The following is a 42841-nucleotide window of genomic DNA, read 5'->3' as shown; positions in this document are numbered from 1 at the left end:
ACGCCACGGCACAGCCGTTCCAGTGGAAGTTCACCACCTCCGACCTGGACGATCTCCTGGCCAGGCTCGACCGGCACACCGCCGATCACCCAGAAGAATCCTCCGCCGCCCCGGCAACATGATCAACCCCCGAAGGAATTACGACGCAGACCACTTAGGAGAGGGGGTGGGACACATTGCCGAGTGGGGGATCGAAGGATTGGAGTCGGTTCTACGGCGACGTCGGCGCCGGCTCTGCGGTGCCGGTGCTCGGCTCCTTGATCACGAGCGGGTGCAGCTCCCACGCGTCGACCGCGAAGCCGAGGCGCGTACCCGGTGCGCTGCGGGCCTCAAGTCGCCACGGGCCTTGCCCTGTGGGGTAGAAGCGCAGGGTGAGGATCTGGCCGGTGGTGGTCAGGAAGATCTCGGCGATGGAGTGGTCGACGACCACGCGCAGCTCAACCGGCTGACCAGAGGGGCAGGGCATCCGGTAGGAGCCGCCGCGGGACCGGGGGTCCAGTGAGGCGTGGTCACGGTCGACGACCAGTTCGCCCGCATCGGTATCGACGCGGATGTCGAGGTACTCGGAGCCGTCCGGGGTGGTGAGCAGCCGCAGACCGGCGTTTCCGGTCGGCTCCAGACGGGCCGTCAGGTCGAAAGCGCGGCCCACGCTGCCGAGGTCCACCGGCTGCGGGCCGTCGGTCACGCTCTCCGCGTGGACAGCGTGCTCGCCGCGCAGGGCGAGCAGTTCGGTGGCGGGTTGCTGGCGCAGTGTGCCGTCGTCGTCGACATGGATCTCGCGGGGCAGGGTGAGGACCCCGGCCCATCCGTCCGCGACAGCCCAGGCTTCGTCGCGGGCTTCCCATGACCAGCCCCACAGCAGCCACCGGCCGCCCGGTGCGCGCAGCAGGGCGGGTGCGTAGCAGTCGGGGCCGTGGTCGGCGGGTACCGCTGGGCCGGCCTTGAAGTGGCCGTCGTGCTCTTCGCCGATCAGGGCCGCGACGCTCTGTGGGCCGGTGGGTTCGGTCCAGGTGCTGAGGATGAGGGCGCCGGGTCCGTCGGCTGCCGGGAGGTATTGGGGGCATTCCCAGCCCTCGCCGGTGAACAGGTCGGTACCACCGATGGGCTCCGGACGGCGGGCTGCGAAGGGCCCCCGGTAGGTCCAGTTCTCCAGGTCGGGTGAGTCGTAGAGAAGGGCGGCGGCGCGGCCGTCCGCGAGGGCGGCGCCGACCAGCATCCGCCAGCCGTCGCCGTCCTGCCAGACGTACGGGTCGCGGTACATGGTGCAGCCCTCGGGCAGCTCGGGGATGAGCAGTTCGCCGCGCGGGCGGAAGCTGTTGCCGCCGTCGTGGGAAATGGCGCAGGTGACCGGCTGGTGCTGGGGCGAGCGGTCCTCGCGGTGCGCGGAGTAGAAGGCGACGAGACGGTCGCCGTCGGAGACGGCGTTGCCGGAGAAGCACCCGTCGGCGTCCACGCCATCGGGGTTCGGGGACAGGGCGATCGGCAGCGGCTCCCAGGTCAGCAGGTCGGGGCTGCGGAAGTGGGCCCAGTGCATGTTCGCGTGGGTCGCTCCGTACGGGTTGTACTGGTAGCACACGTGGTAGTGGCCGTCGTGGAAGACCAGCCCGTTGGGGTCGTTGATCCAGTTGCGGGGCGGCCGCAGGTGCGCCACGGGGCGGTGCGGATCGCGGGGTGTGGTGGACACACGCGTGCCTTTCGGTGTTTCAGATGGAACCCGCCCCGCCGGCCCTCGATTTGGCGGGGCGGCAGGCCGGCGGGGCGGGGGTCTTCGAGCCCGTATGCGGGCTACAGGTCCAGATACAGGGTTCAGGTCCCGATGCGGAATCCCGCGCTCAGCTGCTGCTCCCGCCGTGAGCTGGGGCCGACGCGGAGCATGAACTCACCCGGTTCGACCACTCGGCGGTTGTCCGCGGTGACGAGTGAGCAGTGAGTGGCCGGGATGTTGATGGTGGCGTCCAGGCTTTCGCCGGCGGGGACCTCGACCTGGGCGAAACCCTTCAGCTCCTGCTCGGCCCAGGTGACGCTGGTGGTCAGGTCGCTGACGTATGCCTGGACCGTTTCCAGGGCCGGCCGGCTGCCGCTGTTGGTGAGGCGCACCGTGGCGTCGACGGTGCCGTCGGCCGAGACGTCCGGGTCGTGCACTACAAGGTCGGAGTAGGTGACGGTGGTGTAGGTGAGGCCCTCGCCGAACGCGAACAAGGGGTCTTGGGTGAGGTCCGCGTAGCGCTCCCCGTGCTGGCCTCGCACCTGGTTGTAGAAGACCGGTTGCTGACCGACGTGGCGTGCGAAGGAGACCGGGAGCCGGCCGCTGGGTTCGACGAGTCCGAGGAGGAGTTCGGCGATGGCGCGGCCGCCGCGCATGCCCGGGTTGAACGCCTCGATCAGGGCTGCCGCGTTCAGTGCCGACTCCGGGAGCGTGCTCGGCTTGGACTGGGCGAGTACGACGATCATGGGTGTGCCGGTGGCGGCGACCGCATCCAGCAAGGCGATCTGGCCTCCTTGGAGGTCGAGCGTGGCCGTCGAGCGCACCTCGCCGGTGAGGGCGATGGTGTCTCCCACGACCACGACGGCGTAGTCGGCAGCCTGCGCGGCGGCGGTGGCCTCTCGAAGCTGTGCCCGGTCGACCGGGGCGGGGGTGAAAGCGTCCGGCTGTGGCTGGCCGTCGGGCCCGAGGGACCATCCGGGGTCGGCGGCGGGGCTTGCTATGTCGGCTCCGCGGGCGTGCGTGATGGTCCAGTCGGCGGGTGCGACGGCGCGAAGGCCGTCGAGCACCGTCTCCACCGTCTCGCGGGGATGGCCTTCGGGCATCCATGGGACCTGGCCGGTGGCGCCTGCCCAGTCGCCGAGCATGGCTTCCGGGCTGTCGGCGTTGGGGCCGATGACCGCGATCGTCCGCGGGGTGCCCTGGCTTGCGGCGCGGCCGGTTCCGTCCGAGGTCAGCCCGCCTTCGAGGGGCAGGATCCCCTCGTTGCGCAGCAGCACCAGGGAGCGCCGGGCTGTTTCGAGGTTGAGGTCGGCGTGGGTGCGGCAGCCGATCACCTGCGCCTGCCGTTCGGGGTCGGGGGTGCGGGGGTCCTCGAAGAGTCCGAGCTCGAACTTCAGCCGCAGAACCCGCCGTACCGCGTCATCGATCTGTTTCTCGTCGACCAGGCCGCGGGCGACCGCCTCCTGCGCGCCCTCGAAGAACTGCGGCGTGGCCATGATGAGGTCGTTCCCGGAGTTGACGGCGACCGCCGCCGCCTCGGCGTAGTCGGCGCAGGTTCGCTGGTCGTAGACCATCCGGCCGACGTTGTCCCAGTCGGTCACCAGCGTCCCGGTGAAGCCCCACTCACCCTTGAGTACATCGTTGATCAGCCACTGATTCGCGGTGATGGGCACGCCGTCGATCGACTGGTAGCCGAGCATGAAGCCGCGGCAGCCGGCCCGGGCCGCCTGCTCGAACGGGGGCAGGAACCATGAGCGCAGCTTGCGTGGGCTGAGCTCGGCTTCGCTCGCGTCGCGGCCGCCCAGGGTTTCGGAGTAGCCCGCGAAGTGCTTGGCGTATGCCAGCACGGCTGTCGGGTCGCTGAGGCCCTCGCCCTGGTAGCCGCGCACCATTGCCGCGCCGAGTTCGCCGATCAGGAAGGGGTCCTCGCCGAACGTCTCGTTGATCCGGCCCCAGCGCAGGTCCCGGGTGATGCACAGGACCGGGGAGAAGGTCCCGTGGATTCCGGTCGTCGCGATTTCGGTCGCGGACGCGCGGGCCACCCGGTGGAGCAGGGCAGGGTCCCAGGTGCAGGCCATGGCCAGCTGTGTCGGGAAGATGGTCGCGCCGGGCCAGAACGAGTGGCCGTGGATGGCGTCGTCGGCTGTGAGCAGCGGAATGCCGAGCCGTGTCCGCTGGGCCATTTTCATGGCCTCCGGCATCCGTTCGGGAGTCACATGCAGAACGGACCCGGCCAGCTTGGCCGACAGGATGTCCACGAGGTCCCCGTGTTGTGCGTCGAGCATCAGCAACTGCCCGACCTTCTCCGGCAGGGTCATCCGGGACAGCAAGTCCTCGGTTCTCGCTTCCACGGCCGCTTCCGGATCCAGGTACAAGGCAGAGTGGACCGGCTGTCCCACGGTGTTCTCCAAGAGATGAGTCGTCACAGATCAGAGAGTTGATGGGCGACGCGAGTGCCTCGTCGCGCGCACGCTGCCGCCCTGCGCGGCGGGGCTCGCGCGCTGCCTGCCCGCCGCCCCGGGCGGAACCGGTGCGGCAGGGGGCGGCGGGCAGGCAGCAGAGGTGTCACTTCAGGCCGGTGGTGGCGATACCGGCGATGAACTGTCGCTGGAAGAGGAGGAAGACGATCATCACCGGCAGCAGGACGATGACGGCGCCGGCGAGCAGGATGCCGAAGCGGGTGAAGTCCTGTCCGCTGCTGGCCAGGGCGAGGCCGACGGGGAGGGTGTACTGGCTCTCGTTCTGGGCCACGACCAGCGGCCACAGGAAGTTGTTCCAGGAGCCGAGGAAGGTGATGATCCCGAGGGTGGCGAGGGCCGGCTTGGTCAGCGGCAGGATGATCTTCGCGAAGATGGCCAGTTCCCTGCAGCCGTCGACGCGGGCGGCGTCGATGAGTTCGTCGGGCAGGGTGGAGATGAACTGCCGCATCAGGAACACCCCGAAGGGACCGGCCAGGAACGGCAGGATCAGCCCGAGCATGGAGCCGGTCAGCTGCATGTTGGACACCAGCACGTACAGGGGAACGAAGGTGACCAGGCCGGGGATCATGAGCGTCCCCAGGACCAGCAGGAAAACGGCGCGCTGTCCGCGGAACTCCAGCTTGGCCAGGGCGTATCCGAGCATCGAGCAGAAGATGAGGTTCCCGGCGGTGACGGCGAGGGCCACGATCACGGAGTTGGCGAACATGCTCGTGAAGTCGAGCGTGCTGAACAGCACACCGTAGTTAACGGTCGTGGGCGCCGTGGGGAGCAGGACGGGCGGGACGCTGCGGATGTCGGCCTCGGGTTTGAAGGAGCCGGACAGCATCCACAGGAACGGCGCGATCATCAGCAGCAGGGCGCCCGCGAGCGGCAGATACAGCCAGGGCTGGCCCCAGGTCCGGCGGATGCGGCGACGCTTGAGGATGCGGTCCGTGCCCGGTTGTGCCGTGGGGAGGGTGGAGAGGGTGCTCATGGGTCGTCAGTCCTTGTCTCTCAGCACGCGGAACTGCAGCACGGTCAGCGCCACGATGAGGACGAAGATGACGTAGCTGGCGGCCGACGCCATCTCGTAATTGCCGTTGCCGAACTGTTTGTAGGCGTACAACGTGGCCGACAGGGTGGAGTCCAGCGGCCCGCCGCCCGTCATCACGAACGGTTCGTCGAAGAACTGCAGGTAGCCGATGCCGGTCGTGACGGCGGTGAGCAGCAGGGCGGGACGCAGCAGCGGGAAGGTGACGCGCCAGAACCGCTGCCAGGGCCCGGCGCCGTCGAGTTCTGCCGCCTCCATCAGGGACAGGGGCACGGACTGCAGCCCGGCCAGCATGATGATCATGACGGTGCCCAGGTTGCGCCACACCGCCATAAGGATCATGACGGGCAGTGCGAAGCGGGTGTCCGCCAGCCAGGCCGGGCCGTCGATCCCGAACCAGCCCAGGACGAGGTTCACCAGTCCCGCGCGGGGTTCGAGGAGCGTCTTCCACACCACCGCGACGGCCACGATGCTGGTGATCACCGGGAGGTAGAAGCCGACCCGGAAGACGGCCCGGAAGCGGCGGATGCCCCGGTCGAGGGCGACCGCCGCGGCGAGCCCGGCGGCCAGGGTGAGGGGCAGGGCCACCAGGACGAACACGGCGGTGTTGCGCAGGGCCGTGAAGAACTGATCGTCCTGGAAGAGCCGTACGTAGTTGTCGAAGCCGACGAACGACACGTTGAAGGGGGTGCGCAGATCGGCGCTCTGAGTGTCGGTCAAACTCATCAGAAGCGACCACACCACCGGCACCAGCATGAAGGCCGCGAACAGCGCGAGGAAGGGCCCGGCGAGGATCCAGGCGGCCCGGGCCTGCCTGCCGTGCGCCGGGCTCCGGAGGAGGCGTCGGCGATCGGCACTCCGCTCCGGCTGCCCGGTGTTCTGCTTGCCGGTGTCGCCCCGCCCGGGGAGTGTATTCGTGGACATGGATGTCATCCCTCCCTACGAGGGGTGCTCATCGCGGCGGCGCTCATCGCGGCGGCGCTCATCGGCCGGTGCCGATGCTGGTGGCCTTGGACTGCAGCGCCTTCTGCACCTCGGCGACGGTGGCCTTGCCGAGGATCAGCTTCTCCAGTTCGGAGTCGATGGCGTCGGCTATCTGCTGCCAGGTCGTGATGGCGGGCGGCGCCTTGCTGACCTTGAGCTGCTCGGCGAACGCCTTCATGTTCTCGTCCTCGGTCAGCTTGCCCTCCGTCCACGCCTGGGGCGCGGGGGGCAGGCTGCCGGTGGCATTGGAATAGGCCGCGAGATTGGCAGGCTCGGTCAGGAACTGGGCGAACTTCCATGCCGCGTCGGGGTTCTTGGCCTCCTTGAACACCGCCAGGTCGCTGCCGCCGGCGAACCCGGCGGGCTGCTCGGAGTACGGCACCGGCATGGTCTTCCACTTGCCGTCCAGCTCCGGGGCGTCCTTGTGGAGGCTGCCGCCGGCCCACGCACCCTCCTGGTAGGCGGCGATCAGCCCGTCCCGGAAGCCCTGGACGTTGTCCGACTTGTCGGTCGGCGCCAGGCCCTTCTGCGGGACGCTCGCGTAGTACTCCAGCGCCTTGGCGACCTCGGGCGAGTCGAAGGTGAACTTCCCGGTCTTGGCGTCGTAGATGTCACCGCCCTGCTGCCACACCATCGGCACCCAGAAGATCCAGGAGTTGAAGCCCATCACCAGCCCGCTGGCATGGAGCAGCTTGGGGTTCTCCTTGCCGGCGGTGGCCTGGATGGCCTCCAGGTCCTTCAGGTATCCGGCCCGGTCGCCGGCCAGGGCGCCCTTGATGCCGGCCTTCGTGGTGATGTCGGTCCGGTAGTAGATCGCTTGGGTGTCGGCGATGAACGGGACGCCGTAGGAGGTGTCCTTGTACTTGGTGGTGTCCCACTGGCCGGGGTAGAAGTCCGACGACTTGATCGACGCCGGGGTGGCCTGGAAGGCGTTCATGGCGGCCATCTCGGCCATCCAGGTCGTTCCCACCAACGACATGTCCGGGGTGTTGCCACCGGCGACCGCGGTGGTCAGTTTGTCGTGGGCGGCGCTCCACGGGACCGCTGTGATCTTGACGGTCGCGTCCGGGTTCTCCTGCTCGAACTTCTTGGCCAGCGCCTTCAGGTCCTCGTCGGGGTCGCCCATGGACCACATGACCACTGTCCCCTTGGCCTTGCCCGCGGCAATCTCGGCGGGTGCGTCCTTGCCGGTGCCGGAATCCTCGCTCCGGCCACAGCCGGTGGCCACCAGGGCGGCCGTGACGGTGACACACAGGGTCTGGACGGTTCTGACAGCGTGACGGGTGGTGATACGCATGATGCGGCTCCTTGCCGTTGGGCGATACAGGGCGCGGGGGGCTAAGGGTGAGAGCGGGCGGACGCCCGGAAGGGCCGGCGCACGGGTGGGCCGGCGCACGGGTGGGCCGGCGCACGGGTGGGCCGGCGCACGGGTGGGGACCGTCTGCGGTGACAGCGGCATCGGCGGTCAGCCGCAGGGCGTGGCTGGAGCATCCGACGCGGAGTGGGTAGGGGCCGGGCGGGGTGGGCCGGGCGCGCCGTTCGGTGTCCCGGATCGGGAACGCGCGAGCGGAAGGGTGCATGTGGGCGGTGCCGCATGAACGCGTGTGCAGCCGCCATGGTTGCGAGGAGGGCGAGGCCGAAGTGGGTCGCCGAGGTTTCAAGGAGACGGGGGGCGGTGCGTCACCGGCGACGCACCGCCCGGCTGCGAGGCGCCATCACGTACGCATCGTGATGACGTCACGTCAGTTCGAGCTCGGCTGTAACGTCGAGCCGCGGATCACGAGGCTGGTGGGAATGATGCGCGAGGGGGCGGCCTCGGGCGATCTGCGCACGTGGTCGAGCAGCAGACGCGCCGCTGCCTCACCCATCTCCCGCATCGGCTGGCGGATGGTGGTCAAGGCCGGGTAGGTGTACGACGCCAGCTCGACGTCATCGAAGCCCACCACGGCGACGTCCTGCGGAATCTTGAGGCCGGCCTCGTGCAAGGCCGCGAGCACGCCGGCTGCCAAGGGGTCGTTGTGCCCGAAGACCGCGTCGAACTCCACGCCCTCCGCGAGAGCTTGCGCCACCGCGCTCCGGCCCTTGTCGAACAGGAAGTCGCCGCAGATGATGCTGCGCGGGTCGAGCTCGATCCCGGCCTGCGCATAGACGTCGACGAAGCCGCCCAGCCGTTCCTGCGTGCACCCGTACTCATCAGGACCGGTCACCACCAGAGGGCGAAGGCGACCGAGGTCCAGCAGGTGGCGCGCCGCATGCTCACCGCCCTCCCGGTTGGTGGTGGCCACATAGGGGAATCCCGGCCGCTGGAAGCGGTCATCTATCAGCACCACCGGAAGTCCGGCCTCGTGCAGTTCCGTGATGGCCGCCAGGGTTCCCTCGGGCTCCACCACCAGCAGGCCGTCGAACGACTTGGCGGCGACCTGCAGGCCCAGCCTGCGCAGTGACTGCTCACCGCCGTTCACGGTCAGCATCCGCAGCCCGAAGCCCTCGGCCTCCAGCGTCTCGACGACCGCCGGCACGATGCCGGCCCAGGCCCAGGCCAGGTCAGGGACCAGCATGCCGATCATCTGTGTCGTGCCGCGTGCCAGCCCCACGGCCCCCGCGCTCGGCACATAGCCGAGCTCCGAGATCGCCTTGCGGACCTTCGAGACGGTGTCCTCGCTGATCTCGCCTTTGCTGTTCAGCACCCGCGAGACCGTCGTCTTGCTGACCCCGGCCCGCGAGGCCACGTCGGCGATAGTGACTCCCATGTCACCTCCCCTCCCTTCCTGCAGAGGCGGAAGACTTCCCTCCCGCACCGAAGGGCCGATCGTACAGAGACCCGTGCAACCGGTACCGACATCGATCCCGGAACCGGTTTCGGTACCGGTCCCGGAAGTGAAGCACCGCGAGGCCCCACCGGTCAACACCCCGGAAACAACTCGTTAACGCGGCCGGTCTCGGTCTCGCACGATGCTGCGGAAGCCTGCCGGTTGCCACCCACATCGCCGCTCTGACCTGCGCGGTTGCCGACTCCAACCCAGCATGGCCGAGCTCGTTGGTGCGGTTCGCGACCGCAGGCGACGCCCGACGGACCGCAGACCCGTCCCGGAGCGATCGCGCCCGAACCGTTGACGCACTGGCCGGATTGCCCTTCATAATCGGGCACTCGCTGTCATCGATGACGTACGTCGTCGTTGGCACCCCAGTCGGCTGCGTGGACGTCGACGCCGCTGGGACGTCACTTTTCGGTCCGTCCGCGCCGGGGCCGCAGTCACCGCTGCGCCGACGAGCCGCGGGACTAGGAGACACCATGAGCTCTGCACGCGTATCCCGGCATGCCCGCATACGGATGATGGCGGCGATGGCGACCGTCTGCGCCCTGTCCGCAGCGCCGCTGGCTCCTTCAGCAATCGCTGCGACACCCCGACGTACACCGAGACCTACAGACCCCAGTTCCACTTGGGTGCAGATCCAATGAGGGCGCTGTCGATCAGGTAGGTATGACCTGTACGTCGTCGTCTGTGCCTGCGGGATCGCCGGCGACGTCGGCAAGCTGATCACCGCAGCCCAGGAGCGCCAGTGGGACGTCGGGGTTGTCGCCACCCCGCAGGGCCTGGGCTTCCTCGACACCGAGGCGATCGAGACGCAGACCGGCTATCCGATCCGCTCCGCCTGGCGCACACCCGGTGAGCTCCGGCCGCTCCCGCCCGCGGACGCGATCGCGGTCGCGCCGGCCACCTTCAACACGGTCAACAAGTGGGCCGCAGGTATCTCCGACACCCTCGCCCTGGGCATCCTGTGCGAGGCGTACGGCATGGAAATCCCCACAGCCGTCGTGCCGTACCTCAACGCGGCTCAGGCTGCCCACCCCGCGTACCAGCAGAGCCTGGAACGGCTACGCGGGATGGGCGTTCTGATCGGCTCGTACGAGCCACACAAGCCGAAAGCCGGAGGCGGGGCCGACCGTTACCCCTGGGAGGAGGCGCTGGAACTTCTCGCTCCCCGGCTGTCCGCGCGGGCGTAATCAGCGCCGCTGTCCCTTCGAGGACTCCGGAGACGAAGCCGATGGGGTCATGTTGGGCGGAGCAGTAGGGCGTTGCACGGTACGCCGGGCGTTGGCTGCCTGGGCCCGTGGGCTGGGTGTGTGCCGTTGGCCTCCGGCACGCCTACGCCTCTGTGCTCCTGGACGCGGGGGAGAGCATCAAGGAGCTCTCCGAGTACCTCGGCCACTCGGACCCGGGCTTCACGTTGCGGACGTACACGCACCTGCTGCCGTCCAGCGAGACCCGCACCCGCAAAGCGATCGACGACGCCCTCACGGAAGCCAAGGCGGAAGGCGACGCACCCGGCGCCCAGTGCCCCCAGCAAGACCAATATGCCCTCAATGTGCCCTGGCCGCCTGACGGCCCCTCCGGGGACATGAAGAAGGCGAGGTCCGAAGACCTCGCCCGCCACCAGTGAAACCCCAGGTCAGGGCCACACCAAGCAATACGGCTGATGCCCCGCCTCGTGCAGCCTGTGACTGAAGTCCTGCCATTCGTGCAGCAGTTGATACACGTTGAACGCGTCTCGCGGCCCCCCGCGGTCCGGCACCGTGGACCAGATGAACGCAGCCGCACCCACCGCCTCCTCGCCGATCCCGCGCAGCGGGTCGACCACGGTCATCGGGAGCTTCACGACCGCGTAGTCGGGGTGCAGGACGACGAGTTCCAGCGGGGGCACCTTGTGGAGGGGGACACCCTCGATGCCCGTGAGGACCATCGCGGCCATCGTTTCGGGCTTGATCTTGGTGAACATGCCGTTCATGCCGAGTTCGTCGCCGCCGAGTTCCTCGGGGCGCATCGAGATCGGGACGCGGGCTGCCGTGGCGCCGTCCGGTGCGCCGAAGTATTTGTACGTCACCCCCACCCGACCACCATTCCCGCTCGCTGCCCGGAGCCGCTCGACCCTCCGGTCGAGTCCCTCGGGCACACCGTTCGATCCCGGGCCCTGCCCAGGACCCGCTCCCTGCCCAGGACCCATTCCCTGTGCCTGCCGTGCTGCTTCTGCCGCTGCCGCTTCCTCCACGTCGCGCCGGTGCCTTCCCCGCCGGGCACGTCGAGGACCCAGGTCGTCAGTCCCCTCGCCCAGTCCGCCACCGCGATGCATATCTCCACCCGACTGCTGTTCTAGGACGCGCGAGCCCCGTCGCGCAACCCGATCATCGTGTCAGTGACCTCCCCCACGTCCGCCCGCCGAAACGTGCGTTGAAACACCTGTCCGCAGGATCTTCGCAGCCTCTGAGCACCATCGTCCGCCCATCGTCCGTATGTACGGGCCGATGAGCCGTGTGTCTCTGTGTCTCCCTGAGTGTGTCCGGTCCCAGTTTCGCAGACGGGTGGGGCCGACGCCCCGCCGTCCGGCCGCCTACCCTGAGGGGGTCACTGCCAACCGGAGTCCGAGAAGTCGGAGAAGTCGCAGGTCATGAGCGAAACGTCTAGCGGGGCAGCCAGCGGAATGGCGAGTGGATTGCCCTATCCATACGAAGCGCCCGTCTCGCAGGGCCTCTTCGACCGTGCGACGGGTGTCACACCCGGCGGTGTCAACTCGCCGGTGCGTGCCTTCCGTGCCGTGGGCGGTACGCCCCGGTTCATGGTGTCGGGGCGTGGCCCGTATCTCACCGACGCCGACGGGCGGGAGTACGTCGACCTGGTCTGCTCCTGGGGTCCGATGATCCTCGGGCACTCCCGCCCGGAGGTCATCGCCGCGGTGCAGGACGCCGTCTCGCGCGGTACCTCCTTCGGTACGCCGGGGGAGGGCGAGGTCGCTCTCGCCGAGGAGATGGTCGCTCGTATCGACCCTCTTGAGCAGGTGCGGCTCGTGTCCAGCGGGACCGAGGCCACCATGTCGGCGATCCGGCTGGCCCGCGGGTTCACCCGGCGCTCCAAGGTGATCAAGTTCGCCGGGTGTTACCACGGTCACGTCGACTCGCTGCTCGCCGCGGCCGGGTCCGGAGTGGCGACCTTCGCGCTGCCCGACACCCCCGGCGTCACCGGCGCCCAGGCCGGCGACACCATCGTGCTCCCCTACAACGACCTCGACGCCGTGCACGCCGCCTTCGCCGCGCATCCCGGTGAGATCGCCTGCCTGATCACCGAGGCGTCCCCGGGCAACATGGGCGTCGTACCGCCGCTGCCCGGGTTCAACCAGGGGCTCAGGGACGCGTGCGCGGCGAACGGTGCGCTGTATGTGTCCGACGAGGTCATGACCGGGTTCCGTACCAGTCGCAGCGGCTGGTACGGGATTGACGGTGTCCGGCCCGACCTCATGACCTTCGGGAAGGTCATGGGCGGCGGTTTCCCCGCCGCCGCCTTCGGGGGGCGCGCCGACGTCATGGCCCACCTCGCTCCCGCCGGGCCCGTCTACCAGGCCGGCACCCTCTCCGGCAACCCCGTCGCCACCGCTGCCGGGCTCGCCCAGCTGCGGCTGCTCGACCAGGCCGCGTACGACGCCGTCGACGCCGTCTCCGCGCAGCTCCAGGAACTCGTCGGTGACGCGCTGAGCAAGGAGGGCGTCGCGCACACCGTGCAGAACGCCTCCAACATGTTCTCCGTCTTCTTCACCGACCAGCCCGTGCGCGACTACGAGGGCGCCAAGGCGCAGGAGTCGTTCCGCTTCACCGCGTTCTTCCACTCCCTGCTGGCGAACGGCGTCTATCTGCCGCCCTCGTCCTTCGAGTCCTGGTTCGTCTCCACCGCGCACGACGAGCGGGCCATCCAGAAAATCGCCGACGTCCTTCCGGCGGCGGCCCGTGCGGCGGCGGAGGCCAAGGCAGCATGAGTGACCTGACGAACAGCTCCAACGGCGACATCACCGTCGTACACCTCGTGCGGCACGGCGAAGTCGCCAACCCCGACGGGGTGTTGTACGGGCGGCTGGAGGGCTACCACCTCTCCGAGCTGGGCCGCCGGATGGCCGACCGGGTCGCCGAGCACCTCGCCTCCCGCGATGTCGCGCACGTCGGCGCCTCCCCGCTGGAGCGGGCGCAGGAGACCGCGACGCCCATCGCCAAGGCGCACGGGCTCGATCTCGCCTCCGACGCGCGGCTCCTGGAGGCCGCGAACGTCTTCCAGGGGAAGACCTTCGGCGTCGGGGACGGGGCCCTCAAGCGGCCCGAGAACTGGAAGCACCTCGTGAACCCGTTCAAGCCGTCCTGGGGGGAGCCGTACGTCGATCAGGTCGTACGGATGATGGGGGCGCTGGACGCCGCCAAGGACGCCGCCCGTGGGCACGAGGCCGTGCTCGTCAGTCATCAGCTGCCGATCTGGATCGTGCGCAGCTATGTGGAGCGGCGTCGCCTGTGGCACGACCCCCGCAGGCGGCAGTGCACGCTCGCCTCCCTCACCACCTTCACCTACCGCGGCGACAGAATCGTGTCCGTCGGTTACAGCGAGCCCGCCCGTGACCTCGTCCCGGCCCATCTCCTCGCCGGCGCCAAGCCGGTGAAGGGAAAGGGCAAGGCCTTCGGGGCATAGCCCCTGGCCACCGCTTACGCAACCAATACTTCGGAAAGCTCCGCTGATTTCAGTATCAGTGACACAGTTGTTGCAATTGTTCCGAAGTGAGTGACAACGGGAGCAACCTCCTTGTTCGTCGTGCCCTCTGACTGGGTGACCACCAGCGGGTACGACGAATTGGGGATCACATGCACGGCAAGAACGGTGACGGCGTCGGCGGCTTCAGCCGGCGGGGTGCGCTCGGCCTCGGCCTCGGGGCCGCCGCCGCTCTCGGTACCGCCGGCTGCGGGACCGTCCTGGAAGAGGGGTCGACCGGGGCCGAAGGTTCCGGTGGGAGCCGGCCTTCTGCCAAGCAGTCGCCCACCGCCACCGTCAGGCCCATCGGGGACGGCTCCACCGCCTTCACCGGCAAGCAGCCCCACCAGCCGTCGAAGCCCGTGCCGCTGGAGGCCGGGCAGACCCCGCCGCAGTTCGTGATCTTCTCCTGGGACGGTGCCGGGGAGGTCGGCAACGGCCTCTTCCCCCGCTTCCTGGAGCTCGCGAGGACGCACGGCGCCCACATGACCTTCTTCCTCTCCGGGCTCTACCTCCTCCCCGAGTCGCAGAAGCGCAAGTACCTCCCGCCGAACAACGCCCCCGGCGCCTCCGACATCGGCTATCTCACCGACGAGCACGTCAGGGCGACCCTCACCAACGTCCGGCAGGCCTGGCTCGACGGGCACGAGATAGGCACCCACTTCAACGGCCACTTCTGCTCCGGCCGCGGCACCGTCGCCAACTGGACACCCCAGCAGTGGCGCAGCGAGATCCAGCAGGCCAAGGGGTTCGTGAAGGAGTGGCGCACCAACACCGGGTGGACAGATCTGCCGTCCCTCCCCTTCGACTACGACAAGGAGCTCATCGGCGGCCGTACGCCCTGTCTCCTCGGCCAGAACAACCTGCTGCCCACCGCCCGCGCCCTCGGCTGGCGCTACGACGCCTCCTCGCCCGGTGGCCGGCAGGTGTGGCCCACGAAGAACGGGGGCGTCTGGGATCTGCCGCTCCAGGCGATACCTTTCCCCGGCCACCAGTTCGAGGTCCTGTCCATGGACTACAACATCCTCGCCAACCAGTCGATCAACTCGACCAACGCCCCCGCCCACAACTACCCCGCCTGGCGCGAACAGGCGTCCGGTGCCTACATCGCCGGTTTCCGGCGGGCGTACGAGACGAACCGTGCCCCCTTCTTCGTCGGCAACCACTTCGAGCACTGGAACGGCGGCATCTACATGGACGCTGTCGAGGCCGCCCTCAAGCACATCGCGCGGGAGAAGGAGAAGGGTGAGGACATCCGGCTCGTCTCCTTCCGGCAGTTCGTCGACTGGCTGGACGTACAGAAGCCCGAGGTGCTGGAGAAGCTGCGGACCCTCGATGTCGGGCAGCAGCCGGCCGGTGGCTGGAACGGGTTCCTGGCCGAAACGCAGAGCACCGCGACCGGAGGCACCGGAGGCACCGGAGGCACCGGAGGCACCGGAGGGACCGCCTGAAATGCGGTTTCACTGAGATTCACCTTCCGTGCGCGCGCTGGCCGTAGCGACCGGCCCGCTCGTCCGCCGGGGGTCCGGGGGTCGCCCCCGGGACAGTGCGGTCCGCCCGCAAGGGGGGTGCGCAAGATCCTCGGAACGGACATGCGAAACTTTTCACATGAGTGCCGCCAGCCGCGCCCCCCTGCGCTCGAACCGTCCCCGAGGCCATGCCCGTAGCCGTCGGGCCGTGCTGCTCACCGCCACGGTCGCCGCCTCCGCGCTCGCTCTGACCGCGTGCGGTTCCGGCGGTACGTCCGGGGGCTCGGGCGACACCAACTTCATCACCGGTACCGACGGCATCGCCACCGTCGCCCAGGGCAAGCGGGTCGCCGCCCCCGACCTCTCCGGCCCGACCATCGACGGCAAGCAGCTCGACGTCGCCGACTACAGGGGCAAGGTCGTCGTCCTCAACGTGTGGGGTTCGTGGTGCGGGCCCTGTCGCCTTGAGGCGAAGAACTTCGTGGCGGTCTCCGAGGACCTCAAGGACCAGGGCGTCCAGTTCGTCGGCATCAACACCCGCGACACCAGCACCGGTCCGGCGGTCGCCTTCGAGAAGCAGTACGGCGTCACGTACCCGAGTCTGTACGACCCCACGGGCAAGCTGATGCTCCGCTTCAAGAAGGGCACCCTCAACCCGCAGGCGATCCCCTCCACGCTGATCCTCGACCGGCAGGGCAGGATCGCCGCCCGTACGCTCCAGGCGCTCAGCGAGGACAACCTCCGCAAGATGCTCAAGCCCGTCCTCGCGGAGAAGTGACGTGAGCGGGATGCCCGGGGCGGCCGGCCTCGTCACGCTCGCCGCCTCCGTTCCCGAGGCCAACCAGACCGTGCTGAACGGCGCCCTGATACTGGCCCTCCCCATCGCCCTGCTCGGCGGCCTCGTCTCCTTCTTCTCGCCGTGCGTGCTGCCCCTCGTACCCGGCTACCTGTCGTACGTCACCGGTGTCACCGGTACCGATCTCGGCGAGGCCCGCCGGGGGCGGATGGTCGCCGGGGCCTCGCTCTTCGTGCTCGGGTTCACCGCCGTGTTCGTGTCCACGGGGGCCCTGTTCGGATACTTCGGGCAGACGCTGCAGGAGCACCAGGCCACGCTGTCCAGGGTGCTCGGCGTCCTCATGATCCTCATGGGCGTCTTCTTCATGGGCATGATGCCCTGGCTCACCCAGCGCGAGTTCCGCTTCCACAGGAAGCCCGCCACCGGGCTGGCCGGCGCTCCCGTCCTCGGCGCGCTGTTCGGCATCGGCTGGACGCCCTGCATCGGACCGACCCTCGCCTCCGTCAACAGCCTCGCCTTCGACCAGGCCAGCGCGGGGCGCGGGGCCGTACTGACGGTCGCCTACTGCATCGGCCTCGGTGCCCCCTTCGTGCTCGCGGCGGTTGCCTTCCGCAAGGCGCTCGGTACCTTCGGCTGGGTCAAGCGCCACTATGTCTGGGTCATGCGCATCGGCGGCACCATGATGATCCTGACCGGTGTGCTGCTCCTTACCGGCGCGTGGGACCGTCTCGTGCAGGAGATGCAGACCTGGTCCAACGGCTTCACTGTGGGGATCTGATCGATGAGCAACACCACCGCCGGCAACAAGAGCGACGGCTCCGGTACGCCGGCCACCACCGACGACCAGGATCTCGGCGCCGCCGCCTCCCAGCTGTCCACCGCCCCCCAGGAGGACGCGCCGGGTGTGCCCGCCCTCGGCGTCATCGGCTGGGCCCGCTGGTTCTGGCGGCAGCTCACCTCGATGCGGGTCGCGCTGCTGCTGCTGTTCCTGCTGTCGCTCGGAGCGATCCCCGGCTCACTGATCCCGCAGTCGGGGACCGACGAGACCAAGGTCGCCGACTTCATGCGGCGGCACGACTTCCTGGGGCCGCTCTACGACCGGCTCGGGCTGTTCAACGTGTACAGCTCGGTGTGGTTCTCGGCGATCTACATCCTGCTGTTCATCTCCCTCATCGGCTGCATCGTGCCCCGCACCTGGCAGTTCGTGGGCCAGCTGCGCGGCCGTCCGCCGGGCGCCCCCCGGCGTCTGACCCGGCTGCCCGCCTACACGACGTGGCGTACGGAGGCCGAGCCCGAGCACGTGCGCGAGGCAGCCCTAGTACTGCTGAGGAAGCGCCGCTTCCGCGCCCATCTCGCCGGGGACTCGGTCGCCGCCGAGAAGGGCTATCTGCGTGAGGTCGGCAACCTCGCCTTCCACATCGCGCTGATCGTGATGCTGACCGCGTTCGCCTGGGGCCAGCTGTACAAGTCCGAGGGCAACAAGCTGATCCTCGAAGGCGACGGCTTCTCCAACACGCTCACCCAGTACGACGACTTCAAGTCCGGCACCCTCTTCGACACCGACGACCTCGACCCCTTCAGCTTCACCCTGAAGGACTTCAAGGGCACGTACGAGGAGTCGGGACCCAACCGCGGCACCCCGCGCACCTACGAGGCCGACGTCGACTACAGCGTCGGCGCGTACGGCAAGGACGAGGAGCGCACCATCAAGGTCAACGAGCCGCTGGTGATCGGCGACTCGAAGGTCTACCTCACCGCCCATGGCTACGCACCCGTCCTCACCGTCCGCGACGGCAAGGGCGATGTCGTCCACAGCCAGCCCGTCGCTCTCCTCCCCCTCGACTCCAATGTCACCTCCTCCGGTGCGATCAAGGTCATGGACGGCTACCGCAACGCCAAGGGCGTCGAGGAACAGCTCGGCTTCCAGGCGTTCTTCCTGCCCACCTATGTGAAGGGCCACGAGCTCGCCTCGCAGTTCCCCGCACTGCGGAACCCGGTGCTGAACCTGGTCGCCTACCACGGCGACCTCGGGGTGAACGCGGGTCTCCCGCAGAGCGTGTACCAGCTCGACAAGAGCCACATGAAGGAGTTCAAGAACTCCAAGGGCGAGCAGCTGCGCGAGAACCTGAGGCCCGGCGAGACCATGCAGCTCCCGGACGGCGCCGGCTCGGTCACCTACGAGGGCACCCAGGAGTGGGCCAACTTCCAGGTCACCCGGCAGCCCGCCGCCGGCTGGGCGCTCGCCGGCTCGGTCGTCGCCGTCTTCGGCCTCGCCGGCTCGCTGTTCATCCAGCGCCGACGGGTGTGGGTGCGGGCGGTGAAGGGCCCCGACGGCGTCACCGTCGTCGAGATGGGCGGCCTCGGCCGCAGCGAGTCCGCCAAGGTGCCCGAGGAACTCGGCGACCTCGCCGGAACCCTGTACGACCAGGCGCCGGGCGCACCCGATGCCGGTCCCGATACCAGTCCCGGTCCCGAGTCCGAGTCTGCCTCCGAGTCCGAGTCCGACTCCGAGACCCCCGACCCCACAGTCGTACCTGCCGAAGGGGCTGAGAAGTAAATGTCTGCTCTCGCCACCGCGACTACGCTCGCCGCCGCGACCAACGAGAACCTCGCGAGCATCAGCAACACGCTGATCTACTCCTCGATGGCCGTCTACACCCTGGCCTTCTTCACCCACATCGCCGAGTGGATCTTCGGCAGCCGCAGCAAGGTCAGCCGCACGGCCGCCGCGCTCACCGCGGGGCCGGCGGGGGCGAAGGCGCCGGAGGTGACCGTCAAGAAGGCCGGCGGGACCGCCGTACTGGAGCGGCCGAAGGTCGTTGTGCGGGCCGCGGCCGGGGCCCGGGACGTGCCGGACGGACCCGGCGCCCACGGCGGGGACGCGCAGGGCGACCTCTACGGGCGTATCGCGGTGTCCCTCACCGTGGTCGCCTTCCTCGTCGAGTTCGCCGGGGTGCTGGCCCGCGCGCTGTCCGTGCAGCGGGCGCCGTGGGGCAACATGTACGAGTTCAACATCACCTTCTCCACCACCGCCGTGGGTGTGTACCTCGTCTTCCTCGCGCTGAAGAAGGACATCCGCTGGCTCGGCCTCCCCCTGGTCACGACCGTCCTGCTCGACCTCGGTCTCGCCGTCACCGTCCTGTACACGGCCAGCGACCAGCTGGTGCCCGCGCTCCACTCGTACTGGCTGTACATCCACGTCTCCACGGCGATCCTCTGCGGTGCCGTCTTCTACGTGGGCGCGGTCGCCACGATCCTGTACCTCTTCAAGGACTCCTACGAGAACAAGCTCGCGTCCGGCGGCAGGCCCGGCAGCTTCGCGACCTCCGTCATGGAGCGGCTGCCCGCCTCGGCGTCCCTCGACAAGTTCTCGTACCGCGTCAACGCGGCCGTCTTCCCGCTGTGGACGTTCACGATCATCGCGGGCGCCATCTGGGCGGGCGACGCGTGGGGCCGCTACTGGGGCTGGGACCCCAAGGAGACCTGGGCGTTCATCACCTGGGTCGCCTACGCCACCTACCTGCACGCCCGCGCCACGGCCGGCTGGAAGGGCCGCAAGGCCGCGTACATCGCCCTGATCGCGTTCGCGTGCTTCCTCTTCAACTACTACGGCGTCAACATCTTCGTCAGCGGCAAGCACTCGTACGCGGGCGTGTAACTCCCGTAGTCCGACGGCTACGACGGCGGCAGGCAGTCCTGCTCCGGGGGCTTGCCCGTCGGCCAGGCGATCTCGACGAAGCGGGCGTGCCGGTCGGGGGTCAGTTCCACGATCGGCACCGCCTTGTCGTACGGGTTGCCGTAGTTGTCCAGGCAGATCCAGCCGCTCGCGCCGTTCACCCGCCCCGACGAGCCCTTGATGAGCGTCCACTCGTCGCCCACGTCGGCGAGTGTCGGCGCGCTCTGGCCGCGGGGCGTGGCCTCGCGGATGCCCTCGACGGTGAGCCGCATCGCGTCGTACGCGATGATCAGCTGGCCGTCCTCCAGGTCGATCTCACCGATCGGCGACGGGCTGTCGCTCTGCGCGGTCGTGTTGGCCTGGGCGGCGCTCAGCAGTTCGTTCAGCTCCCGGGCGTCCGCCGCCGAACCCCCGGTCTTCGGCGGGTTCCTGAGCCAGGCCTCCGGATGGGCGAGGGCGCTGTAACGCACCGAGATGCCGTGCTTGAGAGCCTGGGGATCGAGCTTCTTGTCGCCGGTGAGGTACGAGGCGTCGTCCCCGGTGAGCACCGTGAACTCCCTGTGCTGGCAGCCTCGTTCGCCGAGCGCGTTGATGAACTGGCGCAACTGGGTGTGCCGTCCGGCGAACAGGATGGTGTTCACGGCGGGCGCGGTGTCGCACACCAGCTCCCTGATCTGCCGGAAGTCGTTGGCGGTGGTGCCCTCCTTGGTGCGGTCGGCGAGCGGGGTGAAGGGCCACGGCTGGTAGCGCGAACCCGTCAGCAGCTTCTCGAACGACGCCTGCAGCGTGAGCGTGTACGGGTCGCCCGGATCGTCGTACACCAGCACCGCCTTGTCGGCCGCCACCTTGGCGAAGGAGGCCAGCGCGCGGGCCTCGTCGGTGTTGGTCGGGGCGGTGCGGGCCAGCCCCGGGAAGGGTTTGAGGCCCGCGGGGTTGCCCTGTTGGCCGTTGGCGAGGCTGTCGGCCGTGATGGACGTGCCGACGACGGGGATACCGCGCCTCGTCAGCTCCTTCACGGCACGGGTGTTCTCCTCCGTGCTCAGCCCTATTCCGGTGACCGCGCGCAGCCGGTCCGAGGTCGTCGTCATCCTCTCCAGCTGGTTCACCGTGTGCTCCCAATGGGAGCCGGTACGCCCCGGGTTGGCCAGCACCAGCCGGATCAACGGACCCTCGCCGTTCGCGTCGTGGTTCACCTTCCACTGGGCGAGATACGCGCCCTGGAGCTCGTGCAGCACATCCCCGAGGTTGTCCTCGTCGGTCGCGGTGAACGGCTCGAACAGGGCGACGGTGACATAGCCGTCCTTGCTGTCCGTGAGGGAGTCGTTCTCTCGGTCGATCGCCCTGATCGTTTCGGCGAGCTGCTTCCGTCCGAAGGAGTAGTCGGTCGTCGAGACGCCCACGCACTCCTCGCTGCCCTCCGGCCGCACGACCCCCGGCGCGCAGGAACGGTCGTCGTGCGTGAGCGACCTGACCGCGAACCCGGTCCCGGCCACCAGCGCGGCCGTGACCAGCAGCGCCAGATAGCGGCGCAGCGGGATCGCCCACACCCCCTCGCGCAGCCACGCCCCGACGCCCCTGAACCCCGTGCGAGCCATCACGCGCCTCCGTCGTTGCGGTCGTCGGCGTCCTCGCCGCCAGGGGTGCGCAGCGGGCGGCCGGCCAGCGCGTCCTCCGGCCACTCCTGCGAGGCCTGCCACAGCAGCGCGTTGCTGGCGCGCGGGTCGTCGGACAGCTGCACCAGCTCGTAGCGCAGCCGGTCGCACAGTCTCCGGTCGGGCAGCACCAGCGGATCGGTCAGCTGCCAGACGGCGTGCAGGAGCCGGCGTACCCGCAGGTGCAGTACGGCGTCCACGTCGTCCGGCGGCCGTTGCTCGGCGTCGGTGTGGCCGAAGGCGATCCGGGCGCGCTGGTGGTCGCCGCCGACGAAGTCGTGGCCCTCGGCGTCGTGGGCGTGGAAGTAGGGCGCGGACGCGATGAACAGGAGCGTGTCGAGCCAGGTGCGGGTGTCGAGCGTGTGGAAGGTGTCGCGCAGACACGCGACCGCCGGTCCGGTGTCGCCGAGGGCGAGTTCGTGGTGGAGGCGGTAGCGGGCCTTCGACGGCTCGGGTCCCTCGTAGTGCTGGATGAGGGTCTCGTGGACGTCCCGCCACTTGCCGTGGTCGGCGTGCCGGTGGTGCAGGCGCAGCAGGAGCAGGGTGCGGACGAAGGCGTCACCGACGAACTGCCCGGGTACGTCGGGCAGTCCCTCCGCCACGAGCCGGGTCTCCAGCGCGCGGATGCTCGACGGGCCGAAGTCGTCCGGGAGCTGGGCGGCGGCGAGCACGCAGGCCGAGTCGTGGTCGTGGGCGGCGGCCAGCACGGTCAGCTCGTCGAGCCGGTCGGCGGGGACGAGCCGGTCGAGGAGTTCGCGGTAGGCGGGGTGGCTCTCGCGGTCCTCGTGCAGGGCGAGTTCGGCGGTGAGCAGGGCGCCGAAGGGTGCGGTGGGCGGGAGTTGCGGCAGGTTCTGACGCGCCGATTCGGCGAGCAGTGCGATGCCCAGCGGGTTTCCGCAGGTCAACCGGTGCGTAGCGGGCGGGAGTTCGGCCGGCACGGTCACCGCCGTGCACACCGCGTCGACGATGTGCAGCGTGTCGTCGGAGGAGAGCGGCGGCAGCGACACCAGCAGGGCCCGGGAGGAGACCGTGTCGCCCGGTGTCCAGCGGGTGCGCTGGGTGGTCTCGCGCAGGTCCCGGCGTACCGCGTTGCGCAGCGGGGAGTGGCCGCTGCTGCCGCGCACGGCGGCGATGAACGCGACCTGGTCGGCGATGCCCTCGGCCCGGTCGCGCAGCACCTGCTCGATCAGTTCGCGGCCCGGCGAGCCCTGCGCGTTGTCGACCAGCACGAGCGGGCGGCCAAGGCGCTGCAGATGTGCGCGCATCCCGGCGTAGGCGTCGGTGAGGTCGGCGAGCAGGGCGCGGACGAGATAGCGCTCGGCGTGCTCGCGGGAGGTGCCGCCGGCCCTGAAGTGGTCGGAGAGGAGCCGCAGGCCGAGTTCGGCGCGGTCGCCGGCGTTCGGATACGTCCGGTACCAGGTGGACGCCCGGCGCTGCCGCGTGCCCGCGGAACGTTCCGTCATCGACTCCAGGGTCGCTTCGATGACCGTCGCCACCAGCGGGTCGTCGCTGATCGCCGCCGCGACCGCCTTGGCGGCGACCCGGCCCGCCCAGCGCGCGGCGAAGCCGTTGAACCACGAGGCGCTCTCGTTGAGGAGCAGCATCCGCTGGACCTCCCACCGGATGCGCTCGGTGTCGGCGTTGCTCCAGCCGCCGGCGGCCACCGCGATCAGGCCCGACATCAGCCGCGGGAAGGCGATCCGGCGGGCTCCGGTGACCGGTTCGGCGAGCTGCTCGGCGATCACCAGGAGCGCCTGCGCGATCGGCGACCAGGCCTGCGCCGGGCGCGACTCCGGCGGCGACGAAGATCCGGTGAACTGCGGGTCCTCGCAGTCGATCAGCGCGATCGGGGTGTGCCCCTGGTAGGCGGCGCGCAGTTCCCCGAGGACCGCGCTCTTGCCGAGGCCGCGCCCGCCGGTGAGCACCACGAACGGCAGCTCGCGGGAATGTTCGAGGGGCGCGGCGATGTGGTGGTGCGGCCGCAGTCCGATGAGCCGGGGCGCGAGCCCCGGCGGTTCGGTGTCGAAGAGAGCCCCGCGTCCGTGCAGCCGTCTGAGCACCGCATCCCTCCCCCTGGGTCCAGCGCGGTCCAGTCTGCTGTGCAGCACTGCAACACCAGTGTAGGAAGAGGGAGTTGGATCGGGCCAGATCGAGAGATGTCCGTTGAGTTACGAAATTATCGGTCCGATGCTCAACTTTCCATGGCCCCGGTCGAGGGTGATCAGTCGACGGTGATCGAGTCCAGCTGGCCCCGCAGATAGACGTGCGAGTCGATGGCCTCGTACGCGACCCGGCCCACCGGCGCGGGTACCGACTCGACGATCGTGCCCGGGGTGCACTCGCCGAAGTAGACGAGGGACATCAGTTCCTCGGCGGGCGCGTCGGCCGGCGGCGGCAGCACCCGGTGCCGGCCCGAACGCCACCGGTCGCCGGTCCAACGGGCCATCAGATCACCGATGTTGATGGTGAACGCCTCGGGATCGAAGGGCGCGTCCTCCCAGCCACCCTCGTCCGTGTGGACCTGCAACCCGCCCTTCCCGGCCTGCCGGTCGAGGATGGTGACGGTCCCGAAGTCGGTGTGGGGCCCGATCCGGAACTGGCCGGGCTCCGGCTCGCCGACGACCTCGATCCCCGGATACCAGTTGATGTTGAAGCCGTACGTCGGATGGTCCATGTGCCGGGAGAAGAAGTCCGGTTCGAGCCCGAGAGCGTCCCCGAGGAGGGTGAGCAGCTCCTCCTCCAGCTGGCCCATCCGGTCGAGGTACTCCTCGCACAGCGCCCGCAGTCCGGGCGCCTCGGCGGGCCACACGTTGGGCGCGTACCACTCGGCGTTGACGACCGGGTCGTCGAACGGCTCGTGCGTGGCGAAGGACAGCGACTCCTTGAGGTCCGGAGGGGTCTCGGTCCCCTCCGAGTACCCGTTGGCCTCGGCGCCGGGCCCGAGCCATCCCCTTCCGCCGACCTTCACCGCGTACCGCTCCTTCACCTCGGCGGGCAGCGCGAAGAAGGCACGGGCAGCCTCTCGGACACCTGCACGCAGGGCGGGGTCGACGCCGTGCCCGGTGACGAGCAGGAAACCGGCGCTCTGGAGGGCCTCGTCGACGGTACGGGCGATGGCGGCGCGGGCGTCCGCGTCGCCGGACAGCCACGGCCGCAGGTCGACGGTGGGGATACGGGGTGCGGCGGGGGTCTGCGCCGGCGTGGGGCTACTCACCGATGTCCTCGTTCCACAGTGCGGGATTGTTGATGACGAAGTCGCGCATCATGCCGACGCACTCGGGATCGTCGAGCAGCACGATCTCGACGCCGTGCCCGGCGAGCCAGTCGTGGCCGCCGTGAAAGGTGACGGCCTCTCCCACGACCACCCGCGAGATGCCGAACTGCCGGACCAGCCCGGAGCAGTACCAGCAGGGGGAGAGCGTGGTGACCATGGTCGTCCCACGGTACGAGCGCTGCCGTCCCGCGTTCCGGAACGCGGCCGTCTCCGCGTGCATGGAGGGGTCGCCGTCCTGGACGCGCCGGTTGTGCCCACGCCCGAGGAGCGTGCCGTCGGCGCCGTAGAGCGCGGCGCCGATCGGGATACCGCCCTCGGTGAGCCCGGCGCGGGCTTCCTCGACGGCGACGGAGAGCCATGCGCGTGCCTGTACCTGTGCCTGACCCACGTCATCCACGTCATCCACGTGATCCATGGGTCCACTCTGCCGGAGTTCGGTCTGCCGCCGCTCAGCAGCCGGGCGGGGGCCGGTCCTGCGGCCCGTCAGCCGGCTCCGCCGCGCTGTCTTCCCTCAGCGCCCGCTCGGCCACGGTCGGGTCGGTCGAGTCCGAGATCAGCTCGGCGACGCGCAGGGCGCACTCCCATTTCCAGGTCATGCCCTTGATCACCACCAGGTAGGACTCCCGGTCGGCGAAGCGGTACACGTGGCGCCACCGCTCGCGGATATTCCCCGTCGGCAGATACGTGTGGAGGACAGCACGGAGTTCCTCCAGCGCCTGGTCCTTCGTTTCCCGCCCATGGCAGATGAACTCGGTCGTGTACGAGTCACCGACCTGGTACTGCACGATCACGGCCCAGTTGCCCATGCTCACTCCCCCTCGGCGCCGCTGCCAGTCAGCCACAGCCCGGCCGCCGGGACAAGAGCGGCGGGAGCGGCGGGACGTACGGGAAAATGTCTCAAGACCCGGCCGTGTCCCGGCCAGAATGCCTCTGTGAACCATGTCCACGTCCTGTGCGGGCTCGCCGCCAACACCGCCCTGCCGTCCGAACTGGTCGACCGGCTGATCGAGGTCGCGGTCGCGGACGTCGACTTCGTGGACGACCTCGCCGACCGCGCGGACCTCAGCCGGGCGCAGGCGCTCGCGTTGTACGCCCGCGTCCCGGAGACCGGCGTACCGCTGGGGCGAGATGGCCGGCTGAACGCGGCCGACGTCGATCCCGCGGCCGACCCGGAGACCGCTCTCGTACTGCTCGACGAGGGGCTCGGAGACCCGGGGTGGGCCCGTCTTTTTCCCGGGGCGCTGCTGGAGGACCTCACCCGCCACCGGCCGCCGGTGAAGAAGGCGTTCCGGGAGATCGCCCGGCACCGCAACGCGACACCGCGGGCACTGCTCGCCTGCCTGACGGACGACGAGGCGAGATCCATAGCCGCCGGTCACCCGGCCCTCCCGCCCCCGGCCGTCGTGGAGTTGCTCGACGACGACAACCGGCAGGTGGTGGAGGCGGCGGCCGGCAATCCGTCACTGCCGCGTGCGGTGATGCTGAAGCTGGTGCCCTAGCTGTTCTCGGCGTGCTAGACCCGCTCGGTGTACTTCTCGGCGTACTCGATGTACTCCGCCAGCCGCCCCGCCCCCGCCAGCATCGCCCGGGTACGCCCCGCCAGTGCCTCCCCGCGTGCCGCGACCGCCGCTCGCAGGGCCTCCGTGCCGCCCTCCCGGCGCAGTTCCTCCAGTACCGGACGGATCTGGTCCAGGAGGTAGTGGCTGCGACGGAGGGTCTGGATCAGGCGGGCGTCTCGGACGTCGTCGGGGCCGAACTGCCGGTAGCGCGTGCCTCGTTCGCGGGCCGGGGTGAGCAGCCCCGCCGCCTCCCACACCCGCAGCGCGGACGTCCGTACGCCGAGCAGCGCGGCCACCTCGCCGATGCGCAGGCCGGCCGTACGGGGCGTCGCCGCCGGGGCCCGCCGGGTGGCCAGCGCCTCCAGGGCCTCGCGCGTCGCCCGCAGTGCCGTCCGCTGCTCGTGCAGCCCGGCGTGCGCCGCGTCGACGAGCGCGAGGGCGCCCGGCAGGTCCCCCTCGTGCAGGGTGCGCATGACGGCGGTCGCCGCCAGTGGCCCGTACCCGGGCTGCAGGGCCCGGTACGTCAGCAGCGCACGGCGGTGTACGTCCCCGAAGACGCGGTATCCCGACTCCGTCCGCGCCGCCGGGGGCAGGACGCCCGCGTCCTCGTAGTTGCGGATCTGCTGCGTCGACAGGCCCGACAGCCGGGCGAGGTCGACGGGCCGCAGCCGTACCTCATGGTTCGTCACGGATTTGAAGTTTAGGGGAATCACGGGCCGTGCTTTACAGCTCAAAGTCTCAACAGGAACTTCAATGAAAAACTTGAAGGCATGGATGAAGGCATGAATGGAAGCACGGTTGACCGAACTCCCGTGATGCACATCAAGGGCGCCCGTCTCCACAACCTCACGAACATCTCGCTCACCATCCCGAAGCAGAAACTCGTCGTCATGACCGGTCTCTCCGGCTCCGGCAAGTCCACGCTCGCCCTCGACACCCTCCACCGCGAGAGCCACCGGCAGTACATGGAGTCGTGGGGCGTGGCGACCGCCGGTGTCAGCCGGCCCTCCGTCGACTCGATCACCGGTCTGTCGCCGTCCGTCAGCGTCGACCAGCGTCCGGCCGGGCGCGGCCCGCGCTCGACGGTCGGCACGGCGACCGAGGTCTTCACCTATCTGCGGCTGCTGTGGTCCCGGATCGGCGTACGCCCGTGCCCCGCCTGCGGGGAGGAGATCCCGCCGTCGTACGCCCACGACCCGGAGGGCGACGAGGAGGCGGAGGCGGGTGTGGAGGGCGAGTCCGCGGCCTGCCCGCACTGCTCCGCCCCCGTACCCCAACTCGTCATGGGCTCCTTCTCCTTCAACAAGCCCGCCGGCGCCTGCCCTTCCTGCACCGGACTCGGCGAGGTGATCAGGGTGGACGTACGGACCCTGGTGGACGAGGAGTCGAGCGTCGCCGCAGGTGCGGTGCGCGGCTGGCCCAGGCAGCTCGTCGAGCGGAACCTGCCCCTGCTGCGAGCCGCGGCCCGCCACTACGACCTCACCTTCGACACCGACGTTCCGGTGGCTGAACTGGCGGCAGAATCAAGGGACTTGCTCCTGTACGGAGTCGAGTCGCCCGAGTTCGTGCGCCATCTCCCCGCCGGTGCGACCGAGCCCCCGGCCACCGTCGCCGGGGGCCGTTTCGAGGGCGTCGTCACCGCGTTCATGCGGCGCTACGCCGACCGCGTCGACGACACCGACTACCGGCAGAAGGCCGAGCGCTCGATGGTGAAGGAGGCCTGCGGGGCGTGCGCGGGGACAAGGCTGCGCGGCGAGAGCCGGGCCGTCACCGTGCACGGCCTCGGCATCACCGACGCGGCCCGGCTGCCGCTCGACGAACTCGCGGACTGGATAGCGGAGTTGCGGGCGTTCTCCACCGGGGACGAGTGGCGGTTCGCCGAACCGGTCGTCGCCGACCTGGAGGAGCGGGTACGCCGGCTCGTCGACACCGGGGTGGGCTATCTGACCCTCGGCCAGTCGAGCATCAGCCTCTCCGCGGGCGAGTCCCAGCGGCTCCGTCTGGCCGCACTGCTCGGCTCCGGCCTCACCGGCATGCTGTACGTCCTCGACGAGCCGACCACCGGCCTGCACGCCGCCGACACCGCGCGCCTGCTCGACGTACTCCAACGCCTCGTCGACGCGGGGCACTCGGTCGTGACGATCGAGCACAACCTCGACGTCATGCGCGCCTCCAACTGGATCGTCGACCTCGGTCCTGAGGGCGGCGCCGGGGGAGGGCTCGTGGTGGCGGAGGGGACGCCGGAGCAGGTCGCGGAGACGCGGCGGGTGGGGCCGGTTCCCGTACGGGTGGGTTTCTGCGGGCAGCCGTACGGGCGATGAGCTGATCGCCTGGCTGATCACTGTTTCCCGGGCGTCGGCGCTTGGTAGGAGTCGTTCATGCGCCGCCCGCCATACGAGCGTGCGGTCGAAGGGGGAGGCAGGCATGACGGGAAGTGACTTCGGCGCCCAAGACCGCCGGTTGGGCGGGGAGTTCTTCACACCCGGGAGTTCGTCGTTCACGGACTTCGTGGCAGCTCACCGACCGGAACTGCTGCACAGGGACGACCAGTTCCTTCCGGCGGGCGTACGCCCCGACCCGAACCAGTTCCCGCACGGGACAACGGTGTTGGCGCTGACCTACCGCGACGGCGTGCTGCTCGCCGGTGACCGCAGGGCCACCATGGGCAATCTGATCGCCCAGCGGGACCTGGAGAAGGTGCATCCCGCAGACGACCACACGGCCGTCGCCTTCGCGGGCAGCGTCGGGATGGCGCTGGACATGGTGAAGCTCTTCCAGGTGGAGCTGACGCACTTCGAGAAGGTCGAAGGCACGCCGATGTCGCTGCGGGCGAAGGCGAACCGTCTCTCCGGCATGATCCGCCAGAACCTGGGCCAGGCGATGCAGGGCCTGGCCGTGGTGCCGTTGCTCGCCGGGTACGAGACGGCGGAGAGCGCGGCGGGTGGTGGCGGTGATGGTGCTGGCCGCGGGCGGATCTTCGGATACGACGTGGTCGGCGGGACGTACGAGAAGTTCGGCTTCCACGCTGAGGGCTCCGGATCGCCTTACGCCCGGGGCGCGTTGAAGAAGCTGTACCGCGAGGACATGTCCCGCCGCGAGGCAGCCCTCGCCGCACTCCAGGCGCTGTACGACGCGGCCGACGACGACTCGGCGACGGGCGGGCCTGACCTCGGCCGCCGTATCTTCCCGATCGTCTCGGTGATCACGGAGGACGGCTTCGAGCGCTTCCCGGACCAGGAGGCGGCAGACCTGAGCCACGAGATGGTGGCGGCGCGGCGCAACCGCCCGGACGGGCCGATCGCCTTGCCGTAGGCATTGGCAGACGATGTCGGTCGTCCTCTTCTATTAGATTTCTATTCGGTGATGTCGGGATTCGCGGTCAGGATGTTCTCGGTGGTCTGCCAGAGCCGGGGCAGGAACAGGGTGACCTCTTCGGCCCGGCGGAGAAGGTCATTGTTCCAGTTCGCCGCTGCCGACGGGAGGCGGCAACCGTGTCGAAACGGGCGCAGCCCGCCGTATCCTGACCGCACACGGGAAGGAGCCGTCCATGAGCGTCGACGCGATCGTGCACTTCGAGTTCCCCAAGGGGTACGCGGTCCTGTTCGGGGCCGACGGAAAGGTGATCATGACCCCGCAGAGCGAAGAGCGTTCCAGCACCATCAAGTCGATGCAGATCGACACCGCTCACGCCCTCGGCCGTCACGCGAAGGTCACCTCCGACGTCTGTATCGACTTCCCCGCCGACGAGAACTCCGCTCCCGACCTGGCCATCCTGCGCGAAGACGCTCGGAAGGAAGGCAAGCGCTACAGCTTCGAGGACGTCCTGCTGATCTCCGAGGTCGTCTCGACCTCCTCCGCGCGCAAGGACTACGACGACTGCACCGCGAAGTACGGTCGCTACGGGAGCCCCATCTACCTGGTTGTGGACCCCTACGCCCAGGAGGTCGTCCTCCACACCCAGCCGACCGCCACCGGCTACATCGCGGCCCACACCCACAAGTACGGCACGGGCAAGCTCCCCATCCCCCTGGCCGACGGCCGCATCCTCACTCTCGACCTCGACGAACTCCCGCGCCCGGAGCCCGAGGACGACGCCCGCTGACGGAGGTCACATTCCGCGACCTCTAGGGCGTCGCGTGTTACTTACGGTGACGTCCTGGCGGTCAAGAGTAACTCGACCGGCTCACGCCGTCGGCTCCAGTACGGAGTAGTCGGCGAAGCAGCGGCGGTACCGCGTGTGACGGGTCTCCTGCGTGTGCAGCCGCTGCCACTCCTCGACCTCGGCCGGGTCCGGGTGCCGACCCGACGCGGCCCCGCAGTCGTTCTCGTCGCCCGAGACGCAGCAGGCCTCGTACTCGGGCTCGGCGGAACCGTCCTGGACGATGGAGTACGGCACGTACCGGAAGATCCGGCGCCGAGTCGGGGTGCCCTCCCCGTACCCGGGATGCGACTGCCGCTGATGGCGCCGGAGCAGCACGTCGGCATCGGTCTCCCGGCTGCCGTCGCCCTCGTGACGGGCCAGGTGCCGGAGCACGGCCAGTTCGTCGCAGGTGGCGCAGCCGGGTACGGGGGTGGGTGGGGTCGGGTAACTCGTCGCGGTCAACAGGTCGCTGACCGAACGCCGGTTGACCTCCCGCACACTCGCGCTCAGCCGCTCGTCCCTGGTCGCCGTCGGCCACTCGACCCGCTGTTCCTCTGCCATGCTCACTCCGTACGCGCGTCATTACTCTGGGTGTATCGAGCGTGGCTGAGGGGAACGGTCCGTATCAACGCCTGGGGCGTGTGAATGGGGCATTGGCACATGAGGGGGAAGCGTGGCACGACGGAACGCCGAGGACGGTTCCGGGACCGGCGTCAGCAACGCCGCCCTGTTCGGCGAGGTGTTGCGGCACTTCCGCGAGGCCGCGCTCCTCACCCAGGCGGCACTGGCACAGCAGATCCCGTGCGACCGGTCGCATGTGGCGAAGGTGGAGACGGGGACGAGCGTCCCGCAGGACACGTTCGCGAAGGCGTGTGACGAGCTGCTGGGCACGGGTGGGGTGTTGCTGCGGTTGTGGAAGAAGGTGGACTGGTATCCGGAGGTGCAGCATCCGGACTGGTTTGCGCGTAGGGCGCGGATGGATGCGGAGGCGGTGGCGCTGCGGGAGTACCAGGAGCAGGTCATCCCCGGCTTGTTGCAGGTGCCGGGCTATGCGCACGCCCTGTTCTCCCAGATTGCGACCGGCAGCGAGGTGGAGGAACGTGTCCGGGCCCGGTTGAGCCGCCAGCCGCGCTTCCTGGCGGACGACGGCCCGTTGTACGTCGCGGTCCTGGACGAGAGCTGTCTGCGCAACGCGGTGGGCAACCCGGATGTCATGCGCGACCAGTGCGCGCATCTGGTGAGCGTCGGGCAGCGCCCCAACATCCGTATCCAGGTGGTCCCAACAGGCCTCTTCGGGCTTGTCCCGCCGAAGAGTTCCATGTCCCTGATCGATCTCCCCGACGAGCGGTGGGTGTACTCGGAGTCGCTGAGCCAGGGGCACTTCAGCAACGATCCAGCAGACTATGCGCGACACAGCCAGACCTATGATGTGCTCAGGGCTGACATCCCGTCGGCCCGTGAATCCGCCGCCCTGATCAGCGACGTGATGGAGGGCTACGAGCATCATGCACAGGCACGAACTCGACACCGCGACCTGGATCAAGAGCAGCTACAGCGGCAACGACGGCGGCAACTGCATCGAAGTGGCCCCCGGATTCCCCGGCGTCGTCCCGGTACGTGACAGCAAGGACTCGTACGACGGCCCCGTGATCGTCGTAACCCGTACCGCCTGGGCGGAGTTCGTCGCGGGCGCGTCTCGCTAGCGTGCGCAGCCGCCGGTCGCCGGGCAGGAACGTGGACGACGGCCCAGCGGGGCGTGCGGCAGCGGGAGGGGTGGGCCCCCGCCGGCGCTGAAGCGCGGGCGCGCGGTCTGCAAGGGTCCGCTGCTCGCCGTCGCCGCCGCGCGCCGACGTATTCGATCGGCATCCCCACGCGCACGGCCTCGGCGGGCCCACCCTGTACCTTTCCGGCTCCGCACCGTCCACTGGCATCTCCTTCGCATTCGGCTCGCAGGGGCATTCGCGGCACTCGTGGTGCTTGCCTTCACCTGTTCTTGGGCGGAGCCGCGAAAAGCGTTACGGGGTGCCCGCCAGAGGTACGGACCCGCCCCGTTCAGCTCCTCGAACAAACCTGTGGACGACCTCTCCCGCAACTCTGGAACCCCGCGTTCCGATGCGCCCGATCCGGATTCCGGTTGGCGCGCTCCGCGAGTTCCGCCCGGGTCGATAAAGCGTTCGAAGGCGCCTCAATCGCCGCTGTCGTACTTCGGCCGATTCCTGTCCATTGATGCCGCATATTCGTCAATTTCTTGCGTGCTCCTGGTCACTATTGGTTGATCCTAGAAGCACGCTGGGCATCTTGATCATCATGACCACGGAGACGCGCACACCCCACCCAGCCCTCGATCAAGAGGCCATCACGAGCCTCCTCTTCCGTGACGGTCCGGACGGAAACGAGGTCCACGGCCGCTGGCGCAAGGCTGTCTCGAAGGAACTGTTCCGGTATCGGCCCGGACTGGGAACGCAGCAACGATGGCAGCTCGCGTACGAGCGGCTACGAGCCCTGAACGACGAAGTCCCGTCGCCCGAACACCTCGCCAACGACCCGCGCGGACTGGCGGCGTTGCATGAGTGGACCTGCCCCGTGGACGGTGCCACGGTCACCGTGGCCGGGATCCACTACAACCTCTTCCTCGGCAGCGTCGTCGACGACCAGGTGTCCCCGTCCCGCGAGTTGACGGACTTCACCACCATGACCCGCATCGGGACGTTCCTGTGCACCGAACGCGCGCACGGGAACGACGTACCGGCGCTGGAGACCGTCGCCCGGTACGACAGGGAGCGCGACGAGTTCGACCTGCACACCCCGCACCCCGGGGCGCAGAAGTACATGCCCAACACCAGCTCCGCGGGCGGCCCCAAGACCGCGGTGGTCGCGGCCCGGCTGATCGTCGACGACAAGAACCTGGGCGCCTTCCTCTTCCTCACCCCGCTGAGCGACGAGTTCGGCACCCTGCCCGGTATCACCGTCACCCTGCTGCCGGAGCGCGTCGGCACCTCGATCGACCACTGCGCCACGAACTTCGACCACGTACGGCTGCCCCGCACCGCCCTCCTCCAGGGCGCCCACGGTCAACTCCTGCCCGACGGAAGCCTCGTCAGCTCCGTCGGCAGTCCGCGCAAGCGGTTCCTGCACGCCATCAGCCGGGTCACCGCCGGGAAGCTGTGCATGAGCGCGAGTGGGCTCGGGGTGGCCCGTACGGCACTCGCCGTCGCCGTCCGGTACTCCTACACCCGGCACATATCCGGGCCGGTCGCCGGGCAGCGCGTCCCGCTCGCCGCCCACCGCAGCCACTGCAGCCGCCTCCTCGCCCTCACTGCCACCGCCTACGCCATGACCTTCCTGCACCGGGCGGCCACCGAACGCTGGGTCACCCACGAGCCCGAGGAACGCGCGGACGCCGAGCGGATGGTCGCCGTCACCAAGGCGTGGATCACCTGGCAGGCCCGCGAGATCGCGGCCGAGAGCCGGGAGCGGTGCGGCGCCCGGGGGCTGTTCCCCGTGAACGGGCTCGCCGACATGGCCGCCAACATGGACGGCGGCATCACCGCCGAGGGTGACAACCTCGCGATCTGCTGCAAGGCCGGCGCCGAGATGATCTTCGGGCACGACCTGGCCGAGGAGCCCGTCCGGCCCACCGGCGACGAGCCGTTGACCGACCCGGGGCTGCTGCGCCGTGCCCTCACCACCGCCGAGCGCTACTGGCACCTCGCCGCCCGTCGCGACCTGCGGGGCGGAGACGGCGGCGACGCCCTCGGCCGTTGGAACAACGCTTCCGACGCCGCCCTGAGCCTCGTGGAGGTGTTCACGGTGGGCCAGGCCGCCGACGCTTTACTCGCGGCCTGCGCCCGCGTCTCCGACCCGCTCACGCGCGCTGTCCTGGAGGACCTGAGCGCGCTCTTCCTCCTCCGTCAGGTCAGCGCCCGCGGCGGCCTGCTGCTGGCCGAACAGGCTCTCACCGCCGAGCAGATGCGCGCGCTCCCGGAGACCCTGCACACGCTCACGACCCGGCTCGCCCCGCATCTCGGCACCCTGACGCAGGCCTTCGACGTTCCGGAGGAACACCTGTCGTCGCTGCCGATGCTGAGCGGCGTCTGACCTGTTTCCCGCCATGAACCGTCACGGGCACTTCTTGGCCTGAAAATGACGTGCGCATGACGTCAATCTGATGTACCTGGACCACTTGACGCACCTGACGTACCCGATAGGCGCCGGGCGTATGGGGGATGTACGCCCGGGCCATCCACGAGTCGCTCGCGAGGCGGTCAGCCGGCCCGCCGCAACACGCACGGGGATGTGGCGGGAGCAGTCGTCGGGCGAGGCAAGTGACCGGTCGGCCCTACTCCTTGGGGTCCTCGCCGCTCTCCCGGCGCTTCAGCTCCTCCTCGCGGCGGCGCAGGTCGGCCTCCCGGTCCCGCGGACGGGCGTCGTCGTCCTTGCTCGCGTCCTGCTCGTCCGGGGCGTTCTTGTCGCCCTTCTCAGCCTTCTCAGCCTTCTCAGCCTTCTCACCCTTCTCGGCTGTCTCGTCCTTCCGGTCCTTCCCGCCCTTCTCGTCCTTGAGGGACTTCAGGAACTCCGGGTTGTCGTCCGGGGCGACCCAGCGGCCGCCCGAACCCGAAGCGCCGCCCATTCGCCGGGAGGTGGCACGGTCGCGGCCGATGATCAGCCAGGAGATGGAGCCCACCAGCGGGAACAGAAGGATGAGGATGGCCCACACGGGCTTGGGCATGAAGCGGACGTCCTTCTCCTGCGTGGTGACGCAGTCGATGAACGCGTAGATGCTCAGTGCGAGAGGCACCAGGATCATCAGCACCCGGAGCATGTATCGGTCCCCTTGAGTAGCTGTCCGGGCGCACTGACGGTCGCGTCCGGCCCCCGCTGACGGGTCCAGGGTAGTGCGTAACGGATACTGGAACGCATGGCTTACGACGATCTTCGCTCCCTGCTCAGGGCGCTGGAGCGCGAGGGCGACCTCAAGCGCATCAAGGCAGAGGTGGATCCGTACCTGGAGATCGGGGAGATCGTCGACCGCGTGCAGAAGGCAGGCGGGCCCGCGCTGCTCTTCGAGAACGTGCGCGGGTCGGCGATGCCCCTGGCGATGAACGTGTTCGGTACCGACCGGCGGCTGCTCAAGTCGCTGGGCCTGAAGTCGTACGCGGACATCAGCGACAGGATCAGCGGGCTGCTGAAGCCCGAGCTGCCGCAGGGGTTCGTGGGCGTGCGCGAGGCCTTCGGCAAGCTCGGCGCGATGACGCACGTACCGCCGAAGAAGGTGAAGTCGGACAACGCGCCCGTACAGGAGGTCGTCCTCAGGGGCGACGAGGTGGACCTCGACCTTCTCCCGGCCCTCTTCACCTGGCCCCAGGACGGCGGCTCCTTCTTCAACCTGGGCCTGACGCACACCAAGGACCCGGAGTCCGGCGTACGCAACCTCGGCCTCTACCGCCTCCAGCGGCACGACAAGCGCACGATCGGTATGCACTGGCAGATCCACAAGGACAGCCGGAACCACTACCAGGTCGCCGCCCGCAAGGGTGAGCGGCTGCCGGTCGCCATCGCGTTCGGCTGCCCGCCCGCCGTCACCTACGCCTCCACGGCCCCGCTCCCCGGTGACATCGACGAATACCTGTTCGCCGGGTTCATCGCGGGAAAGCGGATCGAGATGGTCGACTGCAAGACGGTGCCGCTGCAGGTGCCGGCGCAGGCGGAGGTGGTGCTGGAGGGCTGGCTGGAGCCGGGCGAGATGCTGCCCGAGGGCCCCTTCGGTGACCACACGGGCTTCTACACCCCGCAGGAGCCGTTCCCGGCGCTCACGATCGACTGCGTGACGATGCGGCGCCGTCCGCTGCTCCAGTCGATCGTCGTGGGCAGGCCGCCGACGGAGGACGGCCCGCTGGGCCGGGCCACGGAACGCTTCTTCCTGCCCCTGCTGAAGATCATCGTTCCGGACATCGTGGACTACCACCTCCCCGAGGCGGGCGGCTTCCACAACTGCGCGATCGTCGCGATCGACAAGAAGTACCCCAAGCACGCGCAGAAGGTGATGCACGCGGTCTGGGGCGCCCACATGATGTCCCTGACCAAGCTGATCGTGGTCGTCGACTCGGACTGTGACGTCCACGACCTGCACGAGGTCGCCTGGCGGGCCCTCGGCAACACGGACTACGCCCGTGACCTGACGGTGGCCGAAGGCCCCGTCGACCACCTCGACCACGCCTCCTACCAGCAGTTCTGGGGCGGCAAGGCGGGCATCGACGCGACCCGGAAGTGGCCCGAGGAGGGGTACACGCGGGACGGCGGCTGGCCGGAGATGGTGGTGTCGGACCCGGACACGGCGGCGAAGGTCGACAGACGCTGGAAGGAATACGGCCTGTGAGTTCCGCATCGGCATCCGCCGCACTGCCCCAGCCGGGCCGCACCAAGGCGTTCCTGCGCCTCGTCATGATCGAACACTCGGTCTTCGCGCTGCCCTTCGCCTACATCGCGGCGCTGACGGCCATGTTCCAGGTGGACAGGAACATCCACTGGGTGCGGCTGCTCCTGGTCACGATCTGCATGGTCGGCCTGCGCACCTTCGCCATGGCGGTCAACCGGATCATCGACCGCGAGATCGACGCCCGGAACCCGCGCACGGCCCACCGTGAACTGGTCACGGGCGCGATGTCGGTGAAGCACGCCTGGACGGGCGCCCTGATCGCCGTGGCAGTCTTCCTCGGCTCGGCGGCCCTGCTGAACCCCCTGTGCCTCGCCCTCGCACCCGTCGCGGTGATCCCGATGGTGCTCTACCCCTACGGCAAACGGTTCACGAACTTCCCCCAGGCCATCCTTGGCCTCGCCCAGGCCATGGGCCCGGTCGGCGGCTGGCTGGCGATCACGGGCGAGTGGTCCTGGGACGCGGTGATCCTTGGGCTGGCGGTCGGCATCTGGATCGGCGGCTTCGACCTCATCTACGCCTGCCAGGACGTCGACACCGACCGCGAGACCGGCGTGCTGTCGGTGCCCGCGCGCTTCGGCATCCCGGCGGCGGTATGGAGCGCGCGGGTCTGTCACGCGGTGACCACGGGCCTGTTCGTCTGGTACGCGCTGGTCACGGACGCGGGAGCGTTCTTCTGGCTGGGGCTGCTGATCGTGGCGGGGGCGTTCGTGTACGAGCACCGGATCGTGCGCCCGCATGATCTGTCGCGGCTCAACCGGGCGTTCTTCAGCGTCAACGGGTTCATCGGGATCGCTCTTTTCGGGTGCGCGCTGCTCGATCTGCTCGTCCGTGGGCTCACGGTCTGACCCGGTCGAGCGCTGCGGAGCACGGCCGCTGATCCCCGGGACCAGCGGCCGGACAGCCAGCACTGCCGGCACCTCCTGCAACACCTCCTGCGACGTCTCCTGACGATGTCCTCTACGACGTCAGCCCGCCCGGACGCACCCGCCGCCGCACCACGAACGCCGCCCCCACCCCCGATATCAGCCCGGCCAGGTGGCCCTGCCAGCTGATGCCCGTCTGGGTCGGGGCCAGTCCCGTCAGGATCGACATGCCCCAGACGGCGGCCACGAGCACGCCCACCAGGATGCCCAGCGGGCGGCGTTCCACGAAGCCCGTCACGATCAGGTAGCCGAAGAGGCCGAAGATCAGCCCGGAGGCGCCCGCCGTGTTGCTGTGCGCGGGGGCGATGAGCCAGACGCCCAGCCCGTCGGCGACGATGATCAGCGCGCAGATCGCGGCGAACCGGCGCAGGCCGCCCAGGGCCGCGAGGAAGCCGAGGACCAGCAGCGGGACACTGTTGGCGGCCACATGGGCGAAGCCGAAGTGGATGAAGGCGGCGGGGACGACATCGACCAGCTCGGAGGCTGTGCGGGGCGTGATGCCGAGGCCGTCCAGCGCGTGGCCGCTCACCGCGTCGACGATCTCCAGCAGCCACAGCAGCGCCACCCAGCCGAGCATCAGTCTGGCGGCGGCCCTCGCGCGGTCGCCGCCGGACATGCCTCCGCCGGACAGCTCGCCGCCACTCGTCAAACGGTCACCCCGGGACAGACCGGAGCCCGAACCGGCCCGGCCCGCTCCTCCCGCATTCCACTTGTCCCACACGGCAGACCCCCGCCTCGCCATCACGGACGAACCAACTCGTCCCTTCCAGGGAACGTCCGGGCGCCCTCCCCCGGTTCCCGACCCTCGATGCCGGATAAGCTCGGTGTCGTGAACCCACTCAAGCCAGGAGAGACGCCGCGTGCGCCTTGGATCGTGGGGGTGTCAGGCGCCTCCGGCACGCCATACGCCGCCGCCGTGCTGCGCGGACTCCTCGACGCGGGCGAGAGCGTCGACCTCGTCGTGTCCCGGACCTCCCGGCTGACGCTGCTCGACGAGACGGGGATCTCCTTCCGGGACGCCCACTGGCAGGACGACCTGCGTGAATGGCTGGCGCGGGGGGCGGACGGAAAGCCGGACGTCCACGCGGCCGACGTGGCCCGGGTGCGGTACTGGAGCGCCGGGGACCTGGCGGCGGGGCCCTCGTCGGGTTCGTACCCCGCCAAGGGCATGCTGATCGTGCCCGCCTCGACGGCCTGCGTGGCCGGTGTCGCGCTCGGGCTGTCGAAGGACCTGTTGCAGCGGGCGGCGAGTGTGACGCTCAAGGAACGCCGGAAACTGGTCGTCGCCGTGCGCGAGACCCCGTTGAACGGGCAGACCCTCCGTCACCTGGTGACCCTGGACGACGCCGGCGCGAGCGTCGTACCGGCTTCGCCCGCCTTCTACGCCGGTGCCACCCACATCCAGGATCTCGTGGACTTCGTCGCCGGGCGCGTGCTCGACGCGGCGGGCGTCCCGCACGGGCTGTACCGCCGCTGGGAGGGCGAACTCGGCGGCGGGGCCGGGGCGTCCCGTACATCCCGTACTGATAACGGCTGAGCTGGCGTACGTATCAGTTACCGGCAGTACCGCTCATCACTTCTGGAACGTCAGTACCTTCAGCAACTTCAGGATTCTTCATCGGAAGGCTCGATCGCATGGACGCCGTGGACAGGCAGCTCATCCAGGCCCTGAGGGAGAACGGCCGGGCCTCCTACGCCGAGCTGGGGCGCCTCGTCGGTCTGTCGGGACCAAGTGTCACCGACCGCATCAACCGGCTGGAGGCGGCCGGGGTCATCACCGGGTACCGGGCCACCGTCGACTCCGCCTCGCTCGGCCTCGGGGTCATCGCGCTGATCGGCATCTCGCTGTCCGACGCGGCCGACCACGAGGACGTGGCGCGCCGCCTGCGGGACCTCGGTGAGATCGAGGACTGCTGGTTCATCGCGGGCGACGACTCGTTCATGCTCAAGGTGCGGGCGAGCGACGTCGACGGACTGGAGAGGACCATCCGGCGGCTCAGCGGGACCGTGGGCGTCTCCAGGACCCGTACGACCGTCGTGCTCTCCACGAAGTGGGAGAACAGGGTCGGAGACCTGCCCGAAGAGGTCTAGCCGTACGGTGGGGCATGTTGTCGGAGAAAGGTGTGGGCATGGACGTCGGGCTCAAGCGCGAGCTGGAGGAGAAGGTCCGGGCCGGTGAGCGGCTGACCCGCGAGGACGGCATCGCGCTCTACGAGTCGGACGACCTGGCCTGGCTCGGTGGACTGGCGCACGAGGTGCGGACCCGCAAGAACGGTGACGTCGTCCACTTCAACGTCAACCGGCACCTCAACATGACCAACGTGTGCACCGCCTCCTGCGCCTACTGCTCGTTCCAGCGCAAGCCGGGCGAGAAGGACGCGTACACGATGCGCATCGAGGAGGCGGTCAAGCTCGCCAAGGCGATGGAGGGCGAGAACCTCACCGAGCTGCACATCGTCAACGGCCTGCACCCGAGCCTGCCGTGGCGGTACTACCCGCGCTCCCTGCGGGAGCTGAAGGCCGCCCTGCCTGACGTGTCGCTGAAGGCGTTCACGGCGACGGAGATCCACCACTTCGAGACGATCAGCGGTCTGTCGGCGTCCGAGATCCTCGACGAGCTCATCGACGCGGGACTGGAGTCGCTGACCGGCGGCGGCGCCGAGATCTTCGACTGGGAGGTCCGCCAGCACATCGTGGACCACCGGACGCACTGGGAGGACTGGTCGCGCATCCACCGCCTCGCGCACGAGAAGGGTCTGAAGACCCCGTGCACGATGCTGTACGGCCACATCGAGGAGCCGCGGCACCGGGTCGATCACGTACTGCGGCTGCGTGAGCTGCAGGACGAGACGAACGGCTTCCAGGTCTTCATCCCGCTTCGCTACCAGCACGACTTCGTCGACATGCAGGACGGCAAGGTACGGAACAGGCTCCAGGCCCGTACCCAGATGGCCACCGGCGCGGAGGCACTCAAGACCTTCGCGGTGTCGAGGTTGTTGTTCGACAACGTCCCGCACGTCAAGGTCTTCTGGGTCATGCACGGCGTCCAGACCGCCCAGCTCGCCCTGCAGCACGGCGCCGACGACATGGACGGCTCGGTCGTCGAGTACAAGATCACCCACGATGCCGACAACTACGGCACCCCCAACAAGCTCACCCGCGAGGACCTGCTCGACCTGATCCGGGACGCCGGGTTCCGGCCGGTGGAGCGCAACACGCGGTACGAGATCATCCGGGAGTACGACGGTCCGGACCAGGCGCGTCGTGAGTCGCCGCAGCCGATGCGGGTGTGAGTTCCGCGTTCGGCGATGGGTTCGGCAAGGGCTTTGGTAATGGCTATTCTTCTGTGGTGAGCCTTACCTTCACCCTCGATCCCGTCGTCGACTCCGCCCTCCGCGACGGCATCCTCGGCCTCTGGACCGACGTCACCAACGCCGGCGGCGCAGTCGGCTTCGTGCCGCCCGTCACGCAGGACGACATACGGCCCGAGCTGGTGAAACAGTTCGCGGGGCTCGCGGAGGGCGCCGTGCGGCTGCTCGTGGGACACGACGAGGAGGGGCGGGTCGCCGCGACCGCGTTCCTCACTTTCAACGACCACCACCTGCGGACACACTGGCTGTGGCTCTACACGGTGATGGTGCACCCGAGGCACCAGGGCAAGGGGTACGGACGGGAGCTGATGGCGGCCGTCGCCGAAGCCGCCCGCGGGCTCGACGGCATCGAGGCGATACGGCTCGGCTGCCGGGGCGGCCTGGGCCTGGAGCGCTTCTACGGCTCCTGCGGCTACAAGGAGGTCGGCCGCGTGCCCGGCGCCATAAGGGTCGGCCTGGGGGACGACCGCGACGACGTCACGATGCTGCTGCCGCTCCACTGAGTGCCCCTCCCCGTACCCCCCTGCAAGATCGTGACCTGGGCGTGTTTCACTGGATGACGCCCGTTTTTGGCAACGTCCGGACCGGAAGAAGAGTGGATTGAGATGCTCCGCTACACGCTGATGCGCCTCGGGATCTTGGTGGGCTGCCTGCTGGTCGTCTGGGGCCTCGTCTACTCCGGTATCGCTCCGCGCGGCCTGGGCAGTTCCAACGGCATGTGGGTCATCCTGCTCTCCCTCGTGATCTCCGCCCCGATCAGTTTCGTGGTGCTCCGCAAGGAGCGGGACCGGGCGTCGATCCAGATCGTCGAGAAGGTGGACCGCGTCAAGGCCAACCTGGACGCGAACCGCAGCCAGGAGGACGAGGCGGTCGACGAGGCGGCCCGCGCCCACGAGGGCCAGGCCCAGGCCGAGGGCCGGACCCAAGCCGATGGTCAGGCCCAAGCCGAGGGTCAGGCCCGGCCCCAGGCTCAGACCCAGGGCCAGCCCTCCTGACCTGACAGCAAACCGGACCGCACAACTACCCTTGCCTCTATGGGCGCTGTGAAGAACAAACGGATGCCGCGTGCCGTCCGTGAGCAGCAGATGCTGGACGCTGCCGTACGGACTTTCGGGCAGCGCGGGTACATGGCCGCGTCGATGGACGAGATAGCCGAACTCGCGGGTGTCTCCAAGCCGTTGGTCTATCTGTACCTGAACTCGAAGGAAGACCTCTTCACCGCCTGTATCCGGCGCGAGGCCAGGACGCTCACCGCGGCGGTCCGCGCCGGCGTCGAACCGGCCCTGCCCGCCGACCGTCAGCTCTGGGACGGCCTGCGCGCGTTCTTCACCCACACCGCCCAGAACCCGGACGGCTGGTCGGTACTGCACCTCCAGGCCCGTACGCACGGCGAGCCGTTCGCGGCCGAGGTCGCCGAGATGCGCGAGGAACTCGTCGCGTTCGTCACCCAGTTGATCCTGATCGCCGCCCGCGAGGCCCACCGCGACCCCACGCTGCCCGAGCGAGAGGTCGCAGGCCTCGCCGAGGCCCTGGTAGGCGCCGCCGAGTCCCTCGCCGCCTGGGCCAACGCCACCCCCGGCGTCACCGCGAGACAGGCGGCGGCGACCCTGATGAACTTCGCGTGGGCGGGCCTGGACAGTTTGATGGCGGGCAGCCCCTGGTCACCCCCGGCGGAGGCGTCCGACTCCGTCGGCATCGAAAGCTGAGCGGGTCCGGCGAGGTTGGCGACGGTTCGGCAGCGGACTCTGCTGCGCAATTCCTCGGGGCCGCTGGACTGCACTCCGCGACCTGC

Annotated in this window: 38 protein-coding genes and 2 pseudogenes; 24 read left to right on the top strand and 16 right to left on the bottom strand. The window is 69.4% G+C overall.

From position 1 onward, the window contains the following. Positions 1-211: 211 nt before the first annotated feature. From RB628_RS26440 to RB628_RS26415, 6 genes are all read right to left on the bottom strand, one after another. Entirely contained in the window at positions 212-1684 is a 1473-nt protein-coding gene (locus RB628_RS26440; protein WP_318323009.1) for a glycoside hydrolase family 32 protein, read from the bottom strand. Positions 1685-1806: 122 nt separating this feature from the next. Beyond that, on the bottom strand, positions 1807-4023 hold the full coding sequence (locus RB628_RS26435) for a glycoside hydrolase family 3 N-terminal domain-containing protein (RefSeq protein WP_412180725.1): 2217 nt from the start codon (positions 4021-4023) through the stop codon (positions 1807-1809). 247 nt (positions 4024-4270) lie between these two features. Beyond that, the gene (locus tag RB628_RS26430) at positions 4271-5158 is read right to left on the bottom strand and encodes a carbohydrate ABC transporter permease (RefSeq protein ID WP_318323008.1); all 888 of its coding nucleotides are present in this window, start codon (positions 5156-5158) and stop codon (positions 4271-4273) included. A gap of 6 nt (positions 5159-5164) precedes the next feature. Then, positions 5165-6148, bottom strand: a complete 984-nt coding sequence (locus tag RB628_RS26425) for a carbohydrate ABC transporter permease (RefSeq protein WP_412180724.1) — start codon at positions 6146-6148, stop codon at positions 5165-5167. A gap of 49 nt (positions 6149-6197) precedes the next feature. Beyond that, on the bottom strand, positions 6198-7496 hold the full coding sequence (locus tag RB628_RS26420; RefSeq protein ID WP_318323006.1) for an extracellular solute-binding protein: 1299 nt from the start codon (positions 7494-7496) through the stop codon (positions 6198-6200). A gap of 445 nt (positions 7497-7941) precedes the next feature. Further along, a complete protein-coding gene (locus tag RB628_RS26415; protein ID WP_318323014.1) occupies positions 7942-8949 on the bottom strand; it encodes a LacI family DNA-binding transcriptional regulator in 1008 nt (335 codons plus the stop codon). 737 nt (positions 8950-9686) lie between these two features. On the opposite strand from RB628_RS26415, the gene RB628_RS26410 reads away from it, so the two are divergent. Both RB628_RS26410 and RB628_RS26405 read left to right on the top strand, forming a co-directional pair. After that, complete coding sequence (locus RB628_RS26410; protein ID WP_318323013.1) at positions 9687-10205, top strand: flavoprotein; 519 nt, start codon at positions 9687-9689, stop codon at positions 10203-10205. 131 nt (positions 10206-10336) lie between these two features. Further along, a pseudogene (locus RB628_RS26405) lies at positions 10337-10584 on the top strand (site-specific integrase); the annotation flags it as partial. 67 nt (positions 10585-10651) lie between these two features. On the opposite strand, the gene RB628_RS26400 reads toward RB628_RS26405, so the two are convergent. Beyond that, positions 10652-11089, bottom strand: a complete 438-nt coding sequence (locus RB628_RS26400; protein ID WP_003974483.1) for a hypothetical protein — start codon at positions 11087-11089, stop codon at positions 10652-10654. Between the two features lie 588 nt (positions 11090-11677). Here RB628_RS26400 and hemL point away from each other — a divergent pair. The 7 genes from hemL to ccsB all read left to right on the top strand — a co-directional run bounded on the left by hemL (position 11678) and on the right by ccsB (position 19675). Further along, positions 11678-13000: a glutamate-1-semialdehyde 2,1-aminomutase gene (gene hemL / locus RB628_RS26395; protein WP_318323012.1), complete on the top strand. Its 1323-nt coding sequence runs from the start codon at positions 11678-11680 to the stop codon at positions 12998-13000. Then, on the top strand, positions 12997-13695 hold the full coding sequence (locus tag RB628_RS26390) for a histidine phosphatase family protein (RefSeq protein ID WP_318323005.1): 699 nt from the start codon (positions 12997-12999) through the stop codon (positions 13693-13695). Before hemL ends, RB628_RS26390 begins: the two co-directional genes overlap by 4 nt. A gap of 170 nt (positions 13696-13865) precedes the next feature. Further along, a complete protein-coding gene (locus RB628_RS26385; RefSeq protein ID WP_318323004.1) occupies positions 13866-15203 on the top strand; it encodes a hypothetical protein in 1338 nt (445 codons plus the stop codon). A gap of 157 nt (positions 15204-15360) precedes the next feature. Then, positions 15361-15999, top strand: a complete 639-nt coding sequence (locus tag RB628_RS26380) for a TlpA disulfide reductase family protein (RefSeq protein ID WP_318323003.1) — start codon at positions 15361-15363, stop codon at positions 15997-15999. A 10-nt stretch (positions 16000-16009) separates the two neighbouring features. Next, positions 16010-16795: a cytochrome c biogenesis CcdA family protein gene (locus tag RB628_RS26375; RefSeq protein WP_318323011.1), complete on the top strand. Its 786-nt coding sequence runs from the start codon at positions 16010-16012 to the stop codon at positions 16793-16795. 3 nt (positions 16796-16798) lie between these two features. Beyond that, entirely contained in the window at positions 16799-18574 is a 1776-nt protein-coding gene (locus tag RB628_RS26370; RefSeq protein WP_318323002.1) for a cytochrome c biogenesis protein ResB, read from the top strand. Continuing rightward, complete coding sequence (ccsB, locus tag RB628_RS26365; protein WP_318323001.1) at positions 18575-19675, top strand: c-type cytochrome biogenesis protein CcsB; 1101 nt, start codon at positions 18575-18577, stop codon at positions 19673-19675. A 17-nt stretch (positions 19676-19692) separates the two neighbouring features. Here ccsB and RB628_RS26360 read toward each other — a convergent pair whose 3' ends face one another. The 5 genes from RB628_RS26360 to RB628_RS26340 form a co-directional block, all read right to left on the bottom strand. Then, the gene (locus tag RB628_RS26360) at positions 19693-21288 is read right to left on the bottom strand and encodes a hypothetical protein (RefSeq protein WP_318323000.1); all 1596 of its coding nucleotides are present in this window, start codon (positions 21286-21288) and stop codon (positions 19693-19695) included. Next, a complete protein-coding gene (locus tag RB628_RS26355) occupies positions 21288-23405 on the bottom strand; it encodes a hypothetical protein (protein WP_318322999.1) in 2118 nt (705 codons plus the stop codon). Before RB628_RS26355 ends, RB628_RS26360 begins: the two co-directional genes overlap by 1 nt. Positions 23406-23566: 161 nt before the next feature. Then, on the bottom strand, positions 23567-24559 hold the full coding sequence (locus tag RB628_RS26350; protein WP_318322998.1) for an isopenicillin N synthase family dioxygenase: 993 nt from the start codon (positions 24557-24559) through the stop codon (positions 23567-23569). Further along, entirely contained in the window at positions 24552-25034 is a 483-nt protein-coding gene (locus RB628_RS26345) for a nucleoside deaminase (protein WP_318322997.1), read from the bottom strand. The genes RB628_RS26350 and RB628_RS26345 overlap by 8 nt, the downstream gene beginning before the upstream one ends. Positions 25035-25068: 34 nt before the next feature. Continuing rightward, entirely contained in the window at positions 25069-25425 is a 357-nt protein-coding gene (locus tag RB628_RS26340; protein WP_318322996.1) for a hypothetical protein, read from the bottom strand. Between the two features lie 426 nt (positions 25426-25851). Here RB628_RS26340 and RB628_RS42700 point away from each other — a divergent pair. Next, positions 25852-26118 (top strand): annotated as a pseudogene (locus tag RB628_RS42700) (hypothetical protein); the annotation flags it as partial. A gap of 14 nt (positions 26119-26132) precedes the next feature. On the opposite strand, the gene RB628_RS26330 reads toward RB628_RS42700, so the two are convergent. Continuing rightward, positions 26133-26867, bottom strand: a complete 735-nt coding sequence (locus tag RB628_RS26330; RefSeq protein WP_318322994.1) for a MerR family transcriptional regulator — start codon at positions 26865-26867, stop codon at positions 26133-26135. 93 nt (positions 26868-26960) lie between these two features. Here RB628_RS26330 and RB628_RS26325 point away from each other — a divergent pair, with 93 nt between their 5' ends. The 3 genes from RB628_RS26325 (at position 26961) to RB628_RS26315 (ending at position 30280) form a co-directional block, all read left to right on the top strand. Beyond that, positions 26961-28499 carry a hypothetical protein gene (locus RB628_RS26325; RefSeq protein ID WP_318322993.1) on the top strand — a complete coding sequence of 513 codons (1539 nt, stop codon included), beginning with the start codon at positions 26961-26963 and terminating at the stop codon, positions 28497-28499. A gap of 103 nt (positions 28500-28602) precedes the next feature. Next, positions 28603-29490 (top strand): proteasome subunit beta, encoded by an 888-nt coding sequence (prcB, locus tag RB628_RS26320; RefSeq protein ID WP_318322992.1) that lies wholly within the window; start codon positions 28603-28605, stop codon positions 29488-29490. A 235-nt stretch (positions 29491-29725) separates the two neighbouring features. Beyond that, positions 29726-30280 carry a Uma2 family endonuclease gene (locus tag RB628_RS26315; RefSeq protein WP_318322991.1) on the top strand — a complete coding sequence of 185 codons (555 nt, stop codon included), beginning with the start codon at positions 29726-29728 and terminating at the stop codon, positions 30278-30280. Between the two features lie 81 nt (positions 30281-30361). Here the strand turns inward: RB628_RS26315 and RB628_RS26310 are convergent, their stop codons facing one another. Further along, positions 30362-30880 (bottom strand): hypothetical protein, encoded by a 519-nt coding sequence (locus tag RB628_RS26310; protein WP_318322990.1) that lies wholly within the window; start codon positions 30878-30880, stop codon positions 30362-30364. Positions 30881-30992: 112 nt separating this feature from the next. Between RB628_RS26310 and RB628_RS26305 the strand changes: the two genes are divergently transcribed. The 3 genes from RB628_RS26305 to RB628_RS26295 all read left to right on the top strand — a co-directional run bounded on the left by RB628_RS26305 (position 30993) and on the right by RB628_RS26295 (position 34417). Next, the gene (locus RB628_RS26305; protein WP_318322989.1) at positions 30993-31940 is read left to right on the top strand and encodes a DUF5753 domain-containing protein; all 948 of its coding nucleotides are present in this window, start codon (positions 30993-30995) and stop codon (positions 31938-31940) included. Further along, positions 31903-32022 (top strand): DUF397 domain-containing protein, encoded by a 120-nt coding sequence (locus tag RB628_RS26300; RefSeq protein ID WP_318322988.1) that lies wholly within the window; start codon positions 31903-31905, stop codon positions 32020-32022. The genes RB628_RS26305 and RB628_RS26300 overlap by 38 nt, the downstream gene beginning before the upstream one ends. A gap of 604 nt (positions 32023-32626) precedes the next feature. After that, positions 32627-34417: an acyl-CoA dehydrogenase gene (locus RB628_RS26295; protein ID WP_318322987.1), complete on the top strand. Its 1791-nt coding sequence runs from the start codon at positions 32627-32629 to the stop codon at positions 34415-34417. 241 nt (positions 34418-34658) lie between these two features. Here the strand turns inward: RB628_RS26295 and RB628_RS26290 are convergent, their stop codons facing one another. Next, the gene (locus RB628_RS26290; protein WP_318322986.1) at positions 34659-35141 is read right to left on the bottom strand and encodes a PLD nuclease N-terminal domain-containing protein; all 483 of its coding nucleotides are present in this window, start codon (positions 35139-35141) and stop codon (positions 34659-34661) included. Between the two features lie 96 nt (positions 35142-35237). On the opposite strand from RB628_RS26290, the gene RB628_RS26285 reads away from it, so the two are divergent. Both RB628_RS26285 and mqnP read left to right on the top strand, forming a co-directional pair. Continuing rightward, a complete protein-coding gene (locus tag RB628_RS26285) occupies positions 35238-36695 on the top strand; it encodes a menaquinone biosynthesis decarboxylase (RefSeq protein ID WP_318322985.1) in 1458 nt (485 codons plus the stop codon). Then, positions 36692-37600: a menaquinone biosynthesis prenyltransferase MqnP gene (gene mqnP, locus RB628_RS26280; protein ID WP_318322984.1), complete on the top strand. Its 909-nt coding sequence runs from the start codon at positions 36692-36694 to the stop codon at positions 37598-37600. Before RB628_RS26285 ends, mqnP begins: the two co-directional genes overlap by 4 nt. A 112-nt stretch (positions 37601-37712) precedes the next feature. Here mqnP and RB628_RS26275 read toward each other — a convergent pair whose 3' ends face one another. Beyond that, the gene (locus tag RB628_RS26275; protein WP_318323010.1) at positions 37713-38294 is read right to left on the bottom strand and encodes a rhomboid family intramembrane serine protease; all 582 of its coding nucleotides are present in this window, start codon (positions 38292-38294) and stop codon (positions 37713-37715) included. A gap of 192 nt (positions 38295-38486) precedes the next feature. Between RB628_RS26275 and RB628_RS26270 the strand changes: the two genes are divergently transcribed. From RB628_RS26270 to RB628_RS26245, 6 genes are all read left to right on the top strand, one after another. Beyond that, positions 38487-39215, top strand: coding sequence for a UbiX family flavin prenyltransferase (locus tag RB628_RS26270; protein ID WP_412180723.1), 729 nt, complete (start codon positions 38487-38489; stop codon positions 39213-39215). 98 nt (positions 39216-39313) lie between these two features. Next, positions 39314-39769: an Lrp/AsnC family transcriptional regulator gene (locus RB628_RS26265; RefSeq protein ID WP_318322982.1), complete on the top strand. Its 456-nt coding sequence runs from the start codon at positions 39314-39316 to the stop codon at positions 39767-39769. Positions 39770-39807: 38 nt separating this feature from the next. Beyond that, on the top strand, positions 39808-40971 hold the full coding sequence (gene mqnE, locus RB628_RS26260; protein WP_318322981.1) for an aminofutalosine synthase MqnE: 1164 nt from the start codon (positions 39808-39810) through the stop codon (positions 40969-40971). A gap of 56 nt (positions 40972-41027) precedes the next feature. Further along, entirely contained in the window at positions 41028-41552 is a 525-nt protein-coding gene (locus tag RB628_RS26255) for a GNAT family N-acetyltransferase (RefSeq protein WP_318322980.1), read from the top strand. Between the two features lie 102 nt (positions 41553-41654). Continuing rightward, positions 41655-42044 carry a DUF4229 domain-containing protein gene (locus RB628_RS26250; protein WP_318322979.1) on the top strand — a complete coding sequence of 130 codons (390 nt, stop codon included), beginning with the start codon at positions 41655-41657 and terminating at the stop codon, positions 42042-42044. A gap of 39 nt (positions 42045-42083) precedes the next feature. Beyond that, a complete protein-coding gene (locus tag RB628_RS26245; protein WP_318322978.1) occupies positions 42084-42755 on the top strand; it encodes a TetR/AcrR family transcriptional regulator in 672 nt (223 codons plus the stop codon). Positions 42756-42841 lie beyond the last annotated feature (86 nt).

Origin of the sequence: Streptomyces sp. ADMS (assembly GCF_033441795.1) — a bacterium.
Classification (GTDB): Bacteria; Actinomycetota; Actinomycetes; order Streptomycetales; family Streptomycetaceae; genus Streptomyces.
This window is presented reverse-complemented; position numbering and strand designations above follow the sequence as displayed.

Coding starts and splice junctions, on each gene's coding strand:
- RB628_RS26425 (WP_412180724.1), bottom strand. CDS start 6,148: ATGACATCCATGTCCACGAATACACTCCCCGGGCGGGGCGACACCGGC.
- RB628_RS26290 (WP_318322986.1), bottom strand. CDS start 35,141: ATGCTCCGGGTGCTGATGATCCTGGTGCCTCTCGCACTGAGCATCTAC.
- RB628_RS26250 (WP_318322979.1), top strand. CDS start 41,655: ATGCTCCGCTACACGCTGATGCGCCTCGGGATCTTGGTGGGCTGCCTG.
- RB628_RS26385 (WP_318323004.1), top strand. CDS start 13,866: ATGCACGGCAAGAACGGTGACGGCGTCGGCGGCTTCAGCCGGCGGGGT.
- RB628_RS26325 (WP_318322993.1), top strand. CDS start 26,961: ATGAATGGAAGCACGGTTGACCGAACTCCCGTGATGCACATCAAGGGC.
- RB628_RS26340 (WP_318322996.1), bottom strand. CDS start 25,425: ATGGGCAACTGGGCCGTGATCGTGCAGTACCAGGTCGGTGACTCGTAC.
- RB628_RS26415 (WP_318323014.1), bottom strand. CDS start 8,949: ATGGGAGTCACTATCGCCGACGTGGCCTCGCGGGCCGGGGTCAGCAAG.
- RB628_RS26430 (WP_318323008.1), bottom strand. CDS start 5,158: ATGAGCACCCTCTCCACCCTCCCCACGGCACAACCGGGCACGGACCGC.
- RB628_RS26390 (WP_318323005.1), top strand. CDS start 12,997: ATGAGTGACCTGACGAACAGCTCCAACGGCGACATCACCGTCGTACAC.
- hemL (WP_318323012.1), top strand. CDS start 11,678: ATGGCGAGTGGATTGCCCTATCCATACGAAGCGCCCGTCTCGCAGGGC.
- RB628_RS26375 (WP_318323011.1), top strand. CDS start 16,010: ATGCCCGGGGCGGCCGGCCTCGTCACGCTCGCCGCCTCCGTTCCCGAG.
- RB628_RS26345 (WP_318322997.1), bottom strand. CDS start 25,034: ATGGATCACGTGGATGACGTGGATGACGTGGGTCAGGCACAGGTACAG.
- RB628_RS26315 (WP_318322991.1), top strand. CDS start 29,726: ATGAGCGTCGACGCGATCGTGCACTTCGAGTTCCCCAAGGGGTACGCG.
- RB628_RS26265 (WP_318322982.1), top strand. CDS start 39,314: ATGGACGCCGTGGACAGGCAGCTCATCCAGGCCCTGAGGGAGAACGGC.
- RB628_RS26380 (WP_318323003.1), top strand. CDS start 15,361: ATGAGTGCCGCCAGCCGCGCCCCCCTGCGCTCGAACCGTCCCCGAGGC.
- RB628_RS26310 (WP_318322990.1), bottom strand. CDS start 30,880: ATGGCAGAGGAACAGCGGGTCGAGTGGCCGACGGCGACCAGGGACGAG.
- RB628_RS26360 (WP_318323000.1), bottom strand. CDS start 21,288: ATGGCTCGCACGGGGTTCAGGGGCGTCGGGGCGTGGCTGCGCGAGGGG.
- RB628_RS26370 (WP_318323002.1), top strand. CDS start 16,799: ATGAGCAACACCACCGCCGGCAACAAGAGCGACGGCTCCGGTACGCCG.
- RB628_RS26245 (WP_318322978.1), top strand. CDS start 42,084: ATGGGCGCTGTGAAGAACAAACGGATGCCGCGTGCCGTCCGTGAGCAG.
- RB628_RS26435 (WP_412180725.1), bottom strand. CDS start 4,023: ATGACCCTGCCGGAGAAGGTCGGGCAGTTGCTGATGCTCGACGCACAA.
- prcB (WP_318322992.1), top strand. CDS start 28,603: ATGACGGGAAGTGACTTCGGCGCCCAAGACCGCCGGTTGGGCGGGGAG.
- RB628_RS26295 (WP_318322987.1), top strand. CDS start 32,627: ATGACCACGGAGACGCGCACACCCCACCCAGCCCTCGATCAAGAGGCC.
- RB628_RS26275 (WP_318323010.1), bottom strand. CDS start 38,294: ATGTCCGGCGGCGACCGCGCGAGGGCCGCCGCCAGACTGATGCTCGGC.
- mqnE (WP_318322981.1), top strand. CDS start 39,808: ATGGACGTCGGGCTCAAGCGCGAGCTGGAGGAGAAGGTCCGGGCCGGT.
- RB628_RS26420 (WP_318323006.1), bottom strand. CDS start 7,496: ATGCGTATCACCACCCGTCACGCTGTCAGAACCGTCCAGACCCTGTGT.
- ccsB (WP_318323001.1), top strand. CDS start 18,575: ATGTCTGCTCTCGCCACCGCGACTACGCTCGCCGCCGCGACCAACGAG.
- RB628_RS26285 (WP_318322985.1), top strand. CDS start 35,238: ATGGCTTACGACGATCTTCGCTCCCTGCTCAGGGCGCTGGAGCGCGAG.
- RB628_RS26270 (WP_412180723.1), top strand. CDS start 38,487: ATGCCGGATAAGCTCGGTGTCGTGAACCCACTCAAGCCAGGAGAGACG.